This is a genomic window from Klebsiella sp. CN_Kp104 (genome assembly GCF_040064515.1).
GTDB lineage: Bacteria > Pseudomonadota > Gammaproteobacteria > Enterobacterales > Enterobacteriaceae > Klebsiella > Klebsiella aerogenes.
The window spans coordinates 1-57671 of sequence record NZ_JBEAII010000044.1 but is presented as its reverse complement, the minus strand read 5'-3'; the positions used below and the strand labels follow the sequence as shown (position 1 = coordinate 57671).

Here is a 57671-nt window from a genome sequence, read left to right as displayed (position 1 = left end):
TCAGAATCCGGAGCTATCGCTGGCTGGCGGCGCCATCCGCGGCTGGGATCGCCGCAACTTCTACTATTTCCAGATGCTGAAGTCGCTGGCGGATCACTATAAGTTTGATGTCGAAGCGCCCTGGGGCACCCTCAGCGCTAATGTTCAGAAAGTCGTGCTGTACGGTTCAGGTAAAGAGAATATTGAATTCAAATACATGAACGACCGCGGCGACACGTCAGTACGCCGCCATCCGTTTGAAGGCGTGCTGCACAACATGGAGCGCCGTTACAAAGAGACGGAATCCAGCGCGGTGCGCGAAGAGCTGGCGAAATTCATCAGCAACCGTCCGTGCGCCAGCTGCGAAGGCACGCGTCTGCGCCGCGAAGCGCGCCACGTGTTTGTGGAGAACACACCGCTGCCGACCATTTCCGATATGAGCATCGGCCACGCGATGGACTTCTTCAACAACCTGAAGCTGTCCGGGCAGCGGGCGCAAATCGCTGAGAAAGTGCTGAAAGAGATTGGCGATCGTCTGAAATTCCTCGTCAACGTCGGTCTGAACTACCTGACGCTCTCTCGTTCGGCGGAAACGCTCTCCGGCGGTGAAGCGCAGCGTATTCGTCTGGCGAGCCAGATTGGCGCGGGGCTGGTTGGCGTGATGTACGTGCTGGATGAGCCCTCCATCGGCCTGCACCAGCGTGATAACGAACGCCTGCTCGGTACGCTTATCCACCTGCGTAATCTGGGCAACACGGTCATTGTCGTTGAACATGACGAAGACGCCATTCGCGCCGCCGACCACGTCATCGACATCGGTCCCGGCGCTGGGGTTCACGGCGGCCAGGTGGTGGCTGAAGGGCCGCTGGACGCCATTATGGCGGTACCAGAATCGCTCACCGGGCAGTACATGAGCGGTAAACGCAAAATCGAAGTGCCGAAACAGCGCGTCGCCGCCGATCCGGAAAAAGTGCTGAAACTGACCGGCGCACGGGGCAATAACCTCAAGGATGTGACGCTGACGTTGCCTGTCGGCCTGTTTACCTGCATTACCGGCGTTTCCGGTTCCGGTAAATCAACGCTGATTAACGATACCCTGTTCCCCATCGCCCAGCGCCAGCTGAACGGCGCGACGATTGCCGAGCCTGCGCCGTATCGCGATGTTCAGGGGCTGGAGCACTTCGATAAAGTCATCGATATCGACCAGAGCCCGATTGGCCGTACGCCACGTTCAAACCCGGCGACTTACACCGGCGTGTTCACGCCGGTGCGCGAACTGTTTGCCGGTGTTCCGGAATCACGTTCACGCGGCTATACGCCTGGCCGCTTCAGTTTTAACGTCCGCGGCGGCCGCTGCGAAGCCTGCCAGGGCGACGGAGTGATCAAGGTTGAGATGCACTTCCTGCCGGATATCTATGTGCCGTGCGACCAGTGCAAAGGCAAACGCTATAACCGCGAAACGCTGGAAATTAAGTACAAAGGCAAAACTATCCACGAAGTGCTGGATATGACCATCGAAGAAGCGCGCGAATTCTTTGATGCCGTGCCGGCGCTGGCGCGTAAGCTACAAACCCTGATGGATGTTGGTCTGACCTATATTCGTCTCGGCCAGTCGGCAACCACGCTCTCCGGCGGTGAAGCCCAGCGCGTGAAGCTGGCGCGCGAACTCTCCAAGCGCGGTACCGGCCAGACGCTGTATATCCTTGATGAACCGACCACCGGTCTGCATTTCGCCGATATTCAGCAGCTGCTGGACGTGCTGCATCAGCTACGCGATCAGGGCAATACCATCGTGGTCATTGAGCACAACCTCGACGTGATTAAAACCGCCGACTGGATTGTCGACCTCGGCCCGGAAGGCGGTAGCGGCGGTGGGGAAATTCTCGTTTCCGGCACGCCGGAAACCGTTGCCGAATGTGAAGCCTCACACACGGCGCGCTTCCTGAAGCCCTTGCTGAAGTAACCTCTCAGGCCTCTTCCTTCACGGAAGAGGCCTCATTTCATCTCATTTCATCTCATTTTTTCACGCTGAGACTTCGTGATTTGCCCGAAGCGCTCACTCTGGCGTCTGATAGTCGCTATCGCCCACCGAATGCCGGGAAAACTATGCGAGTACCACGCCTCATTCCGTTATTTATCATCGCCGCCGCGCTATGTACGTTAAGCGCCTGCTCATGGGTTGGCCGCTACAGCGATACGGCCTATCAGCAATTGCTCACACTCAAGCAGTTGCATTTGCAGTTCATCGCCACCGCAGCGACGGAGGACGATCAACAATTGAACAAGGAAGATGAACAGATTCGCCAGCAGTTCACGCAGGCGCTCGCCCAAGGCGACGCGCTGCGCCAGGAAAATTTCAGGATACTTGAAGGTAACTATTTACGCGTTTACGCCCATCGCCAGATGCTGGGCGCGCCCTTTACCCCTGCCGAAGCGCAATATTTAACGCGGCAGACCATTTATCTCTATCAACAGGCTATCGCTGGCGAATGTCAGCGTACAGGGAGGGAATAATGCCGACAACCATGGAGATTCGCGCGCTGTTGTCCGCTTGCGCGATTGATAGCGCCGAATGGATGCCATTACTGAATAGAGTACTTGGCGATGAGCAGCGCGAAGTACGCGATAGCGCCATCTTTTTGCTACAGGCATTGCAGCAAAAAGCTCAGGGCTGGCTGACCGAAGACGATCTACGGCTACTGCTGGAAGGTCAGCGCGATATTGCCCGCATTCGCGCCAACAACCAGAGCATCGCGCGCCAGGCGCAGCTGCAGGCGACGTTGTTACGGCTGCTCGATATCACGCTGCTGGCGCTGGCTGGCAGGCTATAAGCTAGGCCAACTGCCGCCGCTTATCCTCCGACAGCAGGTCGACCGCCTGTTGATAGGAAGCATCCACCAGGTAGTAAATCTGCGAGTCTGGCAGAGAGCCATCGAGGAAAACCGTGCTCCAGTGAGCTTTATTCAGATGCCTGCTGGGGCGAACATCGCGATGTTGTTCGCGCAGCAGCTCGGCAAGCTCCGGGCTGGTCTTTAACGCAACGGCCGGCCGCTTATCCTCCACCTCTTTCACCATGGCGAATAACACATCCGCGACCTTGATTTGCGTCGCTTTCCAGTCGCTATGAACACTTTGCTCCGCGCCCGGCTTCGCCATGCAGTACTGCAGTAGATCCGATATGGTCATTTTTTATTCTCCCATGAGCGTTGCGACAATATGCCGCGAACCGCCGTGAATACGATGCTCCCCCAGCCAGATCCCCTGCCAGGTCCCTAACATGACGTTGCCGTTCTGCACCGGCAACATCAGGGAAACGCCCAGCAGCGATGATTTAATGTGCGAGGGCATATCATCAGGACCTTCATAATCGTGTTCATACGGCGCGTTGTCTGGTACGGCATTGAGGAAATGCTGTTCCATATCAAAACGGACCGTAGGATCGCAGTTCTCATTCAACGTCAGGGAAGCGGAAGTATGCTGGAGTAACAGATGCAGCAGGCCAACCTTGATATGCGAGAGCTCGCGGATTTGACCAATAATTTCGTTGGTCACCAGATGGAAACCACGAGATTTCGGGCCTAATGTCAGGGTTTGCTGATGCCACATAAACGACTCCTGTAATGTGTGAATCCTTCTAAGTTTGCAGCAAGAAACGAAAAGGTAAAACCTCAAACGCTGAAATTCGTACAAAAAAAAGACAGCCTGCGGCTGCCTTCTCGTATTCAGATGCGTTGCGTTTCACACGCCTTAATATTCTGAATTCACAATCACCTCTTCCCCCTGCGACCCCGCCATCGGCAAAGGTTTATAGGAGGAGTTTGCCGCACGCAGCACGCGAATTCCTCGCGCATCGGCATCGCGGGCCGCCGAGATATCGTTGTCAGAGTCGCCGTAGAAGACTTTGATATTCTTCTCGCGTAACCACTGAGTTTTCGTGTTCTGGCCGGGCTTATCGCCGGCAAAAATCACCGGGTTCATGTTAGCACCGGGGATCAGGAAATCATCCTGCAGGGTTTTGGAGACGGTCTCAGTTTTGGTCTGGCTGCGGCCGGTGACGAAGTAGATGCTGTCGCCGCGCTTAATATGCATCGCGATCAGCTGGCGGCCCACTTCTTTCGGCATACTGAACTCGTCCCAGCCGTTATTCATCTTTTCCCAGAACTCCGGGTTCTTCAGATAGGCTTCGCTGCCGGGAGAATAGGTTTTTTGCCCGCGCCAGAAACCGGGGCTGGAAAATAACACGGTATCATCGATATCGAAACCCACCGCCATCGGCGCGCGGCCCAGCAGGCTATTTTCGATTTGCGCCACCGATACCCAATGGATCGGCGCCTGTTCGGCGAGTTTCGCAACATTCGTCCCTTCCCAAATGGGCTGTGGAGTGGACGCGCGAGCGACAACGGAGCTATTCAGAGCGAACAACAGACAAGTGGCGCTAATGGCCAAAGTTAACTTACGCATATTTATCCCTATGCCCCTCATGCGCCAGGCCGCTTAGCGGCAACCTGAGTTATTTTGGGTCTAAATAATCGATTCGTTATTATTTTTAATAATGAGTGAGCGCATTAATGCCCCAAGACCTTAACGCCTGCCCACATAGATAGAAAGGATTTTCTGCTCAAATGTCATATAAAAAGAGCATGATCACACTTCAGAGGTAATACTACCCTCGCCTTAACGCTGGCGAGGGCAAATTAGTAAGTAAGCACTTACATTACAGCAGCAAACGCCTGGGCGACACGCTGGACGTTACGCGAGTTAAGTCCCGCCACGCACATCCGGCCGCTGGCAATCAGGTAAACGCCAAACTCTTCGCGTAGACGATCCACCTGTGCCGCGCTCAATCCGGTGTAGCTAAACATGCCGCGCTGCTTCAGCAGGTAGTCAAAGTTTTTGCCGGGAACGGCCTCTTTCAGCGCATCCACCAGCGTCTGACGCATCGCCAGGATGCGGGTACGCATCGCTTCCACTTCCGCCAGCCATGAAGCTTTCAGCGCCGGGTCGTTCAATACTGCCGCCACCACCTGCGCGCCAAAATTAGGCGGGCTGGAGTAGTTACGACGCACCGTCGCTTTCAACTGACCCAGCACGCGGCCAGCGGTTTCAGCATCATCGCAGACGATTGACAGGCCGCCGACGCGTTCGCCGTACAACGAGAAGATTTTGGAGAATGAGTTGCTGACCAGCATCGGTAGGCCGGCGCTGGCAATCGCGCGGATAGCGTAGGCATCGTCTTCCATACCGGCGCCAAAGCCCTGATAGGCAATATCGAGGAAAGGAATTAAATTACGTGCTTTCAACACCTTAACAACTTCATCCCACTGTGCGTTACTCAGATCGGCGCCCGTTGGGTTGTGGCAACATGGATGCAGCAGCACGATATCGCGCTCAGGGAGCGTCTGTAGTTTGGCGAGGAAGGCTTCAAAACGTACGCCGTTGGTCTCATCATCGAACCATGGGTAAGTACTTACTTCGAACCCAGCCCCTTCAAATATGGCGATGTGGTTTTCCCAGGTCGGGTCGCTAACCCATACGCGAGACTGTGGGAAGTAGCGTTTAAGGAAATCGGCGCCAACCTTCAGCGCGCCGGAGCCACCCAGGGTTTGAATTGATGCTACGCGGTTTTGTTTCAGCACCGGATGGTCGGCACCAAATAACAGCGGCGCAATGGCGTGGCGGTAGCTATTGAGACCTTCCATCGGCAGATACAGCGAGGCGCCGTGCGGCTGGGCATTGAGTCGTGCTTCGGCATCCGCCACGGCCTGTAGTTGCGGAATAATGCCGTCTTCGTTGTAGTAAAGACCGATGCTGAGGTTCACTTTGTCACTACGCGGATCTTCTTTGAAACGCTCCATCAAGGAGAGAATGGGGTCGCCGGCGTAGGCGTCAACTTTTTGAAACACGAGATGTATCTCCAGGTTTACGAAAGCAGGTATTTACACAATAAACCGGAAGTTGGGGAAGGTCGAGGGGATGTTGGTAAGTTATCGACAAAGATCGCTGCAAACCTGGGCGACGCCGCGCGCCGCCCCTGCTCATTACCCCGATAAGCGTAGCGTAATCGGGGAAATATGCCACTGACCGTAGTTAGTCGAGGTAACGGATAGCCAGCCTGGAGGTCAGGCGAGTGATAAGTTCGTAAGCACTCACTTTCGTTATTTCCGCGATGCGCTCAACGGGGAGCCCTTCCCCCCATAACACAACCGGATCGCCGGCTTGATCCTGCGCCTGAGGGCCGAGGTCGACGCAAATCATATCCATCGCCACGCGGCCGACTATCGGCACTTCGCGGCCGTTGACCAGCACCGGCGTGCCGGAGGGCGCGGCGCGTGGATAGCCATCGCCATAGCCCATCGCCACGACGCCGAGGCGGGTATCGCGCTCGCTAATCCAGGTGCCGCCGTAGCCCACCGGCTCCCCGGCTTTATGCTCGCGCACCGCAATCAGGCTGGAGGTCAGCGACATGACCGGCAGGCAGCCGAAATCCTCACCGGTAGAGTGGTTCTCCAGCGGCGAAACGCCATAGAGAATGATGCCCGGCCGCGCCCAGTCGAAATGCGACTGCGGCCACAGCAGGATCCCGCCCGAGGCGGCAATAGAACGCAGCCCCGGCTTACCTTCGGTAAAGGTGGTGAAAATATCCAGCTGACGCTCGGTCACGCCGCATTCAGGCTCATCGGCGCGAGCGAAATGGCTGACGATATTCACCGGCTGGCGGACATTTTTGCACCGGCTTAGCCGCTGATAAAACGCTTCGGCCTGTTCCGGCAGTACGCCAAGGCGATGCATACCGGTATCCAGCTTCATCCAGACGGTAACCGGTTCGGCCAGTTCCGCTTGTTCGAGCGCCGCCAGCTGTTCCGGGCTATGTACCACGGTATGCAGGTGCTGCGCGGAAATCAGCGCCAGATCCGCCGCTTCAAAGAAACCTTCCAGCAGCAATATCGGTTGGGTAATGCCCCCTTCACGCAGGCGCAGCGCCTCCTCCAGGCGGGCGACGCCGAAGGCATCGGCGTCGGTCAGCGTTCGCGCGGTCTCAAGAAGGCCGTGTCCGTAGGCGTTCGCTTTCACCACCGCAACCAGTTTGCTGGCAGGAGCCAGTTCACGCAGGCGTTGCAGGTTGTGTCGCAGAGCGCGGCGGTTGATAACTACAGTTGCCGCTTGCATTTGAATTCCTTAAAAAAAGACTGACAGAGGTTTACTCATCGTCATACTGAGGGCCGGCATAATTATCGAAACGCGACCACTGGCCGTTAAAGGTCAGTCGTACTGTACCGATCGGGCCGTTACGTTGTTTACCAATGATAATTTCAGCAATACCTTTTAAATCGCTGTTCTCGTGATAAACCTCATCACGGTAGATGAACATGATTAAGTCGGCATCCTGTTCAATAGAGCCGGATTCACGCAGGTCGGAGTTGACCGGGCGTTTATCGGCGCGCTGTTCCAGAGAGCGGTTCAGCTGCGACAGCGCCACCACCGGCACCTGCAACTCTTTTGCCAGCGCCTTCAGCGAGCGGGAGATTTCGGCGATCTCCAGAGTACGGTTGTCGGAGAGCGACGGTACGCGCATCAGCTGCAGGTAGTCGATCATAATAAGGCCGATACCGCCGTGCTCGCGGGCGATACGTCGGGCGCGCGAACGCACTTCCGTCGGCGTCAGGCCGGAGGAATCATCAATATAAATGTTCCGTTTTTCCAGCAAGATACCCATAGTGCCGGAGATACGCGCCCAGTCTTCATCGTCCAGTTGGCCGGTACGGATACGAGTCTGATCGACGCGCGATAGCGAGGCCAGAGAACGCATCATGATCTGCTCGGAGGGCATCTCCAGACTGAAGATCAATACCGGTTTATCCTGCAGCATCGCCGCATTTTCCACGAGGTTCATCGCAAATGTCGTCTTACCCATCGAAGGACGCGCGGCGACGATAATCAGATCCGAAGGCTGTAGCCCGGCGGTCTTTTTGTTGAGGTCGTCATAGCCGGTATTCACCCCGGTGACGCCATCGTGCGGCTGTTGGAACAGCTGCTCAATACGGGCGACGGTGGCATCGAGCACATCGGCGATGTTCTTCGGCCCTTCATCTTTGTTGGCGCGGCTTTCGGCAATTTTAAATACCCGCGATTCCGCCAGATCCAGCAGATCCTCGCTGGTGCGCCCTTGGGGGTCGAAACCGGCTTCGGCGATTTCGTTGGCCACCGAAATCATTTCACGCACCACTGCGCGTTCGCGCACGATGTCGGCATATGCGCTGATGTTCGCCGCGCTTGGCGTATTTTTGGAGAGCTCGGCCAGATAGGCGAAGCCGCCAACGCTATCCAGTTGCCCCTGACGCTCAAGCGATTCGGCGAGGGTGATCAGGTCAATCGGGCTACCTGACTCTTGCAGGCGCGCCATCTCGGTAAAGATATGACGATGCGGACGGGTATAGAAATCTTCCGACACCACCCTTTCGGCGACGTCGTCCCAGCGCTCGTTATCCAGCATTAAACCGCCCAACACCGACTGTTCCGCTTCAATCGAGTGCGGCGGGACTTTCAACCCGGCGAGCTGCGGATCGCGTTCGCGAGGTTCTGTCTGTGGTTTGTTGAAGGGTTTATTTCCTGCCATAGTGAATGGAGTTACCTGTAAATGAGAGACACAAAATTATAAAGGAGTTCACATGGCAACACGAATTGAATTTCCCGCGCATGGAGGCCCCGAGGTGCTGCATGCAGTCGAGTTTACCCCCAACGATCCTGCCGAGCACGAAATCCAGGTAGAAAATAAAGCTATCGGTATCAACTACATCGACACCTACATCCGCAGCGGCCTGTATCCGCCGCCCTCACTGCCGAGCGGTTTGGGCACCGAAGCCGCCGGTATCGTCAGTAAAATCGGCAGCGGCGTTAAACATATCAAGGTTGGCGATCGGGTGGTGTACGCCCAGGCCGCGCTTGGCGCTTATAGCTCGGTGCATAACGTGCATGCCGACAAAGCGGCGATTTTACCCAATGCGATTTCCTTTGAGCAGGCCGCCGCCTCGTTTCTTAAAGGATTGACCGTCTGGTATCTGCTGCGCAAAACCTACGAGATTAAAGCCAACGAGACCTTCCTGTTCCATGCGGCTGCGGGCGGCGTGGGGCTTATTGCCTGCCAGTGGGCGAAAGCGCTGGGGGCGAAACTTATCGGCACCGTCGGCAGCGAGCAAAAAGCGCAGCGCGCCCGGCAGGCCGGCGCCTGGGAAACCATTAACTACCGCGAAGAGAATATTGCCGAGCGCGTCAAGGCGCTGACCGGCGGCAAAAAAGTCGCCGTGGTTTACGATTCCGTAGGTAAAGATACCTGGGAGGCCTCGCTCGATTGTCTTCAGCGGCGTGGGCTGATGGTCAGCTTCGGCAATTCATCTGGCCCGGTAACCGGCGTAAATTTGGGTATCCTCAATCAGAAAGGCTCACTCTATGTGACCCGCCCTTCTCTGCAAGGCTACATCACCAACCGGGAAGAGCTAACGGAAGCCAGCAATGAACTGTTTTCGCTGATCGCCAGCGGCGTGATCAAGGTCGATGTCACGGATAATCAGAAATACGCCCTGCGTGACGCCCGGCGCGCGCATGAGATTCTGGAAAGCCGGGTGACCGAGGGGTCGAGCCTGCTGCTGCCGTAACGGGGTGAGATCGCCAGAAAAGTTTAGGGCCTCCTGACGGAGGCCCTGACTTTTTTTGTTCGGCTGTATGTAGGGTACAGCGCGATGAATTCGTTATCGCGCTAATAGTGACAGATTTAATACGCAATGCCTACGCTGTTTTATGCAAAATTACTCAGGTTGTGACATACCGCTCAATACCCAAAATGTTGGCTTAATAGCGCCAGCGATCTTCACGACGATAGCGGGTGGTCGTCGGCGATTTCATCGCCCGAATGACCCATACGACAGCCACCGCCAGCAGCAGCCAGGGTAGCAGTTTAAACATTAATGCAAACAGGCCGCCGAAGAACATCAACGCCGTGGCGACAACCAGCGCGGCAATAATGCCAAGCAGCGAGATGCCAGTGACCAGCAACATGACAAAAAAGCCAATAACAAATAAGAGTTCCAGCATGGTCTTCTCCCGAAAAAAATAACCAGATAGCTGATTAGCTATTTCAAGAGTCATCTTCAAGAATCATGCCAGGCATAAGTCATTGAATTAAAACAAAACGCCCTGCAGCAATAGCGCAGGGCGTGGCGAAAAAGACCAGGTTTTAGCGAAAAAATTAACGCTTATCGGCAACCAGCTTCAGCGCGTGCTCCAGCACGTTGATATCGGCGCCCGCTTTGTGGGCGTTTTCGCTGAGATAGCGGCGCCACTGACGCGCGCCGGGGATCCCCTGGAACAACCCCAACATATGGCGGGTGATATGACCAAGATAGGTACCGTTGCTGAGCTCACGCTCGATATAGGGGTACATTGCGCGCACCACCGCCACCGGATCGGCATCCGCGCCGTCGACGCCGAAAATCTCACGATCCACCGAAGCCAGAATGCCAGGATTTTGATAGGCTTCACGCCCCACCATCACGCCATCCATGTGCTCAAGCTGCTGTTTAGCCTCTGCCAGGGATTTAATTCCGCCGTTAATCGCCATCGTCAGATGCGGGAAATCACGTTTTAGTTGCCAGACGCGCGGATAATCCAGCGGCGGGATTTCACGGTTCTCTTTCGGGCTCAGGCCGGAAAGCCAGGCTTTACGGGCGTGAATGATGAACATTTCACACTCCCCTTTGCCGGAGACGGTCTCAATGAAATCACACAGGAATTCATAGCTATCCCGATCGTCAATGCCAATACGGGTTTTTACCGTTACCGGGATCGACACCACGTCGCGCATCGCTTTGATGCAGTCCGCCACCAGCGCGGCATTGCCCATCAGACAAGCGCCAAACATCCCGTTCTGCACGCGGTCAGAGGGACAGCCGACGTTGAGGTTAATCTCGTCATAGCCGCGCGCTTCGGCAAGCTTTGCGCATTGCGCCAATGCCGCAGGATCGCTACCGCCCAACTGCAGCGCTACCGGATGTTCTTCTTCGCTATAGGCCAGATAGTCGCCTTTACCGTGAATAATCGCGCCGGTGGTGACCATTTCGGTATACAGCAGAGTATGGCGCGACAGCAGACGCAGGAAATAGCGGCAATGTCTGTCGGTCCAATCAAGCATGGGCGCGATAGAAAAACGGTGGGCGGCAAAAGCGGTAGACGTGGATTCTGGCATCATGGCGAATAAATAAGCATCCGGGTAAAAAGGGGCGCTACTATAGCACAAACACAAACCACGGCGCATAGCGTCGAACGCCACGCGCCATGGTCAAAATGTTACCTATATTTTACGCGGTTTGCCGTCGTGCGGGCCAAAGAACTGCGGAGGGTGATCCACCCAACGGTCCTGGCGAGTCGCGGCATAGCCCGGGTTCAACGGATAGTAGATACGGTTGTGCTTTTTATTCGCCTCGCCAACGACCAGCAGTCGCACCTCCTGCTCGGTATTATTCAGAAAGGTATGACATACGCCAGTTCCCGCCGGAAAGCCGACGCTATCGCCCGGTTCCAGCTTCCATAGATAGCCATTGATCCAGACTTCCGGAAAGCCTTCCAGCACGTAGATGAATTCTTCTTCATCGCTTTCCGCGTGCGGATAAGAGGTTCTGCGTCCCGGCGGTAAACGTTCATGATGGATGCCCAGCCGATTTAGCCGTAGGCCGCGGGCAAGGGGCGCGCCAATAGAAAAAAGCTCGTGACTATCGGGGTAGGTGGAATCATCCGCACCTTCCAGTTCGCGCCAATGTCGAATGCAATCAGGTCGTTTCATCGTTTTCTCCCGAAAATGAGATACATCAGGTATAGCAAAGCTTGCAGGTTCTCGGCGTTTTACCTGGTTCGTGATAAAGTAACAGTTTCAACATCACGCAACCAGAGGATGCTCATGGATAACACCACTTCGCAAGAAATGTTAGCGCAGGCTGAAAAGCTTTGCGTGCAACGTGGCGTACGCCTGACCCCGCAGCGTCTGGAAGTGTTGCGTCTGATGAGCCTGCAGCAAGGGGCGATTAGCGCCTACGATCTGCTGGATCTGCTGCGTGAAAAAGAGCCGCAGGCGAAGCCGCCGACGGTCTATCGCGCGCTGGAGTTTCTGCTGGAGCAAGGTTTTGTGCACAAAGTGGAATCGACCAACAGCTATGTGCTGTGCCACCTTTTCGATCAGCCAACCCACAGTTCGGCGATGTTTATCTGCGATCGCTGCGGCGTGGTCAAAGAAGAGTGTGCGGAAGGCGTAGAGGATATTATGCATACGCTGGCGGCCAGAATGGGCTTCGCTCTACGGCATAATGTGATTGAAGCGCATGGCCTGTGCGCGGCCTGCGTGGAAGTCGAAGCCTGCAGTACTCGCGAACACTGCCATCACGATCATACCATCCAGATTAAAAAGAAAGCCCGCTGAGTCGGGCGACATCAGCGGGAAGCTACGGCATATCACTATGCCGTTAGACAGGCATAAACAGGGGGGTCAAAACCGCGTTCGCTACCAGCGCGTATCGTTCTTACGCTCCCAGTCAGACACCTCTTTTTCGGCCTGATCTTTGGCATAGCCGTAGCGTTCCTGAATTTTACCGACCAACTGGTCGCGCTTCCCTTCAATGACCGTCATATCGTCATCGGTCAGCTTACCCCACTGTTCCTTGGCTTTACCTTTCAACTGTTTCCAGTTACCGCTGATTTCGTCTTTATTCATCATTACGTCCTCATCATTCGGTGGGTTAACAGCCCGTTTTGTTCCGGACATGGTAATAACTATAGATGACAATGCTGGCACCGATTCGTTATTCGGAATTTTTAACCATCAGGTCGATTGAAAACGCTGGGGGGATTTTCCCGGCTCGCGCTACGCTGAGCCGGGCTTTTTACATTCAGGAGGGTGAGTTAAACCAGGTGCCACGCTGCCAGTGGCGGCGCCAGATGAGCGCCAGCGAAAGCCCACGCAAAGCCAGGAACACGGCCAGCGCCAGCCACAGGCCGTGATTGCCGAGCATGGGCACAGAGAGCAACGTCACCGCAAACCCCGCAGCGGCTACCGCCATGCTATTACGCATCTCCGCGCCGCGCGTCGCGCCGATAAACATGCCATCCAGCAGATAACACCAAACGCCAATCACCGGTAGGATCATCTGCCAGAACAGATAGCGGTCTGCCAGCTGCTGCAATGATGGGATAGAGGTCAATAGCGCGATGATATGCTCACCGGCCACGCTGTAGATTAACGCGAACGCCAGCGCTACCATTCCCGACTGCCGACAGGCAGCGCTCCAGACTTCCAGCAGTTGGCTACCGTCACGCGCGCCGTAGGCTTGCCCGGAATGAGCTTCGACGGCATAGGCAAAACCGTCCAGCGCGTATGCGGTAAAGGTCAGCATGGTCATCAGTACCGCATTGACCGCCACCACGTCGCTGCCAAGACGGGCGCCGAAGACGGTGATGGCGCCAAAGCAGAGCTGCAGCAGCAGCGAGCGCAGCATGATGTCGCGGTTAAGCGCCAGCAGGCGCCGCATATTGCCGCGCCACGCCTCCTTCAACATGGCAAACGTCACGCCACGCAGCGCCAGCACCCGTTTCGCCATCAGCAGGCCGATGATAAAGGTGGCGTATTCCGACAGCGCCGTCGCCAGCGCCGCCCCCTGCACGTTCATATGCAGCCCCATCACCAGCCACAGATCGAGCACGATATTCAGCACGTTGCCGACCACCAGCAGGATGACCGGGGCGCGAGCGTACTGCACGCCAAGCAGCCACCCTAACAGCACCAGGTTGGCCAACGACGCTGGGGCGCTGAGCCAGCGGATTTCCAGGAACCGCCTGGCCTGTTCCAGTACCGCCTCGCTGCCGCCGACGATATGCAGCGCGAGGTCAATGAGCGGCATGCGGAACAGAACGATGAGCAGCCCGGCGGCCAGCGCCAGGATCAGCGGTTGCACCAGCGCGCGCGCCAGGCGCTGCGGATCTTTGGCGCCATAGGCCTGAGCGGTTAAGCCAGTGGTGCTCATTCGCAGGAACAGCAGCAGCATAAAGAGGAAACTGGTGGCCGTCGCGCCGACGGCGACGCCGCCAAGATAGACGGGGCTATCGAGATGACCGACAACGGCGGTATCGACCAGCCCTAACAGCGGAACGGTGATATTGGAGAAAATCATTGGTAGCGCGAGGCGCCACAGTGCTTTATCGGCGGCGTTGAGCAGCATGAAGAGGGACCAGACAGAGGAGGAACATCGCAGCGTCATGCATCATGATGACGCTGCGTTAAGACGGGAGTTACAGCCACTCACCGTTACGGATCACGCCGACGGCCAAACCTTCAATGGTGAAGCTCTGCTGGCGCAGATCGACGACGATTGGGGAAAACTCGCTGTTTTCCGGCAGCAGTTCAACGACGTTGCCCTGCTTTTTCAGACGCTTAACGGTCACTTCTTCATCGATACGCGCGACAACCACCTGGCCGTTACGCACGTCCTGAGTTTTATGCACCGCCAGCAGATCGCCGTCGAGGATACCGATGTCTTTCATCGACATCCCGCTTACGCGCAGCAGGAAGTCGGCATTCGGTTTAAACATCGCCGGATCAACCTGGTAGTGACCTTCAATATGCTGCTGCGCCAGCAGCGGCTCGCCGGCGGCAACGCGGCCAATCAGCGGCAGGCCATGTTCTTCTTCCGTCAGCAGACGAATGCCGCGGGAAGCGCCGGAGACGATTTCAATCGCGCCTTTACGCGCCAGCGCTTTGAGGTGTTCTTCCGCCGCGTTTGGGGAACGGAACCCCAAGCGCTGAGCAATTTCCGCACGCGTCGGCGGCATGCCCGTTTGGCTGATGTGATCCCGGATGAGATCAAACACCTCTTGCTGCCTGGTCGTTAACGCTTTCATTCCGCCCCCTGGGTGTATATACAGTTATGCTGTGAGTATATACAGCTAATGGTGATTTTGGAACCACATATCATATAAAAATCAGGAGATTCTTTCCGTTTTGCGAGCGTTGCCGACAAGACTTAACGGTAATGCGACCACAGCAGCATGGCCCAGGTGATCAGCGCGATGATTATCGCCAGTAGTACCGCTGCCGACCCCATATCCTTGGCGCGCCCGGAAAGTTCATGGTGTTCAGGCCCGATACGATCAACCACCGCTTCAATCGCGCTGTTAAGAATTTCGACTATCATCACTAACAGGACCGAGCCAATAAGCAGGACTCGCGTAATGACATCGACATCCAGCCAGCAGGCTATCGCCACGGCCACAATAGCGGCGACCCCTTCCTGACGGAAAGCGGCTTCATTAACCCATGCCGCGCGGAAACCTTTCCAGGAATAACCTGCTGCTTTAATGATTCTGGTTAACCCAGTGGTATTATTGGCCATCAAAAAGAACCTTTTAATGTAAATGACGTCGCTGAGTGTACGTGTTTGCCGTGTGACAACGGAAATTTTGTACGCTTTCTGTTATTCTTGCCGCGCATTTGCATGATTAACCAGAGGCTTCACATCGTTTATGTCCGGCTGGCAACGAATTTACTATAAATTACTGAATTTACCATTACGGGTGCTGGTAAAAAGCAAGTCTATTCCGGCAGAACCTGCTCAGGAATTAGGGCTCGATACCTCGCGTCCGATAATGTACGTCTTGCCTTATAACTCCAAGGCGGACCTGCTGACCCTGCGCGCCCAGTGCCTGGCGCATGATTTACCCGATCCCTTTGAACCGCTGGAAATCGACGGCACACTGCTGCCGCGCTACGTTTTCATCCACGGCGGCCCGCGCGTGTTTACCTACTACACGCCGAAAGAAGAGTCCATCAAGCTGTTCCACGACTACCTGGATCTCCACCGTAACCATCCCGACCTCGACGTGCAAATGGTACCGGTGTCGGTCATGTTCGGCCGCGCGCCGGGTCGTGAAAAAGGCGAAGAGAATCCGCCGCTGCGGATGCTTAACGGTATTCAGAAATTCTTCGCCGTTTCCTGGCTTGGCCGCGATAGCTTCGTGCGTTTCTCGCCGTCGGTCTCTCTGCGCCGCATGGCGGATGAGCACGGTACCGATAAAATCATCGCCCAGAAGCTGGCCCGCGTGGCGCGTATGCACTTCGCCCGTCAACGTCTGGCCGCCGTCGGCCCGCGCCTCCCTGCCCGTCAGGATCTCTTCAACAAGCTGCTGGCGTCGAAAGCTATCGCCCGCGCGGTAGAAGATGAAGCGCGCAGCAAGAAGATTTCTCACGAGAAGGCCCAGCAGAACGCCATTGCGCTGATGGAAGAGATTGCCGCTAACTTCTCTTATGAAATGATCCGCCTGACTGACCGTATTCTGGGCTTTACCTGGAACCGTCTGTACCAGGGGATTAACGTGCACAATGCCGAGCGCGTACGCCAGCTGGCGCATGACGGCCATGAGATTGTCTATGTGCCTTGTCACCGTAGTCACATGGACTACCTGCTGCTCTCCTATGTGCTCTATCATCAGGGTCTGGTGCCGCCGCATATCGCTGCCGGCATAAACCTCAACTTCTGGCCGGCTGGGCCGATTTTCCGCCGCCTGGGCGCTTTCTTTATTCGCCGTACCTTTAAGGGCAACAAGCTCTACTCCACGGTATTCCGCGAATATCTTGGCGAGCTGTTCAGCCGTGGTTATTCGGTGGAATACTTTGTCGAAGGCGGGCGTTCCCGTACCGGCCGTCTGCTGGATCCGAAAACCGGCACCCTGTCGATGACTATCCAGGCGATGCTGCGCGGCGGTAGCCGCCCCATCACGCTGGTGCCGATTTATATCGGCTACGAGCACGTGATGGAAGTGGGTACCTACGCCAAAGAGCTGCGCGGCGCGACAAAAGAAAAAGAGAGCCTGCCGCAGATGATGCGCGGCCTCAGTAAGCTGCGTAATCTTGGCCAGGGCTACGTTAACTTCGGTGAACCGCTGCCACTGATGACCTATCTCAATCAGCACGTGCCGGAATGGCGCGAAGCCATCGATCCTATCGAAGCCGTCCGCCCTTCCTGGCTGACGCCGACGGTGAATAATATCGCCGCCGATCTGATGGTGCGCATCAACAATGCCGGGGCAGCTAACGCCATGAACCTGTGCTGTACGGCGCTTCTGGCGTCACGTCAGCGTTCTTTGACCCGTGAGCAGCTAACCCAACAGTTGGATTGCTACCTCGACCTGCTGCGTAACGTGCCGTACTCCACCGATTCGACCGCGCCGACGGCTTCCGCCAGCGAGCTTATCGACCACGCGCTGCAGATGAACAAGTTCGAAGTCGAGAAAGACACCATCGGCGATATCATCATCCTGCCGCGCGAGCAGGCGGTGCTGATGACCTACTATCGCAACAACATCGCCCATATGCTGGTGATGCCGTCGCTGCTGGCCGCTATCGTGACCCAGCATCGCCGCATCTCACGTAGCGAAGTGCTGCGTCATGTCGAGATGTTCTATCCGTTCCTGAAAGCCGAACTGTTCCTGCGCTGGGAAAAAGAAGAACTGGCGGGCGTTATCGATGCGCTGATGGCAGAGATGCAGCGTCAGGGGCTGGTGGTGCTGAATGGCGATGAGATGAGCGTCAACCCGGCCCACTCTCGTTCCCTGCAGCTATTGGCCGCCGGCGCGCGCGAGACGTTACAGCGCTACGCGATCACCTTCTGGCTGTTGAGCGCCAACCCGTCCATCAACCGCAGTACGCTGGAAAAAGAAAGCCGCACCATGGCGCAGCGTCTGTCGGTACTGCACGGTATCAACGCGCCGGAGTTCTTCGATAAGGCGGTGTTCAGTACTCTGGTGCTGACCCTGCGTGACGAAGGCTACATCAGCGATACCGGCGATGCCGAGCCGGCAGAAACCCTGAAGGTCTACCAGATGCTGGCGGATTTGATTACGTCGGATGTACGTTTGACGATTGAAAGCGCCGCTCAGGACGACGCATAACGTTGCGGCTTCTGTTCCCCGGCTCGCGGCGCGAGTCGGGGAACAGAAGGATTTACTGCAGGTAACTCATCGCCAGACCGAGAAACAGCACCAGTCCAACGTAGTTATTATTCATAAACGCTTTGAAGCAGTTATCGCGTTCGCGCTTGAAGATAAGTTTCTGCTGCCAGACAAACAGTCCTGCCGCGATAAACAGCGACCAGTAAAACGCCCAGTTCAGCCCATTCAGCCAGCCTATCGCTCCCATCAATACCAGCACGGCAACCTGCAGAATACCGATAATCAAACGATCGTTTTCGCCGAATAGGATCGCCGTCGACTTAATGCCGATTTTGACATCATCGTCGCGATCGACCATCGCGTACTGGGTGTCGTAGGCTACCGCCCACAAAATATTGGCGAGGAACATCAGCCAGCAGCTGAGCGGCAGCGCTTCACTTACCGCCGAGAACGCCATCGGGATCGACCAACCAAAGGCCGCGCCCAGCACCACCTGCGGCAGATGGGTGTAGCGCTTCATAAAGGGGTAGACCCAGGCCAGCGCCAGCGCCGCGACCGACAGCAGGATGGTCATGGTATTGAGCGTCAACACCAACAGGAAGGAGAGCCCCACCAGCACCGCGAATAATATGCGCGCCTCTTTTTCCGTGACCTCACCGCTTGGTAACGGCCGGCGAGCCGTACGCTTAACGTGACCATCAAATTTACGGTCGGCATAGTCATTCACGACGCAGCCGGCGGCGCGCATCAACCAGACGCCAGCGACAAATACCGCCAGAATCCACAGCGGCGGCACCCCGGGCGAAGCCACCCATAACGCCCACAGCGTCGGCCACAGCAGCAATAGCGCGCCGATTGGTTTGTCAGTACGCATCAGGCGGTGAAACGCCAACAGCTTATTCTGCGTCAGACTCCACTCCATTTTCTCTTCCTCTTAATACAATGGCGATGCAGGCAGAAAAAGCTCTGTCAGCAGCAGCGGTTTGCCGCTCAGCCGGAGACGGGAACGTCGCCCCCACAGCTGTGCACTACGGCCAATCTCAATAAAATCACGGGTTAACGTCGACGACGTAAACAGATACCGGCCCAGCGGCGTCTGCCCCAACTGCTGCAGGGCTAATTCCGGGCCGCATAGCGTCGATTCCGGCACGAGAGTACGACCGGCAAGCCAGGGTTCGCCATCGGCGCAAAGAATGATCTCCCGCAGCCAATACCGCGCCTCTTCCGGCAGCAGGGCTTCTTCGCCCGCCAGCGCGTCGCGCCCGACGAAACCTTCGTTAATCATGGTCACGGTGACCTTTTTCCCTTGTTGCTCAAAGCGTTTGGTCATTGAGTCTTCCAGCAACAGCCAGTCGCGCAGCGGCGCGTCCAGCTCGGGTATGGCGGCAAAATAGCGCAGCGCACGCAGTTGCGTAAGCGCAGGATGTGGCATGCCTGATTCTCCGGTACAAAACGTGCAGGCATTGTAGCGCAGAATAGCGTTTTGAGGGCGGGCAAACGTCAATATACGATCATCCGCGCAACAGGCATGCAACAGTTGCCGCTGCGCGATAAAAAAAAGTGCGTCCAGGCGGACGCACCTAAAGGCTGTGCCTAAACATCAGCATTGTGGGGAGACGGTCACCCCTTGCCTTTTACACTGCTGATAAAGGTGGAACGAGCAGATTTCGAGCCGAGGCGTTCAGCTTCGTTCATCAATTTCAGGGCTTTGTCGATATCACCTTGTTTCACCGCCTGCTTAATACCGTTGTTGAAGTAGGTTTCGGTATCGTCAAGCATCGGTTCGCTTTTGGCTGCTGGGGCTGGCGCGGCTACCGGCGCAGCGGCCGGGGCGTTATAGACCGGCGCCGCGGTATTGCCGACGGTCACCGGGCCCGGGCCGGAGGAGCCGAACAGTGGGCCCACCAGCACGCTGGAACTCGAAGACGTTTTCACCTTCAGGCTCAAGGTGCCGTCAGTGGTATGTTTAGCAATCGGATCCGGAATGTCCGGCACCGCGTTACCGGTGCCTTTCGCGTAGGCTTTCGCCGGGTCGATTAATTTGGTGGTCTGCTGCAGATCCTGCGGAGTGGTAAACACCAGCACATAAATTTTCTGCTGTCCCAGCGCCGGCGTCAGGCGCATTACCCCTTCCAGGCGGTCGGCGCTCATCACGCCCGGCTCCAGATAAGTGAAATAGCTGCTCGGGAAGAAGGCGGACGGCGTCATGCTCTGATCGAGGATCAGGACATTTGGCGCGTAGACGCTAGTCTGTTTGTCGACTTCGCTGGTCAGCGTCAGAGTTAACTCGCCGATATTGGCCGGTACGCTATAGGCCACCACCGGCCCGGCGATACCGGGGACATTCAGCGTTTGACCGGCGACCGCCACTTTAGAAGTTTGGGTTTTCGATTGATCGACAGGCGTCCAGGTCAACTGCTGCAGCGAGGAGGCCGGGATTGACGGCGCGGCAGAGGTATTCTGCGGCACGAAATTGACATCAGCAAAACTGACTGCGGGTACGCTGGCCAGCAGGCCGGCGGACAGGCAGAGGGCAACGAGACTTTTCTTCATATTCATTGTTATCACCTCAATTCCTATGGCCGAGCGTTAGCCAGGCAATAGCGCGCTGGGCCGAAAACAGAGGGGCTGCTGCCCCTCTTTTACTCATCATGATGCGGATTGCATTACCACCAGATTTCCATCTGGGCGCCGAAGGTCCACTCATCGTCGTCGCCGCGGCTGGAAGTGTTGATGCCGGTACCAGAGGTATCGCGCATGGCGACGCCGCTATCGGTGTAACCCCACTTCTCATCCCACTTCGCGTAGGTGGCGAACAGACGAATTGCCGGACGAGACCAGATGCTGTCGCCCGCCTGCCACTGTTGCGCCAGGGTAATTTTGTACTGGTTGTTGCTGTCGCCGGTTTTCTGCGATTTGACGTTGTCGTAGCCGACTTCCAGCAGGGTGCTCATGATCGGCGTCCATTTGTACATAGGACGTACGCCGACGGTCCACCATTTGGTACCGTTGTTGTTGTCCAGGTTGACGTCCTGGTACATGGCGACGTACATCATGTCCCAATCGTCCGCCAGAGAGACCGCGCCGTGGTCAAGCACACGCCACATGGAACCATCATTATTTATGCTGCCGCCCTGCGGTACGCCTTTACCGTTGGAGGTCATGGCGTCGGTCGCGTACTGCAGAACAAATTTGTTGTAGCCTTTCAGGATGCTCTGGGTATGTTCAGCGGTGAACATCCAGCCATCTTTCGATGCATCCGGCTGCAGGTAGTAGTCATCCGGCACGTTGGTGTGACCATAGTCCACGCCCAGCTCCAGCGTACCGCCTGGGTTGGTTTCCATCTGCGCTAAACGCACATCGAAGACGTCGTTCGGTACCAGATGATCATAAACGCGTTCGCCAGTCAGCGGATCGCGGTCAGCATAGGTTGCCGAGCCGCCGGATTCAGAAGAACGAGTGGCGGCCAGAGAGAGTTTACCGAAGCCCAGATCGATGTTTTCGATACCGGCGCCAGGACCGGAGATATCCCAGTAGTAGAAGTCGATCATGTGAACGTCATGACGCTGATAGAAGCGCTTACCGGCCCACAGGGTTGAACCCGGCAGCCAGTCGATCAGGTTCTTACCCTGCACGTTAACTTCACGGAAGGCCGGGCTGGTAGATTCCCAGTCGTTCTGCTGCGATACCGAGTAGGCAACGTTGGTATCGAAGTAGAAGCTCTTATCGCCCTCTTTCCACACTTCCTGGCCCAGTTTCAGTTCAGCGTAAGTTTCACATTCGTTACCGAGACGGTATTTACTTTGAGCGCCGGTGGCCTGGAAGCACTGCTGTTCGCCGCCGCTGCCGGTCCAGCCAATGCCGGAACGCGCGTAGCCATGGAAATCGACAGCCAGCGCCTGGGCAGACATCACGCCCGCCGCAACGGCTACCGCCAGTGGAAGTTTGCGCAGAGTAATCATCATTCTATCTCCTGAGATCATTGCTTTTCTTTGAACACTTCCCCGTCGGCCGCCGCATGGTTGGCTGCGCGCTGGGTTCGCGTCTTCTTTTAATGGGGAACCTTATACGCCCGGCTCTTTATGCAACCGACGACAAGCGGTGCCATCCTCACGGAATAAATGGCAGCGCTCCGGCGGCAAACCGATGGCGAATGTGGCTCCCTCTTCTACCAACACCACGTCATTCTGGCGGTACACCAGGTTCTGACGGATGGCGGGGATCTGGATATGAATTTGCGTTTCGTGACCAAGCTGTTCGACCACCTGCACTTCGCCCTCAAGGGTGACATCGGCGATGTCGCTCGGCAGCAGGTGTTCCGGGCGGATGCCCAAAGACATATTGGCGCCGACCTGAACGTGGGCGCTATCTACCGGCAGCCAGACCTGCTGGCGGTTCGGTAGTTCGACCTGTACCTGTTCGATAGCGGTCGCGGTGACTTTGACCGGCAGGAAGTTCATCTTCGGCGAGCCAATAAAGCCCGCGACGAAGCGGTCTGCCGGATAGTGATAGAGTTCCAGCGGTTTCCCGACCTGCGCGACGCGGCCGGCATCCAGCACGACGATTTTGTCGGCCAGGGTCATGGCTTCCACCTGATCGTGGGTGACGTAAATCATCGTGCGACCAAGGCGCTTATGCAGACGGGAGATTTCGATACGCATCTGCACGCGCAGCGCGGCATCGAGGTTGGACAGGGGCTCATCAAGCAGGAAAACCCGCGGCTCGGCGACCAGGGTACGGCCGATGGCTACACGCTGACGCTGGCCGCCGGAGAGCGCTTTCGGCTTACGCTCCAACAGGTGCGCCAGCTGCAACACTTCGGCGACCTGAGTCACGCGCTGGTTAATCACCTCTTTTTTCGCCCCGGCCAGTTTCAGGCCAAAAGACATATTTTCGGCAACGGAAAGGTGGGGATAGAGCGCATAAGACTGGAATACCATGCCGATGCCGCGCTCGGCGGGCGGCACATCGTTCATTCGGGTATCGCCAATAAACAGATCGCCGCTGGTGACGGTTTCCAGTCCGGCGATCATACGCAGCAGGGTGGATTTTCCACAGCCCGACGGTCCTACAAACACGACGAACTCCCCATCCTGGATCTCGAGATTGATATCTTTAGATACCACCACGTCGCCCCAGGCTTTCGTTACATTTCGTAGCTGTACGCTCGCCATGCCCTTCTCCCTTCGTTACAACCTGTCACTTAAAGACACATTCAAGATGGGCTGACTATGCGGCATTCATTACGTTGGCAAATCCTCCACCCCCCGGGTTTTTGATGGGGGAGGAGACGGGAGGATGAGAAATCGCCTCTCGCCGCCGGAAGTTCCCGGCAAAAGGTCATTTCGTGATCGAAGCGACAAAAACGGTGGCTTTTTTATGTGCTCCAGGGCCCATTACCGGCATTTCTGCAATACGGATCACATAAACGGCGGGCGGGGCGTAGACATAGGGAGGATGGAAAGAGGTTGTTAAAAAAGGAAACTCATCAGCGTTAAACCACTCAAGTGTATCCACGAGCACATCACCAAATAGGACGGGTATATGAAAATCAAAACTGGCGCTCGCATCCTCGCGCTGTCTGCATTGACGACGATGATGTTTTCCGCCTCTGCCCTCGCAAAAATTGAAGAAGGTAAGCTGGTTATCTGGATTAACGGCGATAAAGGCTATAACGGCCTCGCTGAAGTGGGTAAAAAGTTCGAAAAAGATACCGGCATTAAAGTTTCCGTAGAACATCCGGATAAGCTGGAAGAGAAGTTCCCGCAGGTTGCAGCGACCGGCGACGGCCCGGATATCATCTTCTGGGCGCATGACCGCTTTGGCGGCTACGCGCAGTCCGGTCTGCTGGCGGAAATCACCCCGGATAAAGCGTTCCAGGACAAACTTTATCCGTTCACCTGGGATGCCGTACGTTACAACGGCAAACTGATCGCTTACCCGGTGGCGGTGGAAGCCTTGTCGCTGATTTATAACAAAGACCTGGTCCCGAACCCGCCGAAAACCTGGGAAGAGATCCCGGCGCTGGATAAAGCGCTGAAGGCGAAAGGGAAGAGCGCGCTGATGTTCAACCTGCAAGAACCGTACTTCACCTGGCCGCTGATCGCCGCCGATGGTGGATACGCGTTTAAGTTTGAAAACGGCAAATACGACGTGAAAAACGTCGGCGTCGATAGCGCCGGGGCAAAAGCCGGTCTGACCTTCCTGGTCGACCTCATCAAAAATAAACACATGAACGCCGACACCGACTACTCCATCGCGGAAGCGGCGTTCAACAAAGGCGAAACCGCGATGACCATCAACGGTCCGTGGGCGTGGTCTAACATCGACAAGAGCAAGGTTAACTACGGCGTCACTCTGCTGCCGACCTTCAAAGGCAAACCGTCTAAACCGTTCGTTGGCGTACTGAGCGCCGGGATTAACGCCGCCAGTCCGAATAAAGAACTGGCGAAAGAGTTCCTCGAAAACTACCTGATGACCGATCCGGGCCTGGAAGCGGTGAACAACGATAAACCGCTGGGCGCCGTGGCGCTGAAATCCTTCCAGGAGAAGCTGGAGAAAGACCCGCGTATCGCCGCCACCATGGCTAACGCCCAGAAAGGCGAAATCATGCCGAACATCCCGCAGATGTCGGCGTTCTGGTATGCCGTCCGTACCGCGGTTATCAACGCCGCAAGCGGCCGTCAGACCGTCGATGCCGCGCTGAAGGATGCACAGGGCCGTATCACCAAGTAATACCGTCGCACACGTGCCGGATGGCGGCATAAATGCCTTATCCGGCCTACACACCCTGTAGGCCGGATAAGCACAGCGCCATCAGGCACTCTTGTCGACAGATATTTAACGTTGTAGAGGATGATCCCCATGGATGCCGTTAAAAAGAAACACTGGTGGCAAAGCCCGCAACTCACATGGTCTGTGATTGGTTTGCTGTGCCTGCTGGTGGGTTACCTTGTTGTTTTAATGTACGCCCAGGGGGAGTACCTGTTCGCCATCATGACGCTGATTTTAAGCTCAGTTGGCCTGTATATCTTTTCCAATCGCAAGGCTTACGCCTGGCGCTATGTTTATCCGGGTCTCGCCGGGATGGGGCTGTTTGTTCTGTTCCCGCTGATCTGCACCATTGCCATCGCCTTCACCAACTACAGCAGCACCAACCAGCTCACCTTCGAACGCGCCCAACAGGTACTGATGGATCGTTCTTTCCAGGCCGGCAAAGCCTATAACTTCTCACTCTACCCGGCAGGCGATGAGTGGCAGCTGGCGCTGACAGACGGTGAAAGCGGTAAAAATTATCTCTCTGAAGCCTTTAAATTTGGCGGCGAGCAGAAGCTGGCGTTAAAAGAAGCCGATGCCCTGCCGCAAGGCGAACGCGCGAATTTACGCGTAATCACCCAGAACCGCGCCGCGCTGAACCAACTGACCGCCGTGCTGCCGGATGAAAGCAAAGTGATTATGAGTTCACTGCGCCAGTTTTCCGGCACCCAGCCGCTGTACGCGCTGGCTAATGACGGCACGCTCACCAACAACCAAAGCGGCGTGAAATATCGCCCCAACGCCGACATCGGCTTTTATCAATCCATCAATGCCGACGGCAGCTGGGGCAATGAGAAGCTGAGCCCGGGTTATACCGTCACCATCGGCTGGGATAACTTCACCCGCGTTTTCCAGGATGAAGGGATCCAGAAGCCGTTCTTCGCCATTTTCGTCTGGACCGTGGTGTTCTCGGTGCTGACGGTGATTTTGACCGTCGCCGTGGGAATGGTGCTGGCCTGCCTGGTGCAGTGGGAAGCGTTGAAGGGCAAAGCGATTTACCGCGTGCTGTTGATTCTGCCGTATGCGGTGCCGTCATTTATCTCAATACTGATTTTCAAGGGGCTGTTTAACCAGAGCTTTGGTGAAATCAACATGATGCTGAGCGCGCTGTTCGGCATTAAACCGGCCTGGTTTAGCGACCCAACCACCGCGCGCACGATGATCATCATCGTCAACACCTGGCTGGGCTACCCGTACATGATGATCCTGTGCATGGGACTGCTGAAGGCGATTCCGGACGATCTGTACGAGGCGTCGGCGATGGATGGCGCGGGCCCGTTCCAGAACTTCTTTAAAATTACGCTACCGCTGCTGATCAAGCCGCTCACGCCGCTGATGATTGCCAGCTTCGCCTTTAACTTTAACAACTTCGTGCTGATTCAACTGTTAACCAACGGTGGCCCGGACCGTCTCGGCACCACCACGCCGGCCGGTTATACCGACCTGCTGGTGAGCTACACCTATCGCATCGCCTTTGAAGGCGGCGGCGGTCAGGACTTCGGCCTGGCGGCGGCTATCGCCACGCTTATCTTCCTGCTGGTTGGGGCGTTAGCGATTGTGAATCTGAAAGCCACGCGCATGAAGTTTGATTAAGGGAGATAACGATAATGGCTATGGTCCAACCCAAATCGCAGAAGCTACGTTTATTTACCACGCATCTCCTGCTGCTGATTTTTATCGCCGCGATTATGTTCCCGCTGCTGATGGTTATCGCTATCTCGCTGCGCGAAGGCAACTTCGCGACCGGCAGCCTGATCCCGGATACCATCTCCTGGGAGCACTGGCGTCTGGCATTAGGCTTCAGCGTCGAACACGCCGATGGCCGGGTAACGCCGCCGCCATTCCCGGTCCTGCTGTGGCTGTGGAACTCAATTAAGGTCGCCGGGATTACCGCGATCGGCATCGTCGCCCTCTCCACCACCTGCGCTTACGCTTTCGCCCGTATGCGCTTCCCGGGTAAAGCGACGCTGCTCAAAGGGATGTTGATTTTCCAGATGTTCCCGGCGGTACTGTCGTTGGTGGCGCTGTATGCGTTGTTCGACCGCCTCGGTCAGTATCTGCCTTTCGTCGGCCTCAACACTCACGGCGGGGTGATCTTCGCCTATATGGGCGGTATCGCGCTGCACGTCTGGACGATTAAGGGCTACTTCGAAACTATCGATGGTTCACTGGAAGAAGCGGCCGCGCTGGATGGCGCCACTCCGTGGCAGGCCTTCCGCCTGGTGCTGCTGCCGCTGTCGGTGCCGATTCTGGCGGTCGTATTTATTCTGTCGTTCATCGCCGCGATTACCGAAGTGCCGGTGGCCTCGTTGCTGCTACGCGATGTGAACAGCTATACCCTGGCGGTGGGGATGCAGCAGTATCTCAATCCGCAGAACTACCTGTGGGGCGACTTCGCCGCGGCGGCGGTACTGTCGGCGATTCCGATTACCGTCGTCTTCCTGCTTGCTCAGCGTTGGTTGGTTAACGGCCTGACGGCGGGCGGGGTGAAAGGTTAAGTTTCATCATGTTAGACCCTTGTTTTATCGCCCCAAATTTCAGAGAGGGTGGGATGTGGTACACGACCCCAACCGGGTACGGCAGCCCACCTCTCCCTGAAAAAGTAGGGCAAATGCCACTGCAATCCTCTACTGGACCCTACATAAATTTCATTTGTGATTGTCGGTCAAGCGGCCCTGGAGGCCGCTTTTTTTATTCCCGTTTCAGGCGGTTGGAATTACACAACCACAGGGTAATCACCAGGATAAGGATCGCCGCAGAGTAAATCAGCACCGCCATCGGCGACTCATGGTCGACGATAATAAGCCGAACAATCGCCGTAATGCCGATATAGACGAAATAACGCAGCGGGAAGTGAAAACCGGACTCAAAGTATTTCACAATCAACGCGATAAATTCGAAGTAGAGAAAATAGACCACCAGCCCTTCGACCAGCTTGTACTTACTCACCGGCTCCGGCGTAAACAGCACGTGCGCCAGATGCAGGGTCTCCTTTCCCAGGAACACCACCAGAATAATTCCCAGGCACAATAGCGCCAGGTTGAGCACGGCCTGCATGGCCTTCGCAACAAAATTAACCAGCGGACGATATACCGACGGCATAGTGACACCTCAAATGCATGAACGTTATTGATCTGTATAGCGCAAAAGTGTGATCCAGATCTACTTCGCTTTGCGAGCAGCATCGGTCCTTCAACGCGGTAAATGCAACTAAGAGAAAATTTTACTTCCTGCAATGCTGTGAGCAAGTTAACTAAATCATCCGTTACGCTTAGGACAAAACCAAATAATCAACTGAAATTTAAAGCATTTACTATTTGAAACAGTTATATCTTAAAACCTGCCACAAGATAAAATTTTTCTCTAACCCGCATTGTTTATGTGGCTATTAGGGTAAGATTTTTCTCATCCTTTGTCTTAGCATTATCGCAGCTGAATAAAATTTAATTTTGGACATTAAATCATTATGAATACCGATAACGCTTCCCTGTACGTAAAATGGCTCAAACAAGAAGTTGCCCCGGCTTTAGGTTGTACTGAACCCGTCGCTATTTCCTTCACTGCCGCCTACGCCGCACAATATCTGGATAAGCCTTGCACCAGAATTAGCGGTTTTATTTCCGCCAATCTCTATAAAAACGCGATGGGCGTGACTATTCCCGGCACCACCGTTTGCGGTGTAGCGCTGGCCGCCGCAATTGGCGCATTCGGCGGCAACCCGCAAAAGGGATTAAAAACGCTGGAAGATATCACCCCGCTACACGTCGAAATGGCGCAGAAGCTGATCGCCAATAATGCCGTTGATATTGCTGTCGAAGAGACCCCGGACTTTATTCATCTCGATTTAACTCTCTCTGCTGGCGAGAATAACTGTCGCGTCGTGGTGAAAGGAACCCACACCAACGTGGTCGAACTTTATATTAATGGCCAGCAGCAGCCATTAAGCGCAAAACAGAATGCGAGCGCCCAGCACGAAACGTTGCCCACATTTTCGCTACAGCAGGCTTACGAATTTATTAATAGCGCCGACTTTAATGATATTCGCTTTATTCTCGAAGCCGCGCGCTTAAACTCCGCGCTGGCGGCAGAAGGCAAAACCAAAAAATATGGCCTGAACATTAACGGTACCTTTGCTGACGCCGTGAAAAACGGCCTGATGAGCAACGATCTGTTAAGCAAGGTGATCATCGACACCGTCGCCGCTTCAGATGCCCGCATGGGCGGCGCGCCGGTGGTAGCGATGTCTAACTTTGGTTCGGGCAATCAGGGCATTACGGCAACCATGCCGGTAGTGGTGGTTGCAGAGCATCTCGGCGCCGATGAAGAGACCCTGGCGCGCGCTTTGTCTCTATCTCATCTCACCGCCATCTCAATTCATTCTCGTTATACGCGCTTATCTGCGCTATGCGCGGCCTCAACCGCCGCCATGGGCGCCGCCGCCGGGATGGCCTGGCTATTTACTCGCGACATCAACACCATTAACACCGCGATTATTAATATGGTCAGCGATATTACCGGCATGATTTGTGATGGCGCCTCTAATAGCTGTGCGATGAAAGTCTCATCTGTGGTATCCAGCGCCTTTAAGGCAGTACTGATGGCAATGCAAAATAGCTGTGCTGGCGCCAATGACGGTATTGTCTGCGCCGATGTCGAGCAGACTATTAATAACCTGTGTCGCCTGGTGATTAAACCAATGGCCCTCACCGATAAAGAAATCATCAGCATCATGGTCGCTAAATAATAATATTTAACGGGCCTGAACATTCAGGCCCTGATTAACCTACCCTACCCACACTATTATTTATAAATTAGCAGGTATAGCAGATGAATAAAAAAGTCATCTTACGCGGCGCCAGCGCCATTATGCCGCTGTGCATCGGCGACTTTCCATTTTCATTTATTGTCGGCGCATTAAGCGTCAGCGCCGGAATGAGCGTCTGGCAGAGTACGGCGTGGTCGGCGATTGTTATTGCCGGTTCGGCGCAAATGCTGGCATTAAATATGCTTAAAACCGGCGCCACGCTCGGGGTTATTATATTCACCACATTAATAATTAACCTACGTCACGTACTGTACAGCGCCTCTATTTCCGGTACCGTCCGTGAAGCATCGTTCTTTAAAAAATGCTTTATGTCCTACGCGCTGACCGATGAAGTGTACGCCACCACCGTCAAAGAGATGGAGGGCAATAAGCAGGATAAGTATCTGTTTTATGGCTCGGCGATGATCACCTTCTGGGCGATTTGGGTACTGGCCGATTTCCTCGGCGCGCTGGTCGGCGCCTCATTCCCGAATATTGAAAAGTATGGTCTGGATTTCGCCATGGTCGCCGCCTTTATCGCCATCGTGGTGCCGCAAATAAAAAGCCAGGCCTGTACCGTCGCCGCCGTGGTGGCCGCCGTCTCCGGCGTGCTGTTGGTCATCCTGCCCTACTCCCTGGGTATTGTCGTCGCCTCAGTACTTGGCGTGCTCGCCGGGCTGTGCGTCGACCTGGCTGAAGAACGTAAACAGGCAGCGATGGCCGAATCCGACATGCCGTTCGTGGAGGCGCTGGAACATGAATAATAGCTACTTTATCGCCCTGACTTTGGGTATGGCCGCCGTGACCTTCCTGATCCGATTTTCGTTTATCGGCCTGGCCGGAAAAATCCAGATGTCCGAGCGGGTGACCAAAACGCTGCGCTTCGTCCCGGTCACCGTCCTGCCGGCCATTATCACCATTCAGATCCTTAGCGTGAATTCCAGCATGGAGTTCGACTTAAAGAATCCGAAGGTGATCGCCGCCATTATCTGCACGCTCGCCAGCTTCCGTTTAGGCCTGGTGTGGGTGGTGGTGAGCGGCGTCGGCTCGCTGGTGTTGTTGAATTACTTTATGTAACCGTTTGAAGGATAACCCGTATGATTATTACCACCGCTGACGCGCCTGCCGCTATCGGCCCGTACGTGCAGGGCGTCAATCTCGGCGCGATGACCATCACCTCCGGTCAGCTGCCGATTAATCCGCTGGACGGCACCATGCCCAGCGATATCGCCGAACAGGCGCGGCAATCGCTGGAAAATGTGAAAGCCATCGTTGAAGCAGCCGGACTCACGGTCGGGCAGATTGTTAAAACCACGGTGTTTGTCAAAGACCTGCAGGATTTTGCCGCCATCAACGCCGCCTATGAGGCCTTCTTTACCGAACATCAGGCCGCCTTTCCGGCGCGCTCCTGCGTGGAGGTCGCAAGACTGCCGAAAGACGCCGGCGTCGAAATCGAAGCCATCGCCTTCTCTCGTTAATCTCCTGGCTGGGGGAAAACCTCCAGCCTCCTTCCCACCGTTTTTCGCCGTTCCTCCTTGCTCATTTTGCAGGCACTATACGATGAGATCTGAACGAGGAACGCAGCATGTCGAATGAGCCAAATATTCCCCCTTTTACGCTTCGCGATACCGGCGTTCGCAACGTCATCTGCGGCGAAAACGTGGTCATATACCAGCCCGCCAACCTCTATGATTGCCAGCTTGGCGATAACGTCTTTATCGGGCCGTTCGTCGAGATTCAGGGGCACACGCGCATCGGTGCGGACAGCAAAATCCAGTCCCACAGTTTTATCTGCGAGTACGTCACCATCGGCCAACGCTGTTTTATCGGCCACGGCGTAATGTTCGCTAATGATATGTTCCGCGATGGCAAACCGAATGCCGACCGCGACAGTTGGGGGCGTATTGAAATCGGCAATGACGTCTCTATCGGCAGCGGCGCCACCATTCTGGCGGTGAGTATCTGCGATGGCGTGGTCATCGGCGCCGGGAGCGTGGTGACAAAATCCATCACCGAGAAAGGCGTTTGGGCAGGCAACCCGGCAAGGCTGCTGCGGCGGCTATAAATAAAAATGCCGACCCGAGGGTCGGCATTCAGGCTTAATTGCGCAGCGCTTATGCGCGCCAGGCTTTATAACGGTTAATCAGGCCGTTGGTAGAGCTGTCGTGGCTGCTGACGTCCGCGCCATCTTTCAGTTCCGGCAGGATACGGTTAGCCAGCTGTTTACCCAGCTCAACGCCCCACTGATCGAAGGTGAAGATGTTGAGGATCGCGCCCTGGGTGAAGATTTTGTGCTCATACAGCGCAATCAATGCGCCCAGGCTGAACGGGGTAATTTCACGCAGCAGGATGGAGTTGGTCGGACGGTTGCCTTCGAACACTTTGAACGGCACCACGTGCTCAAGCTGAGCCGGATCTTTACCCTGATCGCGATATTCCTGCTCAACCACTTCGCGGGATTTACCAAAGGCCAGCGCTTCGGTCTGAGCGAAGAAGTTAGACAGCAGTTTCTGATGGTGGTCAGACAGCGGGTTATGGGTGATAGCCGGGGCGATGAAATCGCACGGTACCATTTTGGTGCCCTGGTGGATCAGCTGATAGAACGCGTGCTGGCCGTTAGTCCCCGGCTCGCCCCAGATGATAGGGCCAGTCTGGTAATCCACGACGTTGCCGTTACGGTCAACGTACTTACCGTTGGATTCCATGTTGCCCTGCTGGAAGTAAGCGGCAAAGCGATGCATGTACTGATCGTACGGCAGAATTGCTTCGGTTTCGGCGCCGAAGAAATTGTTGTACCAGATACCAATCAGCGCCAGCAGTACCGGCAGGTTTTTCTCAGCCGGCGTGGTAGAGAAGTGTTTGTCCATGGCGTGGGCGCCGGACAGCAGTTGAACGAAGTTGTCGAAGCCGACGGACAGAATGATAGACAGACCGATGGCGGACCACAGGGAGTAACGACCGCCGACCCAGTCCCAGAACTCAAACATGTTAGCCGTATCGATACCGAACTCGCCGACCGCTTTAGCGTTGGTGGAGAGCGCCGCGAAGTGTTTCGCCACGTGTTTATCGTCGCCCGCGGTCGCCAGGAACCAGTCACGCGCGCTGTGGGCGTTGGTCATGGTTTCCTGAGTGGTGAAGGTTTTAGAAGCCACCAGGAACAGCGTGGTTTCCGGATTCACCGCTTTCAGCACTTCGGCGATATGGGTGCCGTCAACGTTAGAAACGAAGTGCATGTTGAGGTGGTTTTTATACGGGCGCAGCGCTTCGGTCACCATGAACGGGCCGAGGTCTGAACCACCAATACCAATGTTCACCACGTCGGTGATCGGTTTGCCGGTATAGCCTTTCCAGCTACCAGAGATAATCGCTTCGGAGAAGGCTTTCATCTTCTCCAGTACAGCGTTGACTTCCGGCATCACATCTTTGCCGTCAACCACAATTGGCGTATTGCTGCGGTTGCGCAGTGCGACGTGCAGTACCGCGCGGTCTTCGGTACGGTTAATTTTTTCACCGGAGAACATCGACTTGATAGCGCCGGCCAGATCGGTCTCTTTCGCCAGATCCTGCAGCTTAGACAGCGTCTCTTCAGTGATGCGGTTCTTGGAGAAGTCCACCAGCATCAGATCGTCAAAAGTGGCGGAGAATTTAGAGAAACGATCGCTATCTTTGGCGAAAAGCTCGCTGATAGTGACGTCTTTCATTTCATCGAAGTGTTTCTGTAATGCCTGCCATGCAGCGGTCTGCGTTGGGTTGATATTTTTCATTAGCAATACTCTTCTGATTTGAAAAATGTGACTTCGGTCGATTGTAGCCTCAGCGGCGGAAAATTGTGATGATTTTTGTGTTGTGCCGTTGACGGGGGTCAGAAATAGGGTAAAGAGCTCCCATATTATAGCGATCATTAGGCTTTTTTCTGTTATCCGCCGATGCATGAAAAATCCGCATAACCCTGTCGTTGACATACCCGTCCGGAAGCCTTTATATAGCTGAACTGCCTACGGAACCGTAGGTATGTATTGCTCGCGCATTTCACGCTACAGCGAAGAGTATCGCTGGGGGGTATAATGACCAGTCTCCCCCCAGGCATAGTGAAAGACGTCAGTAATTGCCAGAAGAGGTGCGTTGCCCAGGTAACCGTATTGGAGGAACCAGTCCGGGGAAAATACGTGAGGGGGAGCAACGCCGAGGCGCACAGGCATCTGGTTAAGTCTGTCGCCGGCCACAGGGGCTGAATCCCCTGGGTTGTCACCAGAAACGTTCGCAGTCGGGCGTTTCATACTCGCGAACCGATGCGCGTCATCGGCGAACGGGTCTACAAGGTGGAGCACTTCTGGGTGACATCGTAGTTTGTTTATCGCTCTGCGCCCACCCTACTTTTCGCTCTTCCCTTGTGCCATGGCTGAGTTAATTTGGCCTGGCTTATTAAGACATTTTGTAGCGCTCCGGTTATTTCCAGCCCGAACCAGGAGCGGTTGTTCAGGAATCGTTTTAATAAGTCAGGCCCCCTGACACGAGGTTGTTATGACAGATTTAGTTGTTGCTAAGTTCGGCGGCACCAGCGTGGCCGATTTCGACGCGATGAACCGTAGCGTCGACGTCGCGCTGCTGGATGCGAATACCCGCGTAGTGGTGTTATCCGCATCGGCTGGCGTTACCAATATCTTAGTTGCTTTAGCGGCAGGGCTGGAACCCACCGAACGTTTCGCTAAGCTCGATGAAATGCGCCAAATCCAGTTCAATATTCTGGAGCGTTTACGTTATCCCAACGTTATTCGTGAAGAAATTGAACGTCTGCTGGAAAACATTACTACCCTGGCGGAAGCCGCCTCGCTGGCCAGCTCGGAAGCCTTGACCGATGAACTGGTGAGCCACGGCGAACTGATGTCCACCTTACTGTTCGTTGAGATCCTGCGCGAACGCGGTATTGCGGCGCAGTGGTTCGACGTACGTAAAGTGATGCGCACCAACGATCGTTTCGGCCGTGCCGAACCGGATATCGCCGCGCTGGCGGAGCTAACGCAACAACAACTGGCGCCGCGCCTGCAAGAAGGCCTGGTTATTACCCAGGGCTTTATCGGCAGCGAAGCCAAAGGACGCACCACTACCCTTGGTCGCGGCGGCAGCGACTATACCGCTGCGCTGCTCGGCGAGGCCTTAAACGCCAGCCGTGTGGATATCTGGACCGATGTCCCAGGGATCTACACAACCGACCCGCGCGTCGCGCCCGCGGCGAAACGCATCGATGTGATCGCTTTCGCTGAAGCCGCGGAGATGGCCACGTTCGGGGCCAAGGTATTGCATCCGGCCACCCTGCTGCCGGCCGTACGCAGCGATATTCCGGTATTCGTCGGCTCCAGCAAAGAACCTAAAGCCGGCGGCACGCTGGTCTGTCATAAAACCGAAAATCCACCGCTGTTCCGCGCGCTGGCGCTGCGTCGTCGTCAGACGCTACTGACCCTGCACAGCCTGCATATGCTGCACTCCCGCGGCTTCCTTGCTGAAGTGTTCGGTATTCTGGCGCGGCATAATATTTCCGTCGATCTGATCACCACCTCGGAAGTGAGCATTGCGCTGACCATGGACACCACAGGTTCTACCTCCGCTGGCGACACCCTGCTCACCCAGGCGCTGCTGACCGAACTCTCTTCGCTGTGCCGCGTCGAAGTGGAAGAAAACCTGGCGCTGGTCGCCCTGATCGGCAACGAGCTGTCGAAAGCCTGCGGCGTCGGTAAAGAGGTGTTTGGCGTACTGGAACCGTTCAATATCCGCATGATCTGTTACGGCGCATCCAGCCACAACCTGTGCTTCCTGGTGCCGGGCGACGATGCGGAGAAAGTGGTGCAGAAGCTGCATCATAATTTGTTTGAATAATCGCGACGGGAAAGCCCGTTAGCAAAAGGCCCGGTTTCGTCAGAAGCCGGGCCTTTTTTATGGCGCCAGTACCGTGCTCATCAGCAAGCGATCGAGTTGCTCAACGCGCCCCGTTCGGCTATCCGGCAGCTCCGGCGCTACCTCGCCACGCGCCAGCTCATGTTGAATAAAGGCATGCAAAAGCGGGCGTCGTATACCGTACTCTGCTTCGCCGGCACGTTGTTTGCGAACCAGCAGCTCATCGATTTCATTACGCAGTGCGGGTTCCAGTTCGCTACCCGCCAGCAGTTCGCTAAAACGCATCGGCGGCACGCCTTTACCAGCTTCAACCCAGCGCACGGCCAACAGCGGGCGCAGTACATAAAAGTATTTTTTCAACCGTACCTGCTCACCCTGCAGGTAGCCGCGAAAGTTCTTCCGCGCCATTGAATAGTAGTGCCAACGGGCGCGCAGCGGCGAAAACCACTGCGGCACCAGCGCTTTTAACGCCGCCACTGTCGACGCGTCCTGCTGATACACCACCGGTGAATCCAGCCACTCTATAAGAGTAGGGTTCGCCGCTTTCAATAGCCCCAGCGCTTTGCGCCACTCCCAGCCGCAGACATCCAGCTCATCATCTATCGGCAGTTCGATAACATCGCGCTGCGCTTCCACGCGTAAATACCATTCGGGTTGATGAACATATAAAAAGCGAACATCATAATCGCTATCCGGCGAGGCAAAACCCCAGCCGCGGCTACCCGATTCACAGGCATACAGCACCCTGACCTGGTAGCGTTGTTCTATGTCGGCTAACTGCCGCCGCACGCGCTGGCGCATCGCGGCATCGACGCTATTTTCACTCATTATTTTTTATCCTTTAACACAGACGACCTGACGCAGGGTATGTACCACCTCTACCAGCGACGATTGCGCGGCCATCACCGCCTCAATGTCTTTATAAGCCAGCGGAATTTCGTCGATCACCTCACTATCTTTTCGGCATTCGACATGGGCGGTCGTGCGGATCTGGTCTGCGACGGTGAACCGCTTTTTCGCCGCCGTTCGGCTCATCACGCGTCCTGCGCCGTGGCTACATGAGCAGAAACTCTCTTTATTACCCAATCCGCGCACAATGAAGCTTTTTGCCCCCATTGAGCCGGGAATGATGCCCATTTGCCCCTTCTGCGCCGATACCGCGCCTTTACGCGTGACCAGAACCTCTTCGCCAAAGTGCCGCTCTTTCTGCACATAGTTATGGTGGCAATTGACCGCCTCCTGCTGGGTCATAAACGGTTTCGTCACAATGGCCGATAGCGCCGCCAGTACCCGCGCCATCATTACCTCGCGATTATGCCTGGCGAAATCCTGCGCCCATTCCACCGCCTCGATGTAATCCTCGTAGTGCGGGCTACCTTCCTGAAAGTAGGCCAGATTTCTGTCCGGCAGATTAGCGATATGCTGCTGCATATCGTTCTGCGCCAGGGTAATAAACAGGTTGCCGATAGCATTACCGACGCCGCGCGAACCGCTATGCAGCATCACCCATACCCGCTGCTGTTCATCCAGGCACACTTCAATAAAGTGATTGCCGGTACCCAATGTTCCGAGATGCTGATGATTATTGGTTTTCAACAACTGCGGATATTTGTCCGTCAGCCGCTTAAAGCGCGGAGCCAGTAGCGACCACTGCTGATCGACTTCCTGCGGCGGCGTCTCCCAGGCGCCTTTATCGCGCCGGGAGCGCGTATTAGTTCGCCCGTGCGGTACCGCCTGCTCGATCGCGCTGCGCAATCCGCCCAGGTTATCCGGCAGATCGCTGGCAATGAGCGAAGTACGCACCGCCATCATACCGCAGCCAATATCCACGCCGACGGCCGCCGGAATGATTGCCCCTTTTGTCGGGATCACGCTGCCAATGGTCGAGCCTTTCCCGAGATGCACGTCCGGCATCACCGCCAGATGTTTAAAGACAAACGGCATTTTTGCCGTATTCAGCAACTGGACGCGAGCTTCCGGCTCTACCGGCACGCCGCGGGTCCACATTTTGATCGGCGCACTATTTTCCGCCGTCAGCAGGTGATAATCGTTATGCGCCATGGTTCACTCCATTAATGTTGATAAGTCCATGTAATACCTGGTCCAGCCCGCCAAATACGGAGATTTTATCGATTCGCTCCGCGACGCGTTCGAGCGTTTCAAGCTCTTTTAAGCGCAGGGCGACCGGATTGTTTTCCATTACTTTGGCCGTGTTCAATAAAGAACGAGTTGCCGCCGTCTCTTCCCGGCGGCGGATAACGTTGGCCTGGGCCGATTTCTCCGCTTCCACCAACTGCGACAAAATGGCCTTCATGTCGCCTGGCAGGACGATATCTTTTACTCCCAACGAGGCGATCTCGATGCCGAATGGCGCCATACGCTCTTTCACCTGCGCGCTCACCACTTCATCAATCATCTGTTTATTTTCCAGAAGCTCATCCAGCGTACGTGTACCGACCGCTTCGCGCAGCGCGAACTGCAGTTCACGATACAGATGATCCAGCGGTTTAGTTAACTGGCAAAATGCCGTCAGCACGTCTTGATAACGCCAGTTCGCCGCCAGATTCAGGCGTAAATTAACTTTGTCTTTGGTCAGGATCTCCTGACCGCTGACCTCCAGCACCTGCAGACGAGTATCCACCACTTCGGCTTCCAGCAGATGGTTAATCTTCCAGTAGGCAGTCAAGCCGGGCGGTAGAGCTTTCTGCAGCTCGCCGTCAATTTTCAACACCCCAACATGCCAGGCAGGAACCTGTACCGTCAGTATCGACTCACGCCCTTTTACCGCGCCGCTGCGCCGAGGTTGCAGTACCGCGTTCATCACCTCTGCGGGTACCAGCACCGCGCGAGTATCCATGCGTACCAGCTTCAGCGCATTGCCATATTGCCAGTACAGACGGCGCGTCGCTGGCGGGATGATCTCCTGCAGTACGCCATCGATATACAGCGCGCCGGCTTCCTCTTCCGCCATATCAGCCGCCAGGCAGTAACGGTCGATCCATTCAGGCTGGAAGCGGCGCATATAGTCGGCCAACGCCTGCGGTACTTCGCTGCCATCGGTGGTGACGATCAGCACTTCCGGTGTGGAAAACCACGGTAAGCGATGCTCGCCGGCTTCCAGCACCTGATAGTAGTCGCCCGCTTTCGCCAGCAGACCTAATTGACCTTTTCGTATCGTCATTTTCTTAGCCATTATTCGTTCCTTAAAAATGGAGCAGGCGCGGATGCAAAGGCGAAGCGGCAGGGGAACTCCCTTTTGCCTGGCGCCCGGCGTTATTATCGGCAACCTGCTTTGGGGACTGCCAAACACGCAGTTCCCCGGTTTATTATTTTGATTTACAACCAGTTTCATCGAGGAGATGAATGAGGGAATCGAACCCTCCACTTATGTGGTCAGTTGCTGACGGAACGCGGCAGAAAAACGGACTGCGCCGTTTCTACAGCGCCGGCGGGGTTTAACCCCCTGCATTTCAGCGCGTTGACAATAGAGTTATTGCCAGAAGCGTGCCAAAAACGTAAAACAACAAAATAATTTATTAACCAAATGAAAATTAATGACTTTTATTTATTAAGCATCTATTCAGATTGCCTACGGCAAGATATATTTTTATCCTTAAGTATCTAATTTTATCTTGTGGGATAAATCATGAGAAAACGTCGGGTGGTTATTGGCGTACTGGGGACGGTGCTCGATAAACGTGGCAAGCGCGCCAACCGTTTTCGCAAGTGGCGGCCAACGGTTGGGTTGTGCCAACAAGCTGAAATGCCCATTGATCGGCTGGAACTACTGCATCAGCCCCGTGACATCGGCATGGCGCAGCAGCTCGCCGAAGATGTGGCGTTGGTTTCGCCACAGACCGAAGTACATCCGCATGCTGTAGCCATCGCCAATCCCTGGGATTTCGAAGAGGTGTATGCCGCCTTTCTTGATTTTGCGACCCGCTACCCGTTCGATACCGACAATGAAGAGTATCTGGTGCATATCACCACCGGAACGCACGTGGCGCAGATCTGCTGGTTCCTGTTGACCGAGGCGCGCTATCTGCCCGCCAGTTTGCTGCAGACCGGCCCGGCGCCAAAAGGCGCCACCGACGAGCAGATCGCGGCCGGTACCGCCTCGGTTATCGATCTGGATTTAAGCCGCTATGCCACTCTAACCAGCCGTTTTCAGCGTGAACAACAGCAGTCCGTTTCATTTCTTAAGGACGGGATTGAAACCCGCAACGCCACCTTCAATAAGCTTATCGATCGCATTGAGCGGGTTTCTCTGCGTTCAACCGATCCGATTCTACTCACCGGGCCTACCGGCGCGGGCAAATCCTTTCTCGCGAAACGCATTTTCCAGCTACGCCAGTCACGCCACCTGGTGGCGGGTAAGTTTGTCGCCATCAACTGCGCCACGCTGCGTGGCGATAACGCCATGTCGACGCTTTTCGGCCACGTCAAAGGCGCTTTTACTGGCGCGCAAGCGGCGCGTAGCGGCCTGCTACGCGAGGCCGATGGCGGCGTGTTGTTTCTCGATGAAATTGCCGAACTGGGCCTCGATGAACAGGCGATGTTGTTAAAAGCGATTGAAGAAAAAAGCTTTTTCCCGTTTGGCTCCGACAAAGAAGTGCACAGTGATTTTCAACTGATTGCTGGTACCCACCGCGACATGCGCCAGTGGGTCGCCGATGGCCGCTTTCGTGAGGATTTATACGCGCGTATCAACATGTGGAGCTTTGCGCTACCCGGTCTGGCGCAGCGTAGAGAAGATATTGCGCCCAATATTGAGTACGAATTGCAACGTTTCTCCAGCGCCAGACAGCAGCAAATACGTTTTGATAAAGACGCGCGCGTGCGCTATTTGGCTTTCGCCAGTTCGCCGCAGGCCCAGTGGCGCGGAAATTTTCGCGAGCTTGGCGCCTCGGTGACCCGCATGGCGACCCTCGCCGAACAAGGCCGAATTACGCTGGATGTGGTCGATGAGGAAATTTCGCGACTGAGCGAGAGCTGGCAGATCAACGATCCTCTTCCCGCCGTCATCGACGAGATCGATCTGTTCGATCGCCGTCAGTTGGAAACGGTGCTGGAGGTTTGCCGCCGCAGCGCTTCGCTATCTGAAGCCGGCCGTGAGTTGTTTGCGGTCTCCCGGCTGAAAAAGGCCAATCCGAATGATGCCGACCGGTTACGCAAGTACCTCGCCCGCTTTGGTCTCAGTTGGGAAAGCCTGGGCTAATCATCATGAGCATAATTTGTTTGAATATTATTCCTTAGCGCGATAAACAATAGCTATAGCCGGGCTCGAACCCGGCTTTTTTATAACAACATCAACACAACAAACACTGTCGCAAGGAATACACTATGCTCGCCACGCTTACGCGGCTGTTCCCCTTATGGGCGCTGCTGCTCTCCGTCCTGGCTTATTACACGCCAACCACTTTTACCCCTATCGGCCCGTGGGTCACCACGCTGCTGATGCTGATTATGTTCGGCATGGGCGTCCATTTGAAGCTGGACGATTTTAAGCGCGTGCTGTCACGTCCGGCGCCGGTCGCTGCGGGAATTTTTCTGCATTACCTGGTGATGCCGCTCGCCGCCTGGCTACTGGCGCTGCTGTTCCACATGCCGCCAGAACTCTCCGCCGGGATGGTGCTGGTCGGCAGCGTCGCCAGCGGCACGGCATCCAACGTCATGATCTACCTGGCGAAAGGCGATGTCGCGCTGTCGGTAACCATCTCTTCCGTTTCTACGCTGGTTGGCGTGGTTGCCACGCCGCTGCTGACGCGCCTGTACGTTGATGCGCACATTCAGGTCGATGTGATGGGCATGCTGCTAAGCATCCTGCAAATCGTGGTGATCCCAATCGGCCTCGGTCTGATTGTCCATCACCTGTTGCCAAAAGTGGTAAAGGCGGTGGAACCCTTCCTTCCCGCCTTCTCCATGCTGTGCATCCTGGCGATTATCAGCGCCGTGGTCGCCGGTTCCGCATCGCATATCGCCTCGGTTGGCCTGGTAGTCATCGTGGCGGTCATTCTGCATAACGCCATCGGCCTGCTCGGCGGCTACTGGGGCGGGCGCCTGTTCGGTTTTGATGAATCCACCTGCCGCACCCTGGCGATCGAAGTGGGTATGCAAAACTCCGGCCTCGCCGCGGCCCTCGGGAAAATCTACTTCGGCCCGCTGGCCGCCCTGCCCGGCGCGCTGTTCTCGGTATGGCATAACCTTTCCGGCTCGCTGCTGGCGGGTTACTGGTCCGGTAAGCCGACGACCAAAAAAGGCAACCAGCGCTAATCGTATACGTCCGGGAAAATGCCCGGACGTGTCTTCCCTTCCTTTGCATTCTCGCAAGGGTAAGCTATCGGTAATTCACCTATTGCCGTACACTGGGTTCTCTGGTCTGATTGAGGGCACCACCATGGCACTCCCCCGCATTACACAAAAAGAGATGACCGAGCGCGAACAGCGCGAATTGAAAACGCTGTTGGACCGCGCGCGTATCGCGCACGGCCGCCCGCTGAGCAATGCGGAAACGAACAGCGTAAAAAAGGAATATATCGATAAGCTGATGGCGCTGCGCGAAGCGGAAGCGAAGAAAGCCCGCCAGGCGAAAAAACAGCAGGCTTACAAAGTAGACAAAGAGGCGACATTTTCGTGGTCGGCGAATACGCCGACCCGCGGCAGGCGTTAGCGGCCTTTCTTTTTACGTCCCGGCTGAGCGAAACGTTTACCGTTCGAGGCCGGGCGGCCTCCTTTATCGTTGGTTTTTTCCATCTTCACCACCGGGCGCTTGATCCCGGCGGTCGCCGCTTTGGCCTTCGGTTTAGCTTTTGGCTTCGCTTCGGAAGAGGAATTTTCAATCAGCTTGAACAGGTCGATCAGCTCATCATCGGTTAAATCGCGCCACTCACCCAGGGGAATGCCCGTCAGGCTAACGTTCATAATGCGCGTCCGCTCCAGCTTCGTGACTTCATAGCCGAAATGCTCACACATGCGGCGGATCTGACGGTTTAACCCCTGAACCAGCGTAATGCGGAACACGAACGGCGCTTCTTTCTTGACCTTACATTTCTTGGTCACGGTACCAAGAATCGGCACCCCCGCGCCCATGCCACGAATAAACTCATCGGTAACCGGCTTATCGACGGTGACCAGATACTCTTTTTCGTGGTCGTTGCCGGCGCGCAGGATTTTGTTGACCAGATCGCCATGGTTGGTCAGGAAAATTAACCCCTGGGAGTCTTTATCGAGACGGCCAATCGGGAACACACGTTTACTGTGGTTCACGAAGTCGACAATATTATCGCGCTCGCCATCTTCGGTAGTGCTGACAATACCTACTGGCTTATTCAGCGCAATCAGCACCAAATCATCGGCTTCTCGCGGCTCAATCAGCTGACCGTTGACTTTCACCACATCGCCCGGCTTCACTTGATCGCCAATGGCGGCGCGCTTACCGTTGATAAAGACGTTGCCTTGTTCAATAAAGCGGTCCGCTTCGCGACGCGAGCAAATCCCGCTTTCGCTGATGTATTTATTTAATCGAGTAGATGAGTCGGTCAGCATAGTTTCTCCTTTGACAGCGAAATATACCTCACCTTACTGGCGATAAAAAACAGGGATAGCGTTATTCATTACCCCATTGATTGAGGAAATTGGCGATATCGTCGATACGCTGTTCGGCAATGCCTGCTTCACGGGCCATCTCCTGCTGCGCTTCCTCGCTGATCTCCTCGTTATTCATTAAGCGCGTAATCAGCAGCTGGAAGTAATGCGCCAGACAATCGCGCTCGGAATCTTTTACCGCTTCTGCGCACTCCGTCGAGTACTCATCCACGATGTCATAATATTTCAGCGGTATTTCATTGTTCATAGGTCGTCTCCGGGGTGGCTAGCATCTGCGCTTTCGACCCCGATGATAGCATTCAGCTTATCTGCACCGTGAGCCATATCAGCGCCCCGACGCCGGGCCAATGATAGAATCGGCGTCAAATGACATGCTTACACAGGATGAAAAGATGGAACTGCTGTTACTTAGTAACTCAACGCTACCGGGCAAAGCCTGGATGGAACATGCGCTGCCGCTGATTGCCGGCCAGGTCAAAGGCCGCCGTTCGGCGGTATTTATTCCCTTCGCCGGGGTGACGCAAAGCTGGGATGATTACACCGCCAAAGCCGCCGCAGTCATGGCGCCTATGGGCGTCAGCGTGACCGGTATTCACAGCGTCGCCGACCCTATCGCCGCCATTGAAAACACCGAGATGGTGATCGTCGGCGGCGGGAACACCTTCCAGCTTCTGAAAGAGTGTCGCAGCCGCGGGCTGCTGGCGCCGATTGTCGACGTCGTCAAACGCGGGGCGTTGTATATCGGCTGGAGCGCGGGATCTAACCTCGCCTGCCCGACCATTCGCACCACCAACGATATGCCGATTGTCGATCCTCAGGGGTTTGACGCGTTAGGGCTGTTCCCGCTGCAGATTAACCCGCACTTCACCAACGCGCTGCCGACCGGGCATCAGGGTGAGACCCGCGAGCAACGTATTCGCGAATTGCTGGTCGTGGCGCCGGAATTAACGGTGATTGGCCTGCCGGAGGGGAACTGGATTCAGGTCAGCGACGGACACGCCACGCTCGGCGGCCCGAACCCGACGCTGTTGTTCAAAGCGGGAGAAGAAGCGGTAACCCTGGCCGCGGGACACCGTTTCTAGGCTGGTTTGGCGAACATTACCCGGATAGCGGCGTGTTGCGCCTTATCCGGGCTACCCTGCGTAAATCCCGCTAATAATCATCCCGCTCGTCGTCTTCATCCGGCTGCTCCATCACGCTATAGGCAACAGCGCAGAACAGCGAGTTCAGACGCTTCATATCGCCCAGCAGCGCCAGATGCAACGTACTGGTTTCAATACTCTGCACGTTTTGCTGATGCAGGCGGTCAACATGCGCGTGCGAGTAACGGCGGTTAAGAATACGAAAACGGTGCTTACTGCGGCGCAACCGACGGGCGCTCGGCACGTCGCCGGAAAAGAAGACCGACATTGCCAGCTGCAGGTTACTGAGCAGTAGCTCGTATAACGCATCCAGCTCTTTTAGCCCCTCGACGGAAAATGCGCGCCGCGCCGCCAGAGATTTATCGGCGATTTCGCTGCCCATTCGCTCGACGATGTCAGACGCCTGCTCCAGGTTGAGCGACATCTCGATAATTTCCGCCCAGCGGCGCGACTCCTCTTCCGCCAGCTCGTCCTTCGGCATCCGCGCCAGATAAAGCTTAATCGCCGTATACAGCACGTTAATATCGTCCGCCATCCGCCGCAACTCTTTCTCTTCGCGCGGCTCGCCGTGCATCACCTTGCGCAGGCTTTCCAGCATCTGCTCCATGGCGTCGCCGATACGTAGGGTTTCACGCGCGGCATTGGCCAACGCCAATGCCGGCGTATCCAACGCCGAGGGATCCAGATGCTTCGGCTTGAGATGGTTATCCAGCTCCGGCTCATCGCGGATCAGGCGTTTACACAGGTTCGCCATCGACCCGGCGAACGGCACCATCGCCACGCAGCGGATCAGGTTGTAGAAGACGTGGAAGTAGATAACCAGCTCCGACTCTTCCAGCGGCAATTTGTGCATGACATCCGCCAGTACGTGCACAAATGGCAAAATTATCAAGCTCCCCACCAGCTTGAACAGCAGGCTGCCAAGCGCCACCCGCCGCGCCGCCGCGTTGGCGCCGCTGTTGTTAAGCATCGCCAGCAGGCCTGAGCCGAGGTTAGCGCCGATGACCAGGCATAGCGCCACCGGGAAAGAGATCACCCCGGTGCCAGTTAACGTTGCGGTCAGCAGCACGGCCGCCAGGCTGGAGTAACTGATAATGGCGAACACGGCGCCAATCAGCGCATCCAGCATGATATCGCCGGTCAGCGAGGCGAAAATCACCTGGACACCGTTGGCCTGGGTAATCGGATGCACCGCCTGGACGATAAGCTCCAGCGCCAGCAGGATAAGCCCGAGGCCGATACCCACCCGCCCAAGCTGACCCGCGCGCGTCTGTTTACGCCCGAGGAAGAAAATAACGCCGATAAATATCAGCAGCGGCGATAGCCAGGAGAGGTCGAAGGTCAGTACCCTCGCCATCAGCGCCGTCCCCACATCCGCACCCAGCACCATGACCAGCGCTGGCGCCAGCGCGACCAGATCCTGGGCCACAAACGACGTCACCAGCATGGTGGTGGCGTTACTGCTCTGCACCAGCGCGGTGACGCCAATCCCCGCGCAGAAGGCGAGCGGTTTTTTCTCCACGCTACTGCTGAGCACGGTACGCAGGCGTGCGCCAAAGACGCGCATCACGCCGGTGCGCACAATATGGGTACCCCACACCAGTAGGGCTACGGCGGAAAGTAGGTGTAACAGCGTTAACACAGAATCAGCTTCTCCTTATCGTTATAAGTGTTCCTGAGGTTTAAACCTCCCTTCAGTATAAGGGGTTAACTTCAATAAAGAGACAAGGCGCTCAAAGAGCGCCCTGTTTGTTGTAACGAAACATATTTCGTTAGTCAGCATCATAGCCGAGGTTAGGGGCGAGCCAACGCTCAACTTCCGCCGCCGTCATCCCTTTACGCAGGGCGTAATCTTCCACCTGGTCGCGCTGGATCTGCGCCACGGCGAAGTACTTGCTGTCCGGATGGCTGAAGTACCAGCCGGAAACCGATGCGCCAGGCCACATGGCGAAGGACTCGGTGAGCTTCATGCCGGTATGCGCTTCCACATCCAACAGTTCCCAGATGGTCGCTTTCTCGGTGTGTTCCGGGCAGGCCGGATAACCGGGCGCCGGGCGGATCCCCTGGTAATTTTCGCGGATCAGCTCTTCATTGCTGAGGTTCTCATTGGCCGCATAGCCCCAGTAAACCTTACGCACTTTCTCATGCAGATACTCGGCGAAGGCTTCCGCCAGACGGTCGGCGATGGCCTTAACCATGATCTTGTTATAGTCGTCGTGCTGCGCTTCATAGGCTTCCGCCAGCGCGTCTTCTTCCAGCCCGCCGGTTACTGCGAAAGCCCCGATGTAGTCCGCTTTACCGCTCAGCTTCGGCGCGACAAAATCGGCGAGGCAGTAGTTCGCGAAACCGACTTTTTCCGTTTGCTGGCGCAAGTGATGGCTGACCGTCAGCACGTGGGTGCGGGTTTCATCACGATAGATTTCCACGTCGTCGCCAACGCGGTTGGCCGGGAACAGCCCGACCACGCCGCGCGGGTTGAGCGTTTTTTCGGCGCTGAGTTTATCCAGCAAATCGTTGGCGTCTTTAAACAGGCGTTGCGCCTCTTCACCTACCACTTCATCTTCCAGGATACGCGGATATTTGCCCGCCAGCGACCAGGTCATAAAGAACGGCGTCCAGTCGATGTAGTTACGCAACGTTTCGATGCTGGCTTCCACCTCCTGTACGCCCAGACGGTGGGCTACCGGCGGCGTGTAGCTCTCCCAGTCAAACGCCAGATCGTTTTCCCGCGCTGCCTGCAGAGTCACCGGCGGCGTGCGCGGCTTTTTACGCCCGTGCTGGATCCGCACGGTTTCATACTCTTTACGGGTACGAGCGACAAAATCATCACGCTGGGTTGCCGACAGCAGGGCTGAAACCACGCCTACGGTACGCGAGGCGTTCTGCACGTAGACCGTCGGGCCACTGTAGTTCTGTTCGATTTTCACCGCGGTATGGGCTTTCGAGGTCGTCGCTCCGCCAATCAGCAGCGGGATGGTAAAGCCCTGACGCTCCATCTCTTTCGCCACGTTGACCATTTCGTCCAGCGACGGCGTGATAAGCCCGGAGAGACCAATCAGATCGGCGTTTTCTTCGCGCGCGGTACGCAGGATTTTCTCTGCCGGCACCATCACGCCGAGATCGATAATTTCGTAGTTGTTGCACTGCAGCACTACGCCGACGATGTTTTTACCAATATCGTGTACATCGCCCTTCACGGTGGCGATCACCATCTTACCGTTGCTGGAGCCTTGTTCTTTGCTGGCTTCGATGTAAGGTTCGAGGTAGGCCACCGCCTGTTTCATCACCCGCGCGGATTTTACCACCTGTGGCAAGAACATTTTGCCTTCGCCGAACAGATCGCCGACCACGTTCATGCCGTCCATCAGCGGCCCTTCAATCACCTCAATCGGCCGTTCGGCCTGCTGGCGCGCCTCTTCCGTATCTTGCTCGATAAATTCGGTAATCCCTTTGACCAGCGAGTATTCAAGACGCTTTTTCACCTCCCAGCTGCGCCATTCCGCCTGCTGAGCGTTCGCGCTATCGTCCGCTTTGCTGCCGCGATATTTTTCCGCCAGCTCAAGCAATCTTTCGGTACTGTCATCGCGGCGGTTAAGGATCACATCTTCAACCGCGTCGCGCAGCTCGCCAGGCAGATCGTCGTATATCGCCAGCTGGCCGGCATTGACGATGCCCATATCCATACCGTTGCGGATAGCGTAGTAGAGGAAGACGGCGTGGATCGCTTCACGTACCGGATCGTTACCGCGGAACGAGAACGACACGTTGGAGACGCCGCCGGAAATCAGCGCATGCGGCAGCTCGCGTTTGATGTCTTCGCAGGCGCCGATAAAGTCCTGAGCGTAGTTGTTGTGCTCTTCAATACCGGTAGCGACGGCAAAAATGTTGGGGTCGAAGATGATATCTTCCGGCGGGAAGCCGACCTCTTCGGTGAGGATTTTGTAGGCGCGACGGCAAATTTCGATTTTGCGCTCGCGGGTATCGGCCTGGCCTACTTCATCAAAGGCCATGACCACCATTGCCGCGCCGTAGCGGCGAACCAGCTTAGCGTGATGAATAAAGGGTTCGACGCCCTCTTTCATCGAGATCGAGTTAACGATGCCCTTGCCCTGAATGCACTTGAGCCCTTTTTCGATGACTTCCCACTTGGAGGAGTCGATCATAATCGGCACGCGGGCAATATCCGGTTCACCCGCTATCAGGTTGAGGAAACGCACCATCGCCGCTTCGGCATCGAGCATCCCCTCATCCATGTTGATATCGATAATCTGCGCGCCGCTTTCCACCTGCTGACGCGCCACGTCCAGCGCTTCGCTGTATTTCTCTTCTTTGATTAAGCGCTTAAATTTAGCGGAGCCGGTGACGTTGGTCCGCTCGCCCACGTTGACGAACAGACTATCATCGCCGATGTTCAGCGGCTCAAGCCCCGATAGACGGCAGGCGACCGGCAGTTCCGGCAGCTGGCGCGGCGGCAAGCCTTCTACCGCCCGGCTCATGGCGGCGATATGTTCCGGGGTGGTGCCGCAGCAACCGCCGACGATATTAAGGAAACCAGCCTGCGCCCATTCGCGTATTTGCGCCGCCATGGTATCGGCATCCAAATCGTATTCGCCGAAGGCGTTCGGCAGGCCGGCGTTCGGGTGCGCGGTAACGTAGCATTCGGCGATCCGCGAAAGCTCCTGCACGTACTGGCGCAGCTCATCCGGCCCCAGCGCGCAGTTCAGGCCGAAGGTCAGGGCATCGGCGTGGCGCAGCGAATTATAGAACGCTTCGGTCGTCTGCCCGGACAGTGTACGTCCGGAAGCATCGGTGATAGTGCCGGAAATCATAATCGGCAACTCGACGCCGAGCGCCTCAAATTCTTCTTTGACCGCGAAAATCGCCGCTTTGGCGTTCAGGGTGTCAAAGACCGTTTCAATAAGAATGAGATCCGAGCCGCCTTCCACCAGCGCTTTGGTGGATTCACGATAGGCGGCCACCAGCTGATCGAACGTGATATTCCGAAATGCCGGATCGTTGACGTCCGGAGAAATAGAAGCGGTGCGGTTGGTCGGCCCGAGCACCCCCGCCACATAGCGCGGTTTTTCCGGCGTACGCGCGGTCCACGCGTCGGCGCTGGCGCGGGCCAGCTTTGCGGCGGCAAAGTTGATTTCCGCCGACAGGGATTCCATTTGGTAATCCGCCATCGCGATGGTTGTCGAGTTGAAGGTATTGGTCTCGATAATATCCGCGCCGGCGGCGAAATAGGCGTCGTGGATCTCGCGAATAACCTCAGGCTTGCTGAGGACCAGCAGGTCGTTATTGCCTTTCAGGTCGCACGGCCAATCGGCAAAGCGTTCGCCGCGGAAATCCTGCTCACTCAGACGATAGCCCTGGATCATGGTGCCCATGCCCCCGTCCAGAACCAGAATGCGTTCTCTTAACTGCTGATGTAATTGTTCTACTTTGTTACTCACACAGACTCCCGACAGCGCTCAACTCAGACCAAAAAGCCAACAAACCATACTGGCATAAACCAACCTGCCGGAAAAGGAAACCTGCAGCAACATGAGACAAGTTCAACTTCACTCCTCCGATCAGTCTGGTTGTGATTGCATTATCGCCAAATAAAACGAAAATCATTTCCACGATACAGAAAAAAGGAGTTCATCATGGCTACCCCGGTTCCCGCCAAACGCGGCAGAAAACCCGCCACTGCCGCCCCTGCCGCGCAGGCCGGCGGGCAAGTGCAGTCGCTTACCCGCGGCTTAAAACTGCTTGAATGGATTTCTGAATCGCATAGCAGCGTCGCGCTCACCGAACTGGCGCAGCAGGCGGGGCTACCTAACTCCACGACCCATCGTCTGCTCACCACCATGCAGCAGCTCGGTTTTGTGCGCCAGGTCGGCGATCTGGGGCACTGGGCGATTGGCGCGCATGCGTTTGTCGTCGGCAGCAGCTTCCTGCAAAGCCGCAATCTGCTGGCCATCGTCCATCCTATTCTGCGCCAGCTGATGGAAGATTCCGGCGAAACGGTCAACCTGGCGGTGCTGGATAAAAGCGATCATCAGGCGATTATCATCGACCAGGTGCAATGTACGCAGCTGATGCGCATGTCGGCGCCGATTGGCGGCAAATTGCCGATGCACGCGTCAGGCGCCGGAAAAGCGTTTCTGTCGCAGTTGAGCGAAGAAGAGGTCACCACGCTGCTACATCGGAAAGGGCTGCACGCTTACACCCACGCCACCCTGGTTTCTCCGGTACATTTGAAAGAAGATTTGGCCCAAACGCGTAAACGCGGCTATTCATTTGATGATGAAGAACATGCGCTGGGGCTGCGCTGTATCGCCTCCTGCATTTACGACGAACACCGCGAGCCGTTCGCCGCTATCTCCATCTCCGGGCCGATTTCGCGCATGACCGATGACCGGGTGACCGAGCTTGGCGCATTGGTCATTAAGGCCGCCAAGGAAGTCACGTTGGCATACGGCGGGGTTAAATAATAAAAATGCCCCAAAGGGGCATTTTAAGTAGGCCTGATAAGCGTAGCGCCATCAGGCAGATCGGCGCACCTTGCCGGATGGCGGCGTAAACGCCTTATCCGGCCTACTGTCGGCGCCATAGCGCACGCTAAAACGCTGCTTACGCCGGTAAGCGTAAACATCTTCCACGTGCCCGTTTTTAATTCGCGTCTGTAATTCGCGCCAGTAATCGGCACGCAGCAAATCGGCGTGCATCTCCTCCAGTAGCGGCCCGATCCGCGGATCGGCGCACAACCAGTGACGGAACTCTTCCGGGAAGACATCGCCAGGGGACACGCTATACCAGGGTTCACTAGCCAGCTCATCTTCCGGATAGCGCGGCGGCGGAATATCGCGAAAATTCACTTCGGTCATGTAGCAAATTTCATCGTAATCGTAGAATACTACCCGCCCGTGGCGCGTGACGCCGAAGTTTTTGAACAGCATGTCGCCGGGGAAGATATTGGCGGCCGCCAGTTGGCGAATGGCATTACCATACTCTTCTACCGCGTCGCGCAGCGCCTGGCCTTCCACCTGCTCCAGCCAGATATTGAGCGGCACCATCCGTCGTTCAATATAAAGATGGCTAATGGCAATGCGATCGCCGAGGTCAGTCAACTTATTTCCCGCTTCCGCCTGCAACAGCGTCATTAGCTCGGGCGCAATTTGCCGCTTATCGAGCACAAAGTTTTCAAATTCCTGAGTATCCGCCATCCGCCCGACGCGGTCGTGTTCTTTGACCAGCTGATAGCAGGCGCGGACGTGGGCGGCAGTCATCTCTTTTTGCGGCGCAAAGCGGTCTTTAATCACCTTAAATACCCGGTCGAATCCCGGCAGGGTAAAGACCAACATCACCATCCCTCGGATGCCTGGCGCTTCAATAAACTGCTCATCGCTGCGGGTAACATAGTGCAGGTACTCGCGATAACTTTCCGTTTTAGCATGCTTCTGACAGCCAATCGCCATATATAGCTCGGCGGTAGTTTTTCCCGGCAGAATCTCGCGCAGCCATTCAACCAGCGCCGCGGGCAGCGGCGCGTAAACCATGAAATAGGAGCGGGCGAAACCAAAGACGATACTCGCCTCGGCGTGGGTCGTCAGGCAGGTATCCACAAACAGCTGACCGTCATCGCTACGATGTATCGGCAGCAGGAACGGCAGCGTCGCCATCGGCGTAATCAGTTTACCCACCAGCCAGGCGGCTTTATTACGGTAAAACAGCTCATTCGCCACCTGCAGATGCGACTGCGACAGCAACTCGCCGCCAAGCGCTTCGCGTAAATGACTGACGATATAACCGATATCACGCGCTTTGTTTTGCCACGGCAGGCGCAGCGGCAAATCGGCAAGCAGGTTATACATCAGGTATTCCCAGCCGCGTTCGGGATAAAAGTCCTTCGCCAGAGGTCGCGAAATCGTGCGAAAACGCCGTTCCGGCTGGGAGCTGAAAATAAAGAGCCGCTCGGGGGTCAGCGAGCGGTGGTCAAACAGTCGGCAGTAGACCGAGTTGAAAAAGCTCTCCGCAATTTCAAAGCGAGGGTAATCCGGCAAAAGTTGGGTGTACTGCTGTTTCACCCGCAGAAGAAAATCGACGTCGGTACTTTTCCCTTCGGTAATACAGCGCAGCTGTTCTACCACCAGACCCACGTGGTGATCGTAGAGGTGGATACGCTGCTTCATCGCCTGCTGCACGGCGTGCCAGTCAGCCTGTTCAAAGCGCTGCTGCGCGCCGGAAGTGACTTCCAGAAAACGCCCATACTGGGCGTCGAATCCCTGTAAAATGGTTTGGGCAATCAGTAGTTCCAGGCCACGCGTCATCGCTTTCCCCCATCCGGCACAACATCATGCCGGATGGCGCGTTCGCTTATCCGGCCTACACCTTTGTAGGCCCGGTAAGCACTGCGCCACCGGGCATTGCTTAAAACTGCGATTCTTCGGTCGAGCCGGTCAGTGCCGTTACCGACGAGGTCCCCCCCTGGATAATGGTGGTCACTTTATCGAAGTACCCGGTACCCACCTCCTGCTGATGCGACACGAAGGTGTAGCCTTCCGGCCCGGCGGCAAACTCCGGCTGCTGAACTTTTTCGACGTAGTGACGCATCCCTTCGCCCTGCGCGTAGGCGTGGGCCAGGTCGAACATGTTGAACCACATGCTGTGAATACCCGCCAGGGTAATGAACTGGAATTTATAGCCCATGTCCGACAGCTGCTGCTGGAAGCTGGCGATGGTTTTATCGTCGAGATTTTTCTTCCAGTTAAAGGACGGCGAGCAGTTATAGGCCAGCAGCTTGCCCGGGAAGCGGGCGTGGATCGCTTCGGCGAAACGGCGTGCCTGTTCAATGTCCGGTTTAGAGGTTTCACACCATACCAGGTCAGCGTAAGGGGCGTAGGCCAGGCCGCGGCTAATTGCCTGTTCGATACCGGCATGGGTGCGATAAAAACCTTCGCTGGTGCGATCGCCGGAGATAAATTCCCGATCGTAAGGATCGCAATCCGAGGTAATCAGGTCAGCGGCATCAGCGTCGGTACGGGCGATAAGCAGCGTCGGCACGCCCATCACATCCGCCGCCAGGCGCGCGGCGACCAGCTTCTGAATCGCCTCTTGTGTCGGCACCAGCACCTTGCCGCCCATATGTCCGCACTTCTTCACCGACGCCAGCTGATCTTCGAAATGCACGGCCGCTGCACCGGCCGCAATCATCGATTTCATCAGCTCAAAGGCGTTCAGCACGCCGCCAAAACCGGCTTCCGCATCGGCGACGATCGGCAGGAAATAGTCGATAAAACGCGGATCGTTCGGCTCAATCCCCGCCGCCCACTGGATCTGATCGGCGCGACGGAAGGTGTTATTGATCCGATCAACCACCGATGGCACCGAGTTAGCCGGGTACAACGATTGATCCGGGTACATACTGGAGGCCAGGTTGGCGTCGGCGGCGACCTGCCAGCCAGACAAGTAGATGGCTTCAATGCCCGCCTTCGCCTGCTGCAGCGCCTGGCCGCCGGTTAACGCGCCAAGGCTGTTGATATAACCCTTTTTCGCTTCACCATGCAGCAGACGCCACATTTTCGCCGCGCCAAGCTGCGCCAGCGTGCATTCCGGGTTCACCGAGCCGCGTAACTTCACCACCTCTTCCGCGCTGTATGGGCGGGTAATGCCTTCCCAGCGCGGGTTCGTCCACTCTTTGTTTAATTCTTCGATTTGTTGGGTACGGGTTTTCATGTGCAGATGCTCCATATTGTGATGGGGTGAATTACGCCAGCAGGCGGTAACCTGGCAACGTCAAGAAGTCGATCAGTTCGTCGGAAGTGGTGATTTGCTCCATCAGCCGCGCCGCATCGTCAAAGCGACCGTGGCTGAAGCGGTGTTCCCCCAACTCTTCCTGAATCACCATCAGCTCTTCAGCCAGCCACTGGCGGAACAGCGCCTTGGTAACCGGTGTGCCGTCGTTCAGGGTTTTCTGATGATGGATCCACTGCCAGATAGAGGTACGCGAAATCTCAGCCGTCGCCGCATCTTCCATCAGGCCGTAAATCGGTACGCAGCCGTTGCCGGAGATCCAGGCCTCGATGTACTGCACCGCCACGCGGATATTGGCGCGCATGCCGGCTTCAGTACGCTCGCCCTCGCAGGGAGCCAGCAACTGCTCGGCGGTAATCGGCGCGTCGTCATTGCGGGTAACAAACAGCTGGTTAGGATGTTCACCCAGTACGCGGTTAAAGACATCCATTGCCGTATCCGCCAGTCCCGGATGCGCAATCCAGGTGCCATCGTGGCCATTGTTAGCCTCCAGCTCTTTATCGGCGGTGACTTTATTCAGCACCTGACGATTGCGCTCGGCGTCTTTGCTCGGGATAAACGCCGCCATACCGCCCATCGCGAAGGCGCCGCGCTTATGGCAAGTCTTAATCAGCAGGCGTGAATAGGCGCTCAGGAAAGGTTTATCCATCGTCACCACCTGGCGATCCGGCAGGACACGATCGGGGTGATTTTTCAGCGTCTTGATATAGCTGAAGATATAGTCCCAGCGCCCGCAGTTCAGGCCAACAATATGGTCGCGCAGCGCATGCAGGATTTCATCCATCTGGAACACTGCCGGCAGTGTTTCAATCAGCAAAGTAGCCTTAATGGTGCCGCGCGGCAGTTCAAAACGATCTTCGGTGAAACTGAAGACTTTGCTCCACCATGCCGCCTCTTGCCAGGACTGGGTTTTCGGCAGATAGAAATAGGGGCCGCTCCCTTTCGCCAGCAGTGCCTGGTAGTTGTGGAAGAAATAGAGCGCAAAATCGAACAGACTGCCGGGAATCGCCTCACCACGCCAGGTAACGTGTTTTTCCGGCAGATGCAGGCCGCGAACGCGGCAGACCAGAACCGCCGGATCGGGCTGCAACTGATAAATTTTCCCCGCTTCGTTGGTGTAGCTGATGGTGCCGTTGACCGCATCGCGCAGATTGATTTGGCCATCAATGACTTTGTGCCAATCCGGCGCCAGCGAGTCTTCGAAATCAGCCATAAAGACTTTAACGTTAGCATTCAGGGCGTTAATTACCATCTTGCGTTCTACCGGACCGGTAATTTCTACGCGGCGGTCCTGTAAATCGGCCGGAATACCTCGTATCTTCCAGTCACCATTCCGAATGGAAGCCGTTTCCGAAATAAAATCAGGAAGATTACCCTCATCAATGGCCTGCTGTTGCTGGACGCGTACCGCCAACAGTTGATTACGCTCAGGCATAAAGCGGCTCACCAGTTCCGTCAGGAACTCCACCGCTTCCGCAGTCAGAATTTGCTTCTCCTGCTCGCCATAAGGCTGGCTGAAGGCCAGTTCATCGGTCATTGTCGCCTGGTGCGTCATTGTGCAGCTCCTCTTGTTTGATCCTGGTAGCGCGAACGAAAGATCGTTGTCTGCTTTTCGCTCAGCACAATTAAGACTACTCAAGAATTTTCCAAAATCAAAAACAATTTCCATTTTCAATTTAAAATTTATACAACATCTTGATAACAAAGAAATTAAAGTTTAAATAGAAGGGGAAGTGATTTTCGGAAATAAAAAAGGCACCCGAAGGTGCCTGAGGCGAGATGCTGAAACGCTTTAGGATCGTACGCGCTGGTAGATTAATCCAGCGTTGGATTCATATGACGCAGATCGTATGGTGTGATTTGGTAGACGTAATAGTTAAGCCAGTTAGCAAACAGGAGATTGCCATGACTGCGCCAGGTCGCCCGCGGTTTATTGTTTGGATCGTTATTCGGGAAGTAGTTGTCCGGAAGCTGTGGCGCTAAACCTGCCTCCAGATCGCGGAAGTATTCACTTGCCAGGGTATGCGGATCGTATTCAGGGTGACCGGTAACAAAAGCGATACGCTTGTCTTTGCTGGCGAACAGATAGGCATCGCCATCTTCGGTTTCAGCAAGAATATCGAGGTCAGTGTAGTCACGAATCAGCCCGGCCGGGAAGTCGGCATAGCGCGAATGAGGCGCAAGGAAGGTGTCATCAAACCCGCGAGTCAGCAGCGCATGCGGGTGCAAAATATGATGTTCATAAACGCCAGAGATCTTTTCGGTACGAGTTTGCTTGGGGATGCCATACAGAATATTCAGTGCCGCCTGTACCGCCCAACAGACAAATAGCGTTGACGTGACGTGATCCTTAGCCCACTCCAGTACCTGTTTAATCTGCGGCCAGTAGGCAACATCGTTAAACTCGACCAGCCCCAACGGCGCACCGGTAACAATCAGACCATCGAAGTTCTGCTCGCGAATATCTTCGAAATTGCAGTAAAAGTTATTCAGGTGCTCCGTTGGCGTATTACGCGACTCACGCGCATCGATGCGTAGCAGCTGGATATCAACCTGCAGCGGCGAGTTCGACAGCAGCCGCAGGAACTGATTCTCCGTCTCGATCTTCTTGGGCATCAGATTGAGAATTAACACCTTCAGCGGGCGGATTTCCTGAGTTGTAGCACGCGATGTGGTCATCACGAAGACGTTTTCATCGCGCAAGAAATTGACGGCCGGTAGCTCGTCCTGCACCCGAATTGGCATAGCTGTATCACCTCATTACATACGTATAAACGTTTAGACATCCAGATAGCTGACAATAACCAGGAATAAACAAAATGTCGAGTCTGCAAGCGGAAGGTGAGAAAGTTTCAATATCGACAACAGCCGTCAGAGCGTGGAATTAGCCAGCAACGCACGAACTTCAACATCATTGCGTACATGGCTGCTGCAGCGAACTTCAAGCTGGCGGTAACGCATTGATACGGCGCTGGCAACCATTTCCATTATTGCGCGCTCTTCGACTTGTGATAACCCTCCTTCATTTAACTCCATGGCATCGACCAGAATGCGAAAGCGCTTCCTTTTCAGCAAACGCGCCAGCCAGTTTTCGCCTTTTTGTTGTTGGATCAGGGGATATAAGACGTCATGCGCGGCAAAAAACTGTGCCACGAGGAGACGTTGATTGCTAAATGCCCCGCTGCCACTGTATTCGCGGCTATCATCGAGGTTGCGTACGGTCATTCGATTTTTATACAACGAGATATATAAGATGGTCACGCATCCTTTCCTGTTTCAGCAAGATCCTGAGAGGATAATAACAGCTGACAGGAGACTTTAGACGCTCCGTATCAAGTTTCGGAATAGGGCGCGGGATTTCCCCGGAGGCGGTGCAGGCCGGGGAACAATCGGTAGCCCCGGTAAGCGCAGCGCCACCGGGGAGATAGACGCCACACAGCAAAAAACCCCGCACCTTCCGGTACGGGGTTCTTCTTGTTTGATGCCTGGCAGTTTATGGCGGGCGTCCTGCCCGCCACCCTCCGGGCCGTTGCTGCGCAACGTTCAAATCCGCTCCCGGCGGATTTGTCCTGCTCCGGAGAGCACTCACCGACAAACAACAGATAAAACAAAAGGCCCAGTCTTCCGACTGAGCCTTTCGTTTTATTTGATGCCTGGCA

At 55.7% G+C, this 57671-nt stretch carries 52 protein-coding genes and 1 riboswitch (1 of these 53 running past the window's edge); of the genes, 20 read left to right on the top strand and 32 right to left on the bottom strand.

Going from position 1 to position 57671, the window contains the following annotated elements; translation table 11 throughout:
• From uvrA to ABLU80_RS22775, 3 genes are all read left to right on the top strand, one after another.
• A protein-coding gene (gene uvrA, locus ABLU80_RS22785) for an excinuclease ABC subunit UvrA (RefSeq protein ID WP_015368747.1) crosses the window boundary here: on the top strand, window positions 1-1942 show its 3' portion. The gene continues 884 nt to the left of window position 1, outside the view; the window shows 1942 of its 2826 coding nt (coding positions 885-2826); its start codon lies beyond the left edge, outside the window; it ends in the stop codon at window positions 1940-1942.
• Between the two features lie 143 nt (window positions 1943-2085).
• Entirely contained in the window at window positions 2086-2493 is a 408-nt protein-coding gene (locus ABLU80_RS22780; RefSeq protein ID WP_020079871.1) for a hypothetical protein, read from the top strand.
• On the top strand, window positions 2493-2810 hold the full coding sequence (locus tag ABLU80_RS22775) for a hypothetical protein (protein WP_015368749.1): 318 nt from the start codon (window positions 2493-2495) through the stop codon (window positions 2808-2810). Before ABLU80_RS22780 ends, ABLU80_RS22775 begins: the two co-directional genes overlap by 1 nt.
• Before the next feature lies 1 nt (window position 2811).
• On the opposite strand, the gene ABLU80_RS22770 is transcribed toward ABLU80_RS22775, so the two are convergent.
• From ABLU80_RS22770 to dnaB, 6 genes are all read right to left on the bottom strand, one after another.
• Window positions 2812-3165: an MmcQ/YjbR family DNA-binding protein gene (locus ABLU80_RS22770; protein ID WP_020079872.1), complete on the bottom strand. Its 354-nt coding sequence runs from the start codon at window positions 3163-3165 to the stop codon at window positions 2812-2814.
• A gap of 3 nt (window positions 3166-3168) precedes the next feature.
• A complete protein-coding gene (locus ABLU80_RS22765; RefSeq protein ID WP_015368751.1) occupies window positions 3169-3585 on the bottom strand; it encodes a secondary thiamine-phosphate synthase enzyme YjbQ in 417 nt (138 codons plus the stop codon).
• Between the two features lie 141 nt (window positions 3586-3726).
• On the bottom strand, window positions 3727-4440 hold the full coding sequence (gene aphA, locus ABLU80_RS22760) for an acid phosphatase AphA (RefSeq protein WP_015368752.1): 714 nt from the start codon (window positions 4438-4440) through the stop codon (window positions 3727-3729).
• Window positions 4441-4688: 248 nt separating this feature from the next.
• Complete coding sequence (gene tyrB, locus ABLU80_RS22755; protein WP_015368753.1) at window positions 4689-5882, bottom strand: aromatic amino acid transaminase; 1194 nt, start codon at window positions 5880-5882, stop codon at window positions 4689-4691.
• Window positions 5883-6066: 184 nt separating this feature from the next.
• A complete protein-coding gene (gene alr / locus ABLU80_RS22750) occupies window positions 6067-7146 on the bottom strand; it encodes an alanine racemase (protein ID WP_015368754.1) in 1080 nt (359 codons plus the stop codon).
• A 31-nt stretch (window positions 7147-7177) separates the two neighbouring features.
• Window positions 7178-8593 carry a replicative DNA helicase gene (dnaB, locus tag ABLU80_RS22745; RefSeq protein WP_015368755.1) on the bottom strand — a complete coding sequence of 472 codons (1416 nt, stop codon included), beginning with the start codon at window positions 8591-8593 and terminating at the stop codon, window positions 7178-7180.
• Between the two features lie 52 nt (window positions 8594-8645).
• Between dnaB and ABLU80_RS22740 the strand changes: the two genes are divergently transcribed.
• Window positions 8646-9629, top strand: a complete 984-nt coding sequence (locus ABLU80_RS22740) for a quinone oxidoreductase (protein ID WP_047052938.1) — start codon at window positions 8646-8648, stop codon at window positions 9627-9629.
• A gap of 193 nt (window positions 9630-9822) precedes the next feature.
• On the opposite strand, the gene pspG is transcribed toward ABLU80_RS22740, so the two are convergent.
• The 3 genes from pspG to ABLU80_RS22725 all read right to left on the bottom strand — a co-directional run bounded on the left by pspG (window position 9823) and on the right by ABLU80_RS22725 (window position 11809).
• On the bottom strand, window positions 9823-10065 hold the full coding sequence (gene pspG / locus ABLU80_RS22735) for an envelope stress response protein PspG (protein ID WP_015368757.1): 243 nt from the start codon (window positions 10063-10065) through the stop codon (window positions 9823-9825).
• 154 nt (window positions 10066-10219) lie between these two features.
• Window positions 10220-11218 carry a tRNA dihydrouridine(20/20a) synthase DusA gene (gene dusA, locus ABLU80_RS22730; protein ID WP_015704043.1) on the bottom strand — a complete coding sequence of 333 codons (999 nt, stop codon included), beginning with the start codon at window positions 11216-11218 and terminating at the stop codon, window positions 10220-10222.
• Window positions 11219-11320: 102 nt separating this feature from the next.
• Window positions 11321-11809: a cupin domain-containing protein gene (locus ABLU80_RS22725; protein ID WP_015368759.1), complete on the bottom strand. Its 489-nt coding sequence runs from the start codon at window positions 11807-11809 to the stop codon at window positions 11321-11323.
• Between the two features lie 114 nt (window positions 11810-11923).
• Here ABLU80_RS22725 and zur point away from each other — a divergent pair, with 114 nt between their 5' ends.
• Window positions 11924-12439, top strand: a complete 516-nt coding sequence (zur, locus tag ABLU80_RS22720; RefSeq protein WP_015368760.1) for a zinc uptake transcriptional repressor Zur — start codon at window positions 11924-11926, stop codon at window positions 12437-12439.
• Window positions 12440-12520: 81 nt separating this feature from the next.
• On the opposite strand, the gene ABLU80_RS22715 is transcribed toward zur, so the two are convergent.
• The 4 genes from ABLU80_RS22715 to ABLU80_RS22700 all read right to left on the bottom strand — a co-directional run bounded on the left by ABLU80_RS22715 (window position 12521) and on the right by ABLU80_RS22700 (window position 15401).
• Window positions 12521-12730: a CsbD family protein gene (locus tag ABLU80_RS22715; protein WP_015704042.1), complete on the bottom strand. Its 210-nt coding sequence runs from the start codon at window positions 12728-12730 to the stop codon at window positions 12521-12523.
• Window positions 12731-12905: 175 nt separating this feature from the next.
• Window positions 12906-14231 carry an MATE family efflux transporter DinF gene (gene dinF / locus ABLU80_RS22710; RefSeq protein WP_047052935.1) on the bottom strand — a complete coding sequence of 442 codons (1326 nt, stop codon included), beginning with the start codon at window positions 14229-14231 and terminating at the stop codon, window positions 12906-12908.
• 70 nt (window positions 14232-14301) lie between these two features.
• Entirely contained in the window at window positions 14302-14910 is a 609-nt protein-coding gene (lexA, locus tag ABLU80_RS22705) for a transcriptional repressor LexA (RefSeq protein ID WP_015704040.1), read from the bottom strand.
• A gap of 122 nt (window positions 14911-15032) precedes the next feature.
• Window positions 15033-15401 carry a diacylglycerol kinase gene (locus ABLU80_RS22700; RefSeq protein ID WP_015368764.1) on the bottom strand — a complete coding sequence of 123 codons (369 nt, stop codon included), beginning with the start codon at window positions 15399-15401 and terminating at the stop codon, window positions 15033-15035.
• Window positions 15402-15531: 130 nt separating this feature from the next.
• Here ABLU80_RS22700 and plsB point away from each other — a divergent pair, with 130 nt between their 5' ends.
• Window positions 15532-17955 (top strand): glycerol-3-phosphate 1-O-acyltransferase PlsB, encoded by a 2424-nt coding sequence (gene plsB, locus ABLU80_RS22695; RefSeq protein WP_015368765.1) that lies wholly within the window; start codon window positions 15532-15534, stop codon window positions 17953-17955.
• Window positions 17956-18007: 52 nt separating this feature from the next.
• Here plsB and ubiA read toward each other — a convergent pair whose 3' ends face one another.
• The 5 genes from ubiA to malK all read right to left on the bottom strand — a co-directional run bounded on the left by ubiA (window position 18008) and on the right by malK (window position 23129).
• Window positions 18008-18877, bottom strand: coding sequence for a 4-hydroxybenzoate octaprenyltransferase (ubiA, locus tag ABLU80_RS22690; protein ID WP_015704039.1), 870 nt, complete (start codon window positions 18875-18877; stop codon window positions 18008-18010).
• A 12-nt stretch (window positions 18878-18889) separates the two neighbouring features.
• The gene (gene ubiC, locus ABLU80_RS22685; RefSeq protein ID WP_015704038.1) at window positions 18890-19387 is read right to left on the bottom strand and encodes a chorismate lyase; all 498 of its coding nucleotides are present in this window, start codon (window positions 19385-19387) and stop codon (window positions 18890-18892) included.
• A gap of 188 nt (window positions 19388-19575) precedes the next feature.
• Window positions 19576-20514: a maltose operon protein MalM gene (gene malM / locus ABLU80_RS22680; protein ID WP_015704037.1), complete on the bottom strand. Its 939-nt coding sequence runs from the start codon at window positions 20512-20514 to the stop codon at window positions 19576-19578.
• Window positions 20515-20621: 107 nt separating this feature from the next.
• Entirely contained in the window at window positions 20622-21920 is a 1299-nt protein-coding gene (locus ABLU80_RS22675) for a maltoporin (protein ID WP_015704036.1), read from the bottom strand.
• A gap of 99 nt (window positions 21921-22019) precedes the next feature.
• Window positions 22020-23129 (bottom strand): maltose/maltodextrin ABC transporter ATP-binding protein MalK, encoded by a 1110-nt coding sequence (malK, locus tag ABLU80_RS22670; RefSeq protein WP_015368770.1) that lies wholly within the window; start codon window positions 23127-23129, stop codon window positions 22020-22022.
• A 370-nt stretch (window positions 23130-23499) separates the two neighbouring features.
• On the opposite strand from malK, the gene malE reads away from it, so the two are divergent.
• The 3 genes from malE (at window position 23500) to malG (ending at window position 27269) form a co-directional block, all read left to right on the top strand.
• Window positions 23500-24690: a maltose/maltodextrin ABC transporter substrate-binding protein MalE gene (gene malE, locus ABLU80_RS22665; RefSeq protein ID WP_015368772.1), complete on the top strand. Its 1191-nt coding sequence runs from the start codon at window positions 23500-23502 to the stop codon at window positions 24688-24690.
• A 129-nt stretch (window positions 24691-24819) separates the two neighbouring features.
• Window positions 24820-26364, top strand: a complete 1545-nt coding sequence (gene malF / locus ABLU80_RS22660) for a maltose ABC transporter permease MalF (protein ID WP_015368773.1) — start codon at window positions 24820-24822, stop codon at window positions 26362-26364.
• 14 nt (window positions 26365-26378) lie between these two features.
• Window positions 26379-27269: a maltose ABC transporter permease MalG gene (gene malG, locus ABLU80_RS22655; protein ID WP_015368774.1), complete on the top strand. Its 891-nt coding sequence runs from the start codon at window positions 26379-26381 to the stop codon at window positions 27267-27269.
• A gap of 193 nt (window positions 27270-27462) precedes the next feature.
• On the opposite strand, the gene psiE is transcribed toward malG, so the two are convergent.
• A complete protein-coding gene (gene psiE / locus ABLU80_RS22650; protein ID WP_015368775.1) occupies window positions 27463-27873 on the bottom strand; it encodes a phosphate-starvation-inducible protein PsiE in 411 nt (136 codons plus the stop codon).
• A gap of 364 nt (window positions 27874-28237) precedes the next feature.
• Here psiE and ABLU80_RS22645 point away from each other — a divergent pair, with 364 nt between their 5' ends.
• From ABLU80_RS22645 to ABLU80_RS22625, 5 genes are all read left to right on the top strand, one after another.
• On the top strand, window positions 28238-29515 hold the full coding sequence (locus ABLU80_RS22645) for an L-serine ammonia-lyase, iron-sulfur-dependent, subunit alpha (protein WP_047080184.1): 1278 nt from the start codon (window positions 28238-28240) through the stop codon (window positions 29513-29515).
• 83 nt (window positions 29516-29598) lie between these two features.
• Window positions 29599-30339, top strand: a complete 741-nt coding sequence (locus tag ABLU80_RS22640; RefSeq protein ID WP_045367743.1) for an AzlC family ABC transporter permease — start codon at window positions 29599-29601, stop codon at window positions 30337-30339.
• Window positions 30332-30652 carry an AzlD domain-containing protein gene (locus ABLU80_RS22635; protein ID WP_015368778.1) on the top strand — a complete coding sequence of 107 codons (321 nt, stop codon included), beginning with the start codon at window positions 30332-30334 and terminating at the stop codon, window positions 30650-30652. The genes ABLU80_RS22640 and ABLU80_RS22635 overlap by 8 nt, the downstream gene beginning before the upstream one ends.
• 20 nt (window positions 30653-30672) lie before the next feature.
• A complete protein-coding gene (locus ABLU80_RS22630) occupies window positions 30673-31053 on the top strand; it encodes a Rid family detoxifying hydrolase (RefSeq protein ID WP_045379119.1) in 381 nt (126 codons plus the stop codon).
• 107 nt (window positions 31054-31160) lie between these two features.
• Entirely contained in the window at window positions 31161-31640 is a 480-nt protein-coding gene (locus ABLU80_RS22625; protein ID WP_032709598.1) for an acyltransferase, read from the top strand.
• 49 nt (window positions 31641-31689) lie between these two features.
• On the opposite strand, the gene pgi is transcribed toward ABLU80_RS22625, so the two are convergent.
• Complete coding sequence (gene pgi, locus ABLU80_RS22620; RefSeq protein ID WP_015704033.1) at window positions 31690-33339, bottom strand: glucose-6-phosphate isomerase; 1650 nt, start codon at window positions 33337-33339, stop codon at window positions 31690-31692.
• Between the two features lie 340 nt (window positions 33340-33679).
• Window positions 33680-33913: riboswitch (Lysine riboswitch) on the top strand.
• Window positions 33914-34096: 183 nt separating this feature from the next.
• Between pgi and lysC the strand changes: the two genes are divergently transcribed.
• Window positions 34097-35446: a lysine-sensitive aspartokinase 3 gene (lysC, locus tag ABLU80_RS22615; RefSeq protein ID WP_015704032.1), complete on the top strand. Its 1350-nt coding sequence runs from the start codon at window positions 34097-34099 to the stop codon at window positions 35444-35446.
• 57 nt (window positions 35447-35503) lie between these two features.
• Here lysC and ABLU80_RS22610 read toward each other — a convergent pair whose 3' ends face one another.
• Genes ABLU80_RS22610 through ABLU80_RS22600 form a run of 3 tightly spaced genes read right to left on the bottom strand, consistent with a single transcriptional unit; the run spans window position 35504 to window position 38657 of the window.
• Window positions 35504-36292 carry a nucleotidyltransferase domain-containing protein gene (locus ABLU80_RS22610; RefSeq protein ID WP_015704031.1) on the bottom strand — a complete coding sequence of 263 codons (789 nt, stop codon included), beginning with the start codon at window positions 36290-36292 and terminating at the stop codon, window positions 35504-35506.
• Window positions 36293-36298: 6 nt separating this feature from the next.
• A complete protein-coding gene (locus ABLU80_RS22605) occupies window positions 36299-37525 on the bottom strand; it encodes an RtcB family protein (protein ID WP_015704030.1) in 1227 nt (408 codons plus the stop codon).
• Window positions 37515-38657 carry a slipin family protein gene (locus ABLU80_RS22600; RefSeq protein ID WP_032715431.1) on the bottom strand — a complete coding sequence of 381 codons (1143 nt, stop codon included), beginning with the start codon at window positions 38655-38657 and terminating at the stop codon, window positions 37515-37517. Before ABLU80_RS22600 ends, ABLU80_RS22605 begins: the two co-directional genes overlap by 11 nt.
• 453 nt (window positions 38658-39110) lie before the next feature.
• Here ABLU80_RS22600 and rtcR point away from each other — a divergent pair, with 453 nt between their 5' ends.
• The 3 genes from rtcR to ABLU80_RS22585 all read left to right on the top strand — a co-directional run bounded on the left by rtcR (window position 39111) and on the right by ABLU80_RS22585 (window position 42134).
• On the top strand, window positions 39111-40682 hold the full coding sequence (rtcR, locus tag ABLU80_RS22595) for an RNA repair transcriptional activator RtcR (RefSeq protein WP_015368788.1): 1572 nt from the start codon (window positions 39111-39113) through the stop codon (window positions 40680-40682).
• A gap of 125 nt (window positions 40683-40807) precedes the next feature.
• Complete coding sequence (gene panS / locus ABLU80_RS22590; protein WP_020079882.1) at window positions 40808-41737, top strand: ketopantoate/pantoate/pantothenate transporter PanS; 930 nt, start codon at window positions 40808-40810, stop codon at window positions 41735-41737.
• A 124-nt stretch (window positions 41738-41861) separates the two neighbouring features.
• A complete protein-coding gene (locus ABLU80_RS22585) occupies window positions 41862-42134 on the top strand; it encodes a DUF3811 domain-containing protein (protein WP_020079883.1) in 273 nt (90 codons plus the stop codon).
• On the opposite strand, the gene rluF is transcribed toward ABLU80_RS22585, so the two are convergent.
• Both rluF and ABLU80_RS22575 read right to left on the bottom strand, forming a co-directional pair.
• On the bottom strand, window positions 42131-43009 hold the full coding sequence (gene rluF, locus ABLU80_RS22580) for a 23S rRNA pseudouridine(2604) synthase RluF (protein WP_015368793.1): 879 nt from the start codon (window positions 43007-43009) through the stop codon (window positions 42131-42133). The two genes, ABLU80_RS22585 and rluF, sit on opposite strands and share 4 nt — an antisense overlap.
• Before the next feature lie 61 nt (window positions 43010-43070).
• Window positions 43071-43316 carry a YmjA family protein gene (locus tag ABLU80_RS22575; protein ID WP_015368794.1) on the bottom strand — a complete coding sequence of 82 codons (246 nt, stop codon included), beginning with the start codon at window positions 43314-43316 and terminating at the stop codon, window positions 43071-43073.
• 145 nt (window positions 43317-43461) lie between these two features.
• Between ABLU80_RS22575 and pepE the strand changes: the two genes are divergently transcribed.
• Window positions 43462-44151, top strand: a complete 690-nt coding sequence (pepE, locus tag ABLU80_RS22570) for a dipeptidase PepE (RefSeq protein ID WP_015368795.1) — start codon at window positions 43462-43464, stop codon at window positions 44149-44151.
• A 70-nt stretch (window positions 44152-44221) separates the two neighbouring features.
• On the opposite strand, the gene ABLU80_RS22565 is transcribed toward pepE, so the two are convergent.
• Together ABLU80_RS22565 and metH are read right to left on the bottom strand one after the other, a co-directional pair.
• Entirely contained in the window at window positions 44222-45853 is a 1632-nt protein-coding gene (locus ABLU80_RS22565; RefSeq protein ID WP_348850488.1) for a Na/Pi cotransporter family protein, read from the bottom strand.
• Between the two features lie 130 nt (window positions 45854-45983).
• A complete protein-coding gene (metH, locus tag ABLU80_RS22560) occupies window positions 45984-49667 on the bottom strand; it encodes a methionine synthase (protein WP_020079886.1) in 3684 nt (1227 codons plus the stop codon).
• Between the two features lie 195 nt (window positions 49668-49862).
• Between metH and iclR the strand changes: the two genes are divergently transcribed.
• On the top strand, window positions 49863-50693 hold the full coding sequence (iclR, locus tag ABLU80_RS22555) for a glyoxylate bypass operon transcriptional repressor IclR (protein ID WP_045389510.1): 831 nt from the start codon (window positions 49863-49865) through the stop codon (window positions 50691-50693).
• Between the two features lie 51 nt (window positions 50694-50744).
• Here the strand turns inward: iclR and aceK are convergent, their stop codons facing one another.
• The 5 genes from aceK to ABLU80_RS22530 form a co-directional block, all read right to left on the bottom strand.
• Entirely contained in the window at window positions 50745-52529 is a 1785-nt protein-coding gene (gene aceK, locus ABLU80_RS22550) for a bifunctional isocitrate dehydrogenase kinase/phosphatase (RefSeq protein ID WP_047080176.1), read from the bottom strand.
• 100 nt (window positions 52530-52629) lie between these two features.
• Window positions 52630-53934 carry an isocitrate lyase gene (aceA, locus tag ABLU80_RS22545; RefSeq protein ID WP_015368800.1) on the bottom strand — a complete coding sequence of 435 codons (1305 nt, stop codon included), beginning with the start codon at window positions 53932-53934 and terminating at the stop codon, window positions 52630-52632.
• 31 nt (window positions 53935-53965) lie between these two features.
• Window positions 53966-55567 carry a malate synthase A gene (gene aceB, locus ABLU80_RS22540; RefSeq protein WP_020079890.1) on the bottom strand — a complete coding sequence of 534 codons (1602 nt, stop codon included), beginning with the start codon at window positions 55565-55567 and terminating at the stop codon, window positions 53966-53968.
• Window positions 55568-55827: 260 nt separating this feature from the next.
• The gene (metA, locus tag ABLU80_RS22535; RefSeq protein ID WP_015368802.1) at window positions 55828-56757 is read right to left on the bottom strand and encodes a homoserine O-succinyltransferase; all 930 of its coding nucleotides are present in this window, start codon (window positions 56755-56757) and stop codon (window positions 55828-55830) included.
• 126 nt (window positions 56758-56883) lie between these two features.
• Complete coding sequence (locus ABLU80_RS22530; RefSeq protein WP_047080173.1) at window positions 56884-57273, bottom strand: YjaA family stress response protein; 390 nt, start codon at window positions 57271-57273, stop codon at window positions 56884-56886.
• Window positions 57274-57671 lie beyond the last annotated feature (398 nt).

Bases quoted from the DNA above. Each gene is read 5' to 3' on its own strand.
- ABLU80_RS22635 (WP_015368778.1), top strand. From the start codon at position 30,332: ATGAATAATAGCTACTTTATCGCCCTGACTTTGGGTATGGCCGCCGTG.
- pgi (WP_015704033.1), bottom strand. From the start codon at position 33,339: ATGAAAAATATCAACCCAACGCAGACCGCTGCATGGCAGGCATTACAG.
- rluF (WP_015368793.1), bottom strand. From the start codon at position 43,009: ATGCTGACCGACTCATCTACTCGATTAAATAAATACATCAGCGAAAGC.
- ABLU80_RS22645 (WP_047080184.1), top strand. From the start codon at position 28,238: ATGAATACCGATAACGCTTCCCTGTACGTAAAATGGCTCAAACAAGAA.
- psiE (WP_015368775.1), bottom strand. From the start codon at position 27,873: ATGCCGTCGGTATATCGTCCGCTGGTTAATTTTGTTGCGAAGGCCATG.
- ABLU80_RS22780 (WP_020079871.1), top strand. From the start codon at position 2,086: ATGCGAGTACCACGCCTCATTCCGTTATTTATCATCGCCGCCGCGCTA.
- malM (WP_015704037.1), bottom strand. From the start codon at position 20,514: ATGAATATGAAGAAAAGTCTCGTTGCCCTCTGCCTGTCCGCCGGCCTG.
- ubiC (WP_015704038.1), bottom strand. From the start codon at position 19,387: ATGCCACATCCTGCGCTTACGCAACTGCGTGCGCTGCGCTATTTTGCC.
- aphA (WP_015368752.1), bottom strand. From the start codon at position 4,440: ATGCGTAAGTTAACTTTGGCCATTAGCGCCACTTGTCTGTTGTTCGCT.
- dusA (WP_015704043.1), bottom strand. From the start codon at position 11,218: ATGATGCCAGAATCCACGTCTACCGCTTTTGCCGCCCACCGTTTTTCT.
- ABLU80_RS22740 (WP_047052938.1), top strand. From the start codon at position 8,646: ATGGCAACACGAATTGAATTTCCCGCGCATGGAGGCCCCGAGGTGCTG.
- ABLU80_RS22675 (WP_015704036.1), bottom strand. From the start codon at position 21,920: ATGATGATTACTCTGCGCAAACTTCCACTGGCGGTAGCCGTTGCGGCG.
- ABLU80_RS22610 (WP_015704031.1), bottom strand. From the start codon at position 36,292: ATGAGTGAAAATAGCGTCGATGCCGCGATGCGCCAGCGCGTGCGGCGG.
- pepE (WP_015368795.1), top strand. From the start codon at position 43,462: ATGGAACTGCTGTTACTTAGTAACTCAACGCTACCGGGCAAAGCCTGG.
- malE (WP_015368772.1), top strand. From the start codon at position 23,500: ATGAAAATCAAAACTGGCGCTCGCATCCTCGCGCTGTCTGCATTGACG.
- ABLU80_RS22625 (WP_032709598.1), top strand. From the start codon at position 31,161: ATGTCGAATGAGCCAAATATTCCCCCTTTTACGCTTCGCGATACCGGC.
- aceK (WP_047080176.1), bottom strand. From the start codon at position 52,529: ATGACGCGTGGCCTGGAACTACTGATTGCCCAAACCATTTTACAGGGA.
- ABLU80_RS22575 (WP_015368794.1), bottom strand. From the start codon at position 43,316: ATGAACAATGAAATACCGCTGAAATATTATGACATCGTGGATGAGTAC.
- lexA (WP_015704040.1), bottom strand. From the start codon at position 14,910: ATGAAAGCGTTAACGACCAGGCAGCAAGAGGTGTTTGATCTCATCCGG.
- malG (WP_015368774.1), top strand. From the start codon at position 26,379: ATGGCTATGGTCCAACCCAAATCGCAGAAGCTACGTTTATTTACCACG.
- alr (WP_015368754.1), bottom strand. From the start codon at position 7,146: ATGCAAGCGGCAACTGTAGTTATCAACCGCCGCGCTCTGCGACACAAC.
- ABLU80_RS22640 (WP_045367743.1), top strand. From the start codon at position 29,599: ATGAATAAAAAAGTCATCTTACGCGGCGCCAGCGCCATTATGCCGCTG.
- ABLU80_RS22605 (WP_015704030.1), bottom strand. From the start codon at position 37,525: ATGGCGCATAACGATTATCACCTGCTGACGGCGGAAAATAGTGCGCCG.
- metA (WP_015368802.1), bottom strand. From the start codon at position 56,757: ATGCCAATTCGGGTGCAGGACGAGCTACCGGCCGTCAATTTCTTGCGC.
- ubiA (WP_015704039.1), bottom strand. From the start codon at position 18,877: ATGGAGTGGAGTCTGACGCAGAATAAGCTGTTGGCGTTTCACCGCCTG.
- pspG (WP_015368757.1), bottom strand. From the start codon at position 10,065: ATGCTGGAACTCTTATTTGTTATTGGCTTTTTTGTCATGTTGCTGGTC.
- malF (WP_015368773.1), top strand. From the start codon at position 24,820: ATGGATGCCGTTAAAAAGAAACACTGGTGGCAAAGCCCGCAACTCACA.
- dnaB (WP_015368755.1), bottom strand. From the start codon at position 8,593: ATGGCAGGAAATAAACCCTTCAACAAACCACAGACAGAACCTCGCGAA.
- ABLU80_RS22765 (WP_015368751.1), bottom strand. From the start codon at position 3,585: ATGTGGCATCAGCAAACCCTGACATTAGGCCCGAAATCTCGTGGTTTC.
- zur (WP_015368760.1), top strand. From the start codon at position 11,924: ATGGATAACACCACTTCGCAAGAAATGTTAGCGCAGGCTGAAAAGCTT.
- ABLU80_RS22585 (WP_020079883.1), top strand. From the start codon at position 41,862: ATGGCACTCCCCCGCATTACACAAAAAGAGATGACCGAGCGCGAACAG.
- plsB (WP_015368765.1), top strand. From the start codon at position 15,532: ATGTCCGGCTGGCAACGAATTTACTATAAATTACTGAATTTACCATTA.
- lysC (WP_015704032.1), top strand. From the start codon at position 34,097: ATGACAGATTTAGTTGTTGCTAAGTTCGGCGGCACCAGCGTGGCCGAT.
- ABLU80_RS22700 (WP_015368764.1), bottom strand. From the start codon at position 15,401: ATGGCCAATAATACCACTGGGTTAACCAGAATCATTAAAGCAGCAGGT.
- panS (WP_020079882.1), top strand. From the start codon at position 40,808: ATGCTCGCCACGCTTACGCGGCTGTTCCCCTTATGGGCGCTGCTGCTC.
- ABLU80_RS22715 (WP_015704042.1), bottom strand. From the start codon at position 12,730: ATGAATAAAGACGAAATCAGCGGTAACTGGAAACAGTTGAAAGGTAAA.
- iclR (WP_045389510.1), top strand. From the start codon at position 49,863: ATGGCTACCCCGGTTCCCGCCAAACGCGGCAGAAAACCCGCCACTGCC.
- rtcR (WP_015368788.1), top strand. From the start codon at position 39,111: ATGAGAAAACGTCGGGTGGTTATTGGCGTACTGGGGACGGTGCTCGAT.
- dinF (WP_047052935.1), bottom strand. From the start codon at position 14,231: ATGCTGCTCAACGCCGCCGATAAAGCACTGTGGCGCCTCGCGCTACCA.
- malK (WP_015368770.1), bottom strand. From the start codon at position 23,129: ATGGCGAGCGTACAGCTACGAAATGTAACGAAAGCCTGGGGCGACGTG.
- ABLU80_RS22600 (WP_032715431.1), bottom strand. From the start codon at position 38,657: ATGGCTAAGAAAATGACGATACGAAAAGGTCAATTAGGTCTGCTGGCG.
- ABLU80_RS22630 (WP_045379119.1), top strand. From the start codon at position 30,673: ATGATTATTACCACCGCTGACGCGCCTGCCGCTATCGGCCCGTACGTG.
- ABLU80_RS22725 (WP_015368759.1), bottom strand. From the start codon at position 11,809: ATGAAACGACCTGATTGCATTCGACATTGGCGCGAACTGGAAGGTGCG.
- ABLU80_RS22770 (WP_020079872.1), bottom strand. From the start codon at position 3,165: ATGACCATATCGGATCTACTGCAGTACTGCATGGCGAAGCCGGGCGCG.
- ABLU80_RS22775 (WP_015368749.1), top strand. From the start codon at position 2,493: ATGCCGACAACCATGGAGATTCGCGCGCTGTTGTCCGCTTGCGCGATT.
- aceB (WP_020079890.1), bottom strand. From the start codon at position 55,567: ATGACGCACCAGGCGACAATGACCGATGAACTGGCCTTCAGCCAGCCT.
- aceA (WP_015368800.1), bottom strand. From the start codon at position 53,934: ATGAAAACCCGTACCCAACAAATCGAAGAATTAAACAAAGAGTGGACG.